30 protein-coding genes and 2 pseudogenes are annotated in these 41,332 nt (G+C 44.1%); 20 read left to right on the top strand and 12 right to left on the bottom strand.

What is annotated here, in order from left to right; translation table 11 throughout:
* The 7 genes from QUB16_RS15495 to QUB16_RS15465 all read left to right on the top strand — a co-directional run.
* On the top strand, positions 1-4,059 hold a 4,059-nt coding region (locus QUB16_RS15495), incomplete at its 5' end, for a M12 family metallo-peptidase (RefSeq protein ID WP_333317346.1).
* Between the two features lie 325 nt (positions 4,060-4,384).
* On the top strand, positions 4,385-5,746 hold the full coding sequence (locus QUB16_RS15490; RefSeq protein ID WP_333317345.1) for a cytochrome 450: 1,362 nt from the start codon (positions 4,385-4,387) through the stop codon (positions 5,744-5,746).
* 269 nt (positions 5,747-6,015) lie between these two features.
* Positions 6,016-6,327, top strand: a complete 312-nt coding sequence (locus QUB16_RS15485; protein ID WP_333317343.1) for a hypothetical protein — start codon at positions 6,016-6,018, stop codon at positions 6,325-6,327.
* 155 nt (positions 6,328-6,482) lie between these two features.
* Positions 6,483-6,698 carry a hypothetical protein gene (locus QUB16_RS15480; RefSeq protein WP_333317341.1) on the top strand — a complete coding sequence of 72 codons (216 nt, stop codon included), beginning with the start codon at positions 6,483-6,485 and terminating at the stop codon, positions 6,696-6,698.
* Positions 6,699-6,814: 116 nt separating this feature from the next.
* Positions 6,815-7,876, top strand: coding sequence for an S-methyl-5-thioribose-1-phosphate isomerase (gene mtnA / locus QUB16_RS15475; protein ID WP_333317339.1), 1,062 nt, complete (start codon positions 6,815-6,817; stop codon positions 7,874-7,876).
* 4 nt (positions 7,877-7,880) lie between these two features.
* Positions 7,881-8,402: a type IV pilin-like G/H family protein gene (locus QUB16_RS15470; RefSeq protein WP_333317337.1), complete on the top strand. Its 522-nt coding sequence runs from the start codon at positions 7,881-7,883 to the stop codon at positions 8,400-8,402.
* A gap of 3 nt (positions 8,403-8,405) precedes the next feature.
* Complete coding sequence (locus QUB16_RS15465) at positions 8,406-9,248, top strand: rhodanese-like domain-containing protein (RefSeq protein WP_333317335.1); 843 nt, start codon at positions 8,406-8,408, stop codon at positions 9,246-9,248.
* Between the two features lie 389 nt (positions 9,249-9,637).
* Here the strand turns inward: QUB16_RS15465 and QUB16_RS15460 are convergent, their stop codons facing one another.
* Entirely contained in the window at positions 9,638-9,985 is a 348-nt protein-coding gene (locus tag QUB16_RS15460) for a hypothetical protein (RefSeq protein ID WP_015174783.1), read from the bottom strand.
* A gap of 241 nt (positions 9,986-10,226) precedes the next feature.
* Between QUB16_RS15460 and QUB16_RS15455 the strand changes: the two genes are divergently transcribed.
* Both QUB16_RS15455 and QUB16_RS15450 read left to right on the top strand, forming a co-directional pair.
* Positions 10,227-11,147: a cation diffusion facilitator family transporter gene (locus QUB16_RS15455; protein ID WP_333317333.1), complete on the top strand. Its 921-nt coding sequence runs from the start codon at positions 10,227-10,229 to the stop codon at positions 11,145-11,147.
* Positions 11,144-11,272 carry a hypothetical protein gene (locus QUB16_RS15450; protein ID WP_333317332.1) on the top strand — a complete coding sequence of 43 codons (129 nt, stop codon included), beginning with the start codon at positions 11,144-11,146 and terminating at the stop codon, positions 11,270-11,272. The genes QUB16_RS15455 and QUB16_RS15450 overlap by 4 nt, the downstream gene beginning before the upstream one ends.
* Before the next feature lie 90 nt (positions 11,273-11,362).
* On the opposite strand, the pseudogene QUB16_RS15445 reads toward QUB16_RS15450, so the two are convergent.
* A pseudogene (locus QUB16_RS15445) lies at positions 11,363-11,662 on the bottom strand (TIGR03985 family CRISPR-associated protein); the annotation flags it as partial.
* A gap of 75 nt (positions 11,663-11,737) precedes the next feature.
* Between QUB16_RS15445 and QUB16_RS15440 the strand changes: the two are divergent.
* From QUB16_RS15440 to QUB16_RS15395, 10 genes and pseudogenes are all read left to right on the top strand, one after another.
* Positions 11,738-13,042, top strand: coding sequence for a DUF1887 domain-containing protein (locus QUB16_RS15440; protein ID WP_333317329.1), 1,305 nt, complete (start codon positions 11,738-11,740; stop codon positions 13,040-13,042).
* The gene (locus tag QUB16_RS15435) at positions 13,039-14,742 is read left to right on the top strand and encodes a Cas10/Cmr2 second palm domain-containing protein (RefSeq protein ID WP_333317327.1); all 1,704 of its coding nucleotides are present in this window, start codon (positions 13,039-13,041) and stop codon (positions 14,740-14,742) included. The genes QUB16_RS15440 and QUB16_RS15435 overlap by 4 nt, the downstream gene beginning before the upstream one ends.
* Positions 14,729-15,436, top strand: coding sequence for an RAMP superfamily CRISPR-associated protein (locus QUB16_RS15430; RefSeq protein ID WP_333317325.1), 708 nt, complete (start codon positions 14,729-14,731; stop codon positions 15,434-15,436). The genes QUB16_RS15435 and QUB16_RS15430 overlap by 14 nt, the downstream gene beginning before the upstream one ends.
* The gene (locus QUB16_RS15425; RefSeq protein ID WP_333317324.1) at positions 15,433-17,064 is read left to right on the top strand and encodes an RAMP superfamily CRISPR-associated protein; all 1,632 of its coding nucleotides are present in this window, start codon (positions 15,433-15,435) and stop codon (positions 17,062-17,064) included. Before QUB16_RS15430 ends, QUB16_RS15425 begins: the two co-directional genes overlap by 4 nt.
* Positions 17,061-18,632 carry an RAMP superfamily CRISPR-associated protein gene (locus QUB16_RS15420; RefSeq protein WP_333317322.1) on the top strand — a complete coding sequence of 524 codons (1,572 nt, stop codon included), beginning with the start codon at positions 17,061-17,063 and terminating at the stop codon, positions 18,630-18,632. Before QUB16_RS15425 ends, QUB16_RS15420 begins: the two co-directional genes overlap by 4 nt.
* Positions 18,625-19,230 (top strand): annotated as a pseudogene (gene csx19, locus QUB16_RS15415) (type III-D CRISPR-associated protein Csx19). The gene QUB16_RS15420 and the pseudogene csx19 overlap by 8 nt, the downstream one beginning before the upstream one ends.
* A 72-nt stretch (positions 19,231-19,302) precedes the next feature.
* On the top strand, positions 19,303-19,890 hold the full coding sequence (locus tag QUB16_RS15410) for a Uma2 family endonuclease (protein WP_333317320.1): 588 nt from the start codon (positions 19,303-19,305) through the stop codon (positions 19,888-19,890).
* Positions 19,891-19,929: 39 nt separating this feature from the next.
* Positions 19,930-22,314, top strand: a complete 2,385-nt coding sequence (locus tag QUB16_RS15405; RefSeq protein ID WP_333317318.1) for a TIGR03986 family type III CRISPR-associated RAMP protein — start codon at positions 19,930-19,932, stop codon at positions 22,312-22,314.
* A gap of 610 nt (positions 22,315-22,924) precedes the next feature.
* Positions 22,925-24,388 carry an ABC transporter substrate-binding protein/permease gene (locus QUB16_RS15400; protein ID WP_333317316.1) on the top strand — a complete coding sequence of 488 codons (1,464 nt, stop codon included), beginning with the start codon at positions 22,925-22,927 and terminating at the stop codon, positions 24,386-24,388.
* The gene (locus tag QUB16_RS15395; RefSeq protein ID WP_333317315.1) at positions 24,354-25,103 is read left to right on the top strand and encodes an amino acid ABC transporter ATP-binding protein; all 750 of its coding nucleotides are present in this window, start codon (positions 24,354-24,356) and stop codon (positions 25,101-25,103) included. Before QUB16_RS15400 ends, QUB16_RS15395 begins: the two co-directional genes overlap by 35 nt.
* Before the next feature lie 160 nt (positions 25,104-25,263).
* Here QUB16_RS15395 and QUB16_RS15390 read toward each other — a convergent pair whose 3' ends face one another.
* The 4 genes from QUB16_RS15390 to QUB16_RS15375 all read right to left on the bottom strand — a co-directional run bounded on the left by QUB16_RS15390 (position 25,264) and on the right by QUB16_RS15375 (position 29,518).
* Entirely contained in the window at positions 25,264-25,989 is a 726-nt protein-coding gene (locus tag QUB16_RS15390; RefSeq protein ID WP_333317313.1) for a hypothetical protein, read from the bottom strand.
* A gap of 18 nt (positions 25,990-26,007) precedes the next feature.
* Positions 26,008-27,315 carry a glutathionylspermidine synthase family protein gene (locus tag QUB16_RS15385; RefSeq protein WP_333317311.1) on the bottom strand — a complete coding sequence of 436 codons (1,308 nt, stop codon included), beginning with the start codon at positions 27,313-27,315 and terminating at the stop codon, positions 26,008-26,010.
* Positions 27,316-27,588: 273 nt separating this feature from the next.
* Positions 27,589-28,242, bottom strand: coding sequence for a DUF1190 domain-containing protein (locus QUB16_RS15380; protein WP_333317309.1), 654 nt, complete (start codon positions 28,240-28,242; stop codon positions 27,589-27,591).
* Between the two features lie 220 nt (positions 28,243-28,462).
* A complete protein-coding gene (locus tag QUB16_RS15375; protein WP_333317307.1) occupies positions 28,463-29,518 on the bottom strand; it encodes a UPF0104 family protein in 1,056 nt (351 codons plus the stop codon).
* 552 nt (positions 29,519-30,070) lie between these two features.
* On the opposite strand from QUB16_RS15375, the gene QUB16_RS15370 reads away from it, so the two are divergent.
* Entirely contained in the window at positions 30,071-32,116 is a 2,046-nt protein-coding gene (locus QUB16_RS15370; RefSeq protein WP_333317305.1) for a S8 family serine peptidase, read from the top strand.
* Between the two features lie 404 nt (positions 32,117-32,520).
* Here the strand turns inward: QUB16_RS15370 and QUB16_RS15365 are convergent, their stop codons facing one another.
* The 6 genes from QUB16_RS15365 to QUB16_RS15340 form a co-directional block, all read right to left on the bottom strand.
* On the bottom strand, positions 32,521-33,000 hold the full coding sequence (locus QUB16_RS15365) for a hypothetical protein (protein WP_333101727.1): 480 nt from the start codon (positions 32,998-33,000) through the stop codon (positions 32,521-32,523).
* Between the two features lie 178 nt (positions 33,001-33,178).
* Positions 33,179-34,849, bottom strand: a complete 1,671-nt coding sequence (locus tag QUB16_RS15360) for a glycosyltransferase family 39 protein (protein ID WP_333317302.1) — start codon at positions 34,847-34,849, stop codon at positions 33,179-33,181.
* Positions 34,850-34,885: 36 nt separating this feature from the next.
* The gene (locus tag QUB16_RS15355; protein WP_333317301.1) at positions 34,886-36,505 is read right to left on the bottom strand and encodes a glycosyltransferase family 39 protein; all 1,620 of its coding nucleotides are present in this window, start codon (positions 36,503-36,505) and stop codon (positions 34,886-34,888) included.
* A 119-nt stretch (positions 36,506-36,624) separates the two neighbouring features.
* On the bottom strand, positions 36,625-39,600 hold the full coding sequence (gene pruA / locus QUB16_RS15350) for an L-glutamate gamma-semialdehyde dehydrogenase (protein WP_333317299.1): 2,976 nt from the start codon (positions 39,598-39,600) through the stop codon (positions 36,625-36,627).
* Between the two features lie 83 nt (positions 39,601-39,683).
* The gene (locus tag QUB16_RS15345) at positions 39,684-40,607 is read right to left on the bottom strand and encodes a hypothetical protein (RefSeq protein ID WP_333317297.1); all 924 of its coding nucleotides are present in this window, start codon (positions 40,605-40,607) and stop codon (positions 39,684-39,686) included.
* Positions 40,608-40,800: 193 nt separating this feature from the next.
* Entirely contained in the window at positions 40,801-41,127 is a 327-nt protein-coding gene (locus QUB16_RS15340) for a DUF433 domain-containing protein (RefSeq protein ID WP_333317295.1), read from the bottom strand.
* Between the last annotated feature and the right edge of the window lie 205 nt (positions 41,128-41,332).

The following is a 41,332-nucleotide window of genomic DNA, read 5'->3' as shown; positions in this document are numbered from 1 at the left end:
CCTCCTACTCCCACACCTCCTACTCCCACACCTCCTACTCCCACACCTCCTACTCCCACACCTCCTACTCCCACACCTCCTACTCCCACACCTCCTACTCCCACACCTCCTACTCCCACACCTCCTACTCCCACACCTCCTACTCCCACACCTCCTACTCCCACACCTCCTACTCCCACACCTCCTACTCCCACACCTCCTACTCCCACACCAACCCCAACACCAACCCCAACACCAACCCCAACACCTCCAATACCAACACCGACACCTGCTGGAATTAGTGTTAATGCTGCAAGTGGATTAACCACGACAGAAGCAGGCCAAACAGCCACATTTAATGTCAAACTCAACAGCCAACCTACTGCTGATGTCAAAATAGATTTAGGAAGTTCAAATACAACAGAAGGAACAGTTTCACCTGTCTCGCTGACTTTCAATTCTGGTAACTGGAATGCAGCGCAAACGGTAACATTAACAGGTGTTGATGATAATGTTGTTGACGGCGAGCAAGCTTACACGATTGTTACTGCCCCTGCTGTTAGTGCGGACAACAATTATAACGGCTTAAATGCAGCCGATGTCGCTGTCACCAATAGCGATAATGATACCCTAGCCAACAAACGCAATTCTTTATTCATTCCCCTGTCACCCGGGCAAGTTGTCGCAGAAGCTGACCTTGACGACCCCACTGTTAAGCGACAGCGCTTATCTAACGTCAAATTTGACTTAATAGACGACCCACAACAGAATTTAGACGCAGGCCCGCTCAACCTTAACTTATTCAACGATACGTCTTTTGACGTAATAATTGACAAAGTACAAACCTCATCTAATGGAGAAAGTTGGGTGCGGATTGGCAGAATTCAAGGTGCTTTAGATGACAGTGAAGTCATCTTGACCAACAGTAAAAAGGATGGCGTTGCGATCGGCAATATCAGGTATAAAGACAAATTTTACCAAATTCGTTATGCCGGTAACGGTCTGCACAGCATTCGAGAAATCGACCAAGCAGCCTTTCCCGATCCTCCCGAATTTAACCAAGAAAGCGATGCAGTTCCCGTCCCCAGCGACAGTTTTGCTGACCTTCCAGACATCAGCGGAGATTTGACTGGCGACGACCCTGCGGTAATAGATGTCATGGTCGTTTATACCGCGTCAGCCAAAGACGCCGAGGGGGGTACTGATGCCATGAATACCTTGATTGACCTGGCCGAATCTGAAACAAATTTAGGTTACGAAAACAGTGGCGTCAACCAGCGGATACGAATAGTACACAGACAGGAAATATCCTACACCGAAAGTGGAGATTCCGGCACAGATTTAAACCGACTCAGCAATCCTTCCGATGGTTTTCTAGATAACGTTCACCAACTGCGGAATACCTATTCGGCTGACATGGTGAGTTTATTTGTTGATAGCTTGGATGCCTGCGGTCGCGGTTACGTAATGACCAGTCCTAGCTATGGATTTGCCAATTCAGGATTTACTGTAGTCAAGAGGAGTTGTGCAGCAGGAAATTACAGCTTTGGCCACGAACTCGGACACAACCTAGGTGCTCAACACAATGCAGAAAGCACTAGCGGTGCTGTTGCTTATCCCTACTCCTACGGCTATCGGGATCAGACTGGCCCAAACACCTTCCGCACCGTAATGTCTTACCCAACCAATCCTCCCACTACGCGGATTAATCGCTGGTCTAATCCCGATCGCACATATCTCGGCGAACCCACAGGAACGAGTTCCACAAATAATGCTCGCACGCTGAACAATACTGCAATTTACGGTGCTAATTGGCGGCACTCAAATGATAATCTTGAGAAGGCAAAAACTGTCAGCGGTAGTTCTTTTTCCACAACTGGCTTAAATGTCAATGGCACTAAACAGACAGGAGAATTAAATCACGCAGGTAACAGCGGTGGTAAATCTATTTGGTGGTCTTGGACAGCGCCAAGTTCTGGCCCGGTAACAGTTTCTACGGCGGGCAGTTCCTTCGATACTTTGCTAGGGGTTTACACTGGCAGTTCTGTGTCTAGTTTGACGACTGTTGCTAGCAATAATAACGACCCTGCTGGAGGTCAAACCAGTCGAGTCAATTTTACTGCTACTGCCGGTACGACTTACAAAATAGCAGTAGATGGCTTCGGCGGATCGTCAGGTTATATTAATCTGAATCTGAGTCCTGGCGTCAATCGTCCGCCAGTCTTGACCATTCCGTTCCGCGAACAAGGTTTGAGGTTACTGGCATCGGGTTTGACTCCTAGCAGATTGCAGTTTACTTTTCAAAACAACACTTTCACTGACCCCGATCCAGGCGATACGCTGACTTACACTGCTGATTGGTATGAAAATGTGAGCAATTTCGAGTGGCGAAATGTCAGCGGGGGGCGATCGCCAATCCCGACAAGTTGGAACCGCATTAGCCCCTTACCAACAGGAATGAGTTTCGACGCCAGCAGCCGCACTTTCAGGGTTGACAATAGCTTGCCGCGCGGTCAAAACTACTGGATTCGGGTAACAGCCAGGGATGCTGCTGGTGCATCGGATATAGCATTTTTCGATGTTTACAATCAAGGTCGGGGTTCTGTAATCGACGGTTACATTGCTGGCGCTACTGTGTTCTTTGATGGTAACAAGAATGGGGTAAAGGATGCGAACGAATCCTCTACAATAACGGGCCCTAAAGGTGAATACGAACTCGATATTCCCTTGGAAACCTTTGACAAAAATCAGAATGGGGAAGTTGATCCAGAGGAAGGCAATATAGTTGCTTTTGGAGGCACTGACACCGCTACTGGTTTGCCACTAGAAACACCCGTCACAGCACCTGCGGATGCTACTGTTGTCACGCTGTTAACGAGTTTGGTAGTGGATTTAATTGATAAGGGAGTTGCACCGGAAACAGCGCAATCTCTTGTCAAATCTTCTCTGGCGATTCCCGCTGATGTTGACATCACCGATTTCGACCCGATCGACGCTACCAACAACAATCAATCGGGCGGAGTCCAAGTCTTATCCGAAATGGTCAAAGTCCAAAACTTCATCACTCAAACCAGCGCTTTGATTGATGGTGCATCCAGTGCAGCTAGTCAGGATATTGTCAAAGCTGTTGTCAGTTCAATTACCGTTCAAATTCAATCCGGTACAGTTTTAAACCTCAGTAATGCAGCAGCCTTGGAACCAATCATTCAGCAAGCAGCAGCTAAAATCCAGCAAATAGACCCCAGTTTCAACAGCCAAACTGTTACCCAAATTACCTCCCAAGCAGCGACAGTAATGGCAACAGCCAATCAGCGCATTGATAGCGCTGTCTCCAACCCAACAGGAACCTCAATTCCTGAATCACTTGCCCGCCTCCAACAAGTAGCTTTAGGCCCAACTACTCAAGACTTCAAAGAAGTTGGTGCGGGAACTAAGACAATTTCCCAGGTAGTTACTGAGAATACTGGTGCTGCTTTAGATAGGAGAATTGAAGCTGTAGTATTGCCGGCTGTGATTGCAACTCCTGTTGTCAGCGGCGATGTAGATTTGGGCAGCAATTCCCCGAATGCAATTCTCGGTACCAATGGCGACGATATCCTGACTGGCGACAGCGCGAATAATGTGTTGATGGGCATGAGGGGCAATGATTCCCTCGACGGAAGTCTGGGGAATGACTCGGTTTTCGGTGGCAAAGGTAGCGATACTTTACTCGGAAGTAGCGGTGATGATACCTTATTTGGCAACCGTGGTGCTGACATTTTGAATGGCGATGATGGTAATGATATGCTTTACGGAGGTAAGGGAGATGATTTACTGACGGGCGGTTTGGGATTTGATACTTTGACGGGAGGCATGGGAGTAGATAAGTTTTTACTCTCTACGAATTCCGGTACTGATACGATTACTGACTTTGAAGTCGGTAAAGATTTGTTAGTATTGGGTAACGGACTGATTTTCTCGCAATTGGCGATTGTCCAAGATAGCGGTTCAACTTTAATCCGGTTGGCTGCAACCGGAGAAATTTTAGCTTCTATTAATGGGGTATCGTCCACTCTAATTAATGTCGCAAATTTCGGCTAACTTTAATAGCAAGTAGTCGCACATAAATCGTATTTATGTGCGGCTCTCAGAGATTGGGGCTAATACTTTAGATACAGAAAGTAGATATACTTACCAGAAATCGTTATAAATTCCACTCAATCTCCGGAAAAAGGCTAGACTTGAGCGCAGACATATTCAGTAAAACTATATCTATATTGCCACTGCGTTTACAAATAAAAATGGCTATAGTTATACTTACTTATTTGGGCAATTAAGTGGGATTCAATACCCGCTCAATTGCCACTCAATACCCTCTTGCTGCTAAATGCAAAGCGGGTTATGGCGAGTGGATCTCGGAGGAATTATGATGAACCTAAATTTAGATACTATTTTCTCATCGCTGATGAACCCGGCCCTGAATGAGTTTCAGGCTTGGGCTTTGCAAAACCCGGAAGAAAGTCTCAGCAAAACGATGCTACCGGTGATCGCCCTGATTGAGGGTTTGATTGCCAACGAACCCACGTATTTGCCAGTAAAACGGCAGGCTTTCGGAGCCAATTTTTGCTGCGCGGGGCAAGTCGTGATGTCCGAGTTTGCAACGCTGGAAAAAGCACTCACATCGCCCCAGGCGCGCGGCTGGCGGCTGGGTACTATTGTACTCGATCCCGATCGCGCGCCCAACCAAGATGTCGGCGGTAGGAACCTTTTCCTGCTGTCTTTGTCCGATCGCGCCACTGATGCTAGCAGCAACCACGCAGCATTCCGAAGCTGTATGCAGAAGTATCTCTTCAACAGTGCCACAACGGATCGCCAGGGAGACGAAATCGCGCGACGGTTGCTCACGACGCTAGCAGCCGATTATACCGAAATGCCACACGGTGCGGGGGGAGCGTTTTTTACCGATGTCAAGCGCGGTTGGAAGAGATTTTTAGTCCGATACCTGCACTACGTCATCTTTGGGCTCAACCCAGACGACGAGGAGTCGATCGAACTCCTCACCGAATTACATTACATCCGCCACAGCCCACTGCACTACTTCGCCGTCATCGGGAACCTGCTGCAAAGCCTGAACCTGTTTGGACACGGGGATTTGTCCACTCTAATCGAGCGTGCAGCGACTATCTATGAAAATTCCCCAGCCTTAGCCGACTTCGAGGAGAGCTCGGAAAACAACGGCATGACTAAGCGGGAATTGGCGAAGCTGATGACATCGATTATGGGTATAGCGGGACTCCAAGGCCCCCTGCAGCTAGGCTACACGGCAATGGGATATCACCCTCTCCCCGCCTATAAAGGACAGCAGACGGCCGAAATTAACCCGACTGATTTTTGGGATCGGCTCGATTTGGACGATCGCCAGTCGATCGAGCTGTTCCTCCTGGAATGCGCGCGCCTCGGGGCCCCCGTCATTGCCACGCACCGAGTCGCGACAGAGCCTTTCACCGCAACGGTAGCGGGCAAAGAGCGCACCTTCCCTGCCGGAACCAAGGTACTGATACCGCTCAGTTTGGGGCTGCTAGACGAGAGTTTCTGGGGCTCTACGGTATACGAATTCAACGCTAAGCGGGAGAATCTGTGCCCTTTTCATATGGGATTTCATTCCGTGGGCGATCGGAGTGCGGGACGGATTTGCCCCGGTAAAGACATCGCACTCAAGATGCTGGTGGATGTTGTGAGTACGGTAGGCAAAGTGCGGCGAGCCTCAGAGCCTAACTTGGGGCGGTAATCAATCCAAAAGCTCGCATCAGACAGCGGTTGAAACTGAGATATTGCACAATTCTCAAGAACAGGCTTTCCGGCCTGTTCCACAAAGAATTAATTGCTTGTGGGGAGTAGGGGTTGGGCATCCTGCCCGCACATAAAAGCCTTATTGAGAATGGTGCAAGATGTGAGTTGAAACCGCACGCCACACAAACTATCGATCGCTCGACTCAGAAATCAAGGGGGGATCTAATAGGAAACCAAAGCACAACTATTTTGACGATAAATAATACCATGTTAATCGAACACAAGCAACTAAAAGACATCGCTAATTGGATGAAAGTAGAACATCCAGAGGAGTTACCTGAAGTCCTGCAAGGTATCTTTTTTATGGACGGGAATGTTTTACCAGACGATTGTCTGACGATGTACAGTTCAGACTGGAATGCTGACCAACTGACGTTATTGCTGCGCGTTTTTGACCAGGAATTTCAAAGGTGGTACCCGCCACGTGATTTATCCGTGGAATCAATCCAAAATCGAAAATCAAAAATCCTCAAGCCCCCGCATTTATCCGTGGGGTCGCCTCTAAAATCTAAAATCTAAAATCTAAAATCGATTGACCCTGTTATCTGGACATTTCATTCATCAATGGCGGGACGGATGTTAATTTATTTAGTCAAATTTTCTCGCTTCAGCTACTTGTTCCGATTCTCGGATGCAACTTTGCAGCACGGGCACATTACGCCGATAGTGTTTGGATGGTGTGTACCGCCGTGGCTGGTAGATTTTTTGCTCGATATCCGAACACTCCGAATGGAGATATCTGGCATCGCACAAACTCGTTTTTCGGCAGACCTGCTGAGAGCGGATATATACTTCGCAGGGTTGTAGACAAAGATGGCAACTACACCTCAGCTTTTCCAGATATGCTGTCTAAAGTGGAGAGTGATTGTTTAATCATTGCCAAAGAGTGAAACTATTTAGGGAAACTACAACACCCGCTTAATTAGGCGGGTTTTGTCGATCGAAGTGGCGGGAATCGTCGCCTTCATGGCATCATAGAAACTTGTCCCTCACATAATTGAAATAGATGACCGCTCAAAACTCCCCCGTTTCGCCCGTCACCTGGATGGAAGACCGAGTTCTGCTAATTGACCAAAACCGACTGCCGAAAGAATACGGTGTAGTCGAAATTAGTCGCTACGAAGATATGGCTGAGGCGATTAAAACTATGATAGTCCGAGGTGCTCCGGCGATCGGGGTAGCAGCAGCCTACGGGATGTATTTGGGGGCGCGAGAAATCGAAACGGGCGATCGTACCGAATTTCTCGCTAAATTAGAACAAGTTGGCGAGTTATTGCGATCGACTCGTCCCACTGCGGTTAATTTGTTTTGGGCAATATCGCGAATGCTCAAAACTGCCGAGAGAACTAGCGGTTCTGTCGAACAAGTGCAAAAAACTTTGTTAGAAATGGCTAAAACCATTCAAGCAGAAGACTTGCAAACTTGTAAAGATATCGGCGACAAAGGTTTAGAAGTTCTGCCCGCTACACCCGAAAAATTGAACTTACTAACTCACTGCAATGCCGGTGCATTAGCAACTGCCGGCTACGGTACTGCTTTAGGTGTATTTCGTTCTGCTTGGCGAGAAGGAAGACTCGGAAGAGTTTTTGCTGATGAAACTCGGCCCCGTCTCCAAGGTGCAAAACTCACCACTTGGGAATGCGTGCAAGAAGGAATTCCTGTCACATTAATAGCAGACAATATGGCCGCTCACTGCATGAAACTCGGCATGATTCACGCAGTAGTTGTCGGTGCAGACAGAATCGCTGCTAACGGCGACGCCGCCAATAAAATTGGCACTTACAGTTTAGCAATTGTTGCCAAAGCTCACAACGTCCCGTTTTTTGTCGCCGCGCCTCTGTCAACAATTGATTTTGAACTTTCCGACGGTAGCAAAATCCCCATTGAAGAACGCGATCCAGTTGAAATGTATCAAGTTGGAACTACGCGAATTTGTCCTGTGGGAGTCGAATTTTACAATCCCGCTTTTGACGTAACTCCGGCGGAATTAATCTCAGGAATTATTACTGAACACGGCACGGTTGCTCCTGGGGCGTTGAAACAGTTTCAGGCAAAACAATTAGTTTAATTGTATGTTGCTCAACCGCTCATTCCACCTGTTATCTGTGAAATTAAGCAGGATTTATAGCAGCCGCAACTGGCAGCTCAAAGTTGCGATCGCAGCTCTAACTCTGCCAGTTGTTTTCAGTCCTGTCTCGGAAGCTCAAGTGTCACAAACGCTTAAAGCTAAGGAATCACAAGCGAAAAATTTTGTGGGTTCGATGAATAAAGCCCAGCAAGTTTACTATGCTGAAAAAGCAGGCTTTACAAGTTCTGTTTCCAATCTATTGGTTTATCTCGGTCTCCAAGTTAAACCTAACTCAGCCAATTACAGCTACTCGATCGGCATGGTGAAAAAAGGTGCTGTATTTAACTACGGAGTATCGAAGCAAGCTAATCTCAAAAGTTTTGTGGGGGGAGTGTTTTTGGTGGCAAACAAGACCCAAACAATCTTGTGTATAAATGCTGCTCCTGGCAAGACTAAACCCGCTAATCCAACTAATACCAAAGGGGTTTTAGCCTGCGGTGCTAATACAGCCAAAGTTACTCAATAAATTATGTCTAATTTACTGGGTAATTTAGCAAATAACTGGATAGTAAATGCAGATTTAGCTAAGGAATTGCTGGAACAAGAAGCTACTTTACTAGATGCTCGCGCACCCATTTTAAAGTGGTTTTGCCGTCTCCCACCAGCTATTCCCGTAACTTGGCAGGAATTTTCGCGATCGGACTTTCCCCACAAGGGAAAAATTATCGAAAACAACACAGTTTTAACTCAAAAACTGCAAGCAATTGGTATTTGTCAAGACAAACCTGTTATAGTCGTTGCCGATTCCGTGAAAGGGTGGGGCGAAGACGGGCGAATTGTTTGGATGTTGCGGACTTTGGGACACGAAAAAGCAGTTTTTGTCGATGGAGGATATGGGGCTTTAATCAAAGCTGGAATTAATCGAGTAAAAGCTGTAAACAATCCACCGCAAACAGGAGATTTTGTAATATCTCGCCGCTCGAATTGGGAAATTCAGCGGGATGAATTGAAAGCTATTTTAGGAGATGAGAATTTAGTCATTATCGACGCCAGAGAGCCGCGAGAATATGCAGGTAAAACGCCTTACGGAGAACAACGGGGCGGCCACATTCCCGGTGCGGTTCACCTCTATTACAAACAGTTAATGGACAAACAGGGAAAACTGCTGGATCGCGGGGAAATTGTCGCTATTTTACAGGAGAAAGGAGTTTGGCAGTCAACTCAAATTGTGAGTTATTGTAGTGGGGGAATTCGCTCTGCATGGTTGACTTGTGTCTTGACAAATGTGGGATTTAATGCTAAGAATTATGCAGGTTCAATGTGGGAATGGTCGGCTTGGCCGGCAGATAGCTATCCCCTGAAAAAAAATTAAAACTAGCAATTAGAAATTAGTCGTAGGGTATGTCAGTCGTAGGGTGCGTCAGAAGAGAGTCTCTCAATTACCGATAAAAGAAACCTAGCTGACGCACCTTACTAAGCCAATTAGGATCGCGAATTAAATAATTTACACAAGTTTGTGGGGAGTAGGGGTTGGGCACTCTTAGCCCGCCCTTTCTGGACGGGCGGGACGCCCATCCCACAAGAACCATCACGCATTGTAAGTTATTTAATTCTCATTCCTTAGTCCTAGGGTGCGTCAGAAGAGAGTCTCTCAATTACCGACCAAAGAACCCTAGCTGACGCACCCTACTGAAGCCAAAACCCCAATGATTCTAATGGGAATTTAACCTTGACAAACGGGCGGGCTTCAGGTTGAGAATCTCAACCTACTTGTTCGATATACTGAGCGAGATCGTCGCGCAGGCGGCTGAGTTCGGCTTCGGTGGTGACGCGCACGCGATCGTCCCGAACCGTAATCAGCACTTTCGCAGCAAAAGGAGTGGGCCAGATATTCGGGTTGCAGAAAACTTCCAAAAATACATCTCCTGCATACCGATATTCCATCGGTTTTTGGGGAGAAGCTTTAGCGCCAGCGGTTTTGGCTGCTACAGCTTTCAAGCTTTCCATCAAAGCTGCAATTTCGCTTTGCAAATCCCGCGCGGCTTGCGGGGAAAAGCTAAAGGAGACAGAACCTTCGACTAAATTCAGTGTCAGCGGAGAAAGAGACATGGGCAATGAAATTTAACATACAATTGTTAATGATAAAATATACAATAACCTAAAAGAAGTACCTGCCAACTAAATTGGGCTGCGAAACTGCTATTAATTAAAATTTGTCTCAAGAAGCTAGGCTAAATTAATGAAGATAAATCTAGTCGCAAGCTAGATTCAGCAATAGTTTTAACCTTTTATGACTTGATAAGCTTTAAACTAGAAGCCAGAAAACTTGACGGCTGATCGAGGAGATTTTATGGTTGCCGATAACCGTTCCGAAGTCCGCAAGGTTTTAATAATTACCTTATTGCTAAATTTGCTGGTGATGGCAATAAAAGCAGCCGTGGGATGGCTGACTGGTTCCCTGAGTTTGCTAGCAGATGCTTTGCACAGCGTCACGGACAGCGCTAATAATATTTTAGGATTGGTAACTAATCATTATGCCAATCCGCAGCCCGATCGCGATCATCCCTACGGACACCAAAAATTTGATGCTCTCGGAGCTCTGGGAATTGCTGCTTTTCTGGGAATTGCCTGTTTTGAAATTCTCAGCGGTGCTGTCGAAAGGCTGATTAACGGGGGTAAAGTTGTCAAAATATCCCCAAATGAACTGTGGATTTTGCTGATTGTACTGGGGATTAATATTTTTGTCACTTTTTACGAGCGCAGAGTTGGCCAACGTCTTGGTAGCGCGATTTTAGTGGCTGACGCTCAGCACACGATGAGTGATGTTTGGGTGACAATTATGGTCATCGGCGGGTTGATTGGTGTTTGGCAAGGGCAGGTTTGGAATATACCTCAACTGCAATCCCTGGATGTGTTTTTGTCTTTTCCTGTGGCTGTTTTGGTATTTAGCAGCGGTTGGAAGGTTTTAAGGGAAAATCTGCCTTGGCTGGTGGATGAAATGGCGATCGCACCGGAAGTTATTCACGCGATCGCGATCGATGTACCGGGGGTTGTCAACTGTCACTCGATCGCCTCCCGTGGTGTGGTAGGGCGTCAAGTATTTATTGAGATGCACATGATTGTGGATGCTGTCGATGTAGAAACTGCTCACCGGATTACAGAAGAAGTAGAAGCCCGTTTGGAAGAACGTTTCAGCCCTGTACGCATCTTAATTCACGTTGAGCCGCCGGCTTACCATTCCGACCAAATTAGCTACGATTCTGAAAAATGAAGGCACAACCAGTGATTTTGAGACGGATACACGGATTAATTGAAGAATCGGGAAAGTATTTTTACTTACGGCAATTCCTCCAATTTTTTAAATCCTATCAATCGGGTGAGAGCGATCGCACTTAATTTAGTAGCAGTTTTCCACAGGAAAAGGGGGGTTTTCCACAGAAAAGGGCAAGTTTTCCACAATGGTTTTGATAATTATCGAGCAAAAGACTATTGGTACAAGTGGCCAGTTTTTTGGATTTCTACGGCCATTTTCTGTCGCAAGTCCCAAGGTAGCAGAATTTCGACTTCTGAACCTAAAGCGCGCAACCACCTCAGCGGGTAGTAGTCTGTCTCTCGGTAAGTGACTTGGTAGTAAGCATCGTCGGTTGGGCGACACTGGAGGATTTGTAATAGTGCCGATCGGTGTTGTGGGTTGGGAGTGTATTGTGTGATTAATGTGGCGGCGCGATCGCGCTCTATGGCGGTAAAAGTATTGTGGATGGTGATTCCTTGCAGGTAGGATTGAGCGAAAGTGCGATGTTGCCTTCATCCTAGCTGTGATTAACAGTATGATATACTCAAATATCTAGGAGGTTAAATTTGATGAGTAGTAACGATACTTTCAAGGACGACAAAGTTAAGCACCTTTTCTTGCTGGTGGGTGAAAACCCACTGCCTAATTATGTAGCTGCCGTGAAGTTACTAGGAAGTGGTGGCACAGTTTATCTTGTTTATACTAATCAAACACTATCGCAAAAAAGCCTGCTGCAAAATGCCTTAAAAGATAAAGGCTTTAGCAGCAAGCCAGTTGCTTTAGACAAGGATAAAAGGGAGAATAATAAATCTAATGCTCATCGAATTTACACAAAAGTTAAAGAAGATGCAGAAAAAATACCGACTAATGAACGTATTGGTCTGCATTACACAGGTGGCACAAACACAATGGCAGTTCACGCCTATCGAGCGATCGCGGATTTACCAAGAAATGATACAGTCTATAGTTATCTAGATGCCAAGACGTTAGAGATATTTATAGATGAGCCCAATTCTGATTCTACTCACAGAGCAGTTCATTTAACAGTGCCTCTAGAAGTCTTATTTAAACTCCACAAGTATGAATGGCACGAAGATAAGAAGCCACTTACCAAACCAATTTTACCAGATGCAGCCACTGAATTTGTCAGACTATATCAAGATGAGGCAATAGCCAAAACCTGGAGAACCTGGGCTAATACTCATCAGTATAAGAACTCTGGAGAGCTTAAGAATGCAAAAAATTCAGAAACTGATCAGTGGAAATCTGAAGATGAGCTTTCTAATTTATCTTTGAGTTTAACAGGCGTACACCCAGAAATTATCGAAGTTCTGCGTCATAATTTAGATGCTTCGCCGAGTCAACTTTCATTGAATGTCACTAAAGCCAAAGGATTTGAGAGTTGTCAACAAGTTTGTGCATGGCTAGGAGGTATTTGGTTAGAACATTATGTGCTTCAGCAAGTTAAGGAACTGACGCAAGAGTTACAGCTTGGTGAAAGCAAAATGTCAATTCATATTCGCAAATATCAAAGTAAAGGAGGAAAATTTGAATTTGATGTTGCTTTCATGCGAAGTTATCAATTATTTGCCATTTCCTGCACAACCAGTGCCGAACACACATTATGTAAGCTCAAACTCTTTGAAGCATACATCAGAGCTAAACAATTAGGTGGTGATGAAGCCAGAGTAGCTTTAGTCTGCTGTTGTGATGGCAACAAGTCTATTAATCAACAAAGTATGTACAGATATCTAAAAAGTCAGTTAGAAGGCGCTATAAGCAATCCTAATGTTGCTGTATTTGTCATACAAGATTTACTAAATTTAAAAGAAAAAATTGCAGATTGGGTTGACCGAACTAAGGGTAAATCATGAGTAAACTAACTCTCACTGTAGTCGATACAACTGGAATTCAGGACTATGTTTTCAGCAGTAACCGTCTGCGCGAAAATATTGGAGCATCTTACTTAGTATCTCAAGCTACTAAAGAATGGGCTGAAAAAGCTTTGCTGGATTTAGCAAAAGAACTTAATCAAAAAGTTCATATTCCTAAACGTAATTCATTACAGGAAATCCATATCGGTAATGAGGATGTAGCGGCTGAGATAGTTTATGCAGGAGGTGGCAATACAGTTTTACTTTTTACGAGTTTTGAATATGCTAAACGCTTCACTCAAATTTTGACCACACGAGTGTTGCAAAATGCACCGGGTTTAAATATTGTCGTTGCTCATGACAAAGAATTTGAATTGGATAAGGGAGGGTTCAAAAAGAAATTAACTCAGCTTTTGGAAAAGGAATTAGCGAAAAAGAAACGTGAGCGAGTTGCTTCTGTACCTTTATTAGGTTTAGGAGTAACAGCAGCTTGTCGTTCGACTCAATTTCCCGCAGTCAATACCAGCGAGAAATATATTGATGCAGATGAGGAGGATATTTATCTAATTTCTAGAGAAAGTGAATCCAAACTCAAAGCAGTTCCTAAAGCAAATCAGAGACTGATAGAAAAATTTGCAGGCACTTTTAATTCAGACCTTTATGATTTTCCCTCTCGCACCGACTATTTAGGTCGTTCTGAAGGTGAATCGAGTTATGTTGCCATTGTTCATGCAGATGGTAATGGGATGGGAAATCGTTTTCAAGAGTGCGGTAAAGGAAAATCAGATCGAGAGGCAATTGTTGAAATGCGTCAACTTTCTCAGAGCGTTGAAGATGCTGGAGTCAACGCTCTGAGAAAAGTGCTAGAGATAGTTCATAACTCAATTGAAAACGGAGAATTAGTAGGCTATTTGGGTCGATTTTCGCTCAAAATAGCCAAGAATGGTAAATACTATTTGCCCTTCCGTCCTTTAGTTTATGGTGGCGATGATGTCATCTTTGTTTGTGAGGGAAGGATAGGACTTGAGTTGGCTGCAATTTATCTGAAGGAATTTGAAAAACAAAAAGATATAGAATATCAACCACTTAACTTGACGGCTCGTGCTGGTATTTGTGTTGTCAAAACTCACTATCCATTTGCTAGAGCTTACCAAATAGTTGAGGACTTATACGGAGCGGCTAAAAAACTGATTTATGAAGAAAGAAAACGATTGTATAAAGATAAGGAATATTATTGTTCGACTCTAGATTGGCATTTTGCTGCGAGCGGTTTAATTGGTAGTATAGGCGAAATTCGGCAGCGGGAATATGAGGTTCCATCAGGAAACATGATGATGCGACCCATACGGCTAAAAGAGCATGACAGCGACGACAACCAATGGCGCACTTGGGCAAATTTTATTAGCGCAGTTCAACATTTTAATGGCTACTTCGATGATGTAGAAGATAATGAAAAATGGAAAGACCGTCGCAATAAAATAATTGCCTTGCGCGAAGTTCTCCGCCAAGGTGCGGACAAAACGAAACAGTTTATGACTACTTACGGTATCAAACAACTGCCACCTTTTCCACAAATTGATAACTTACAGCAGGAAGGTTGGGGCGAACAAAATGAAAAGTATTATTGCGGTTATTTTGATGCGATCGAAGCAATGGATTTTTACATGGGCTTAAAGGGTGACAACAATGAGCAGGTATGAATTGCAAGTACAGATTAAACTTTTGAGCGATACAACCTTTGGTCGAGGTGACGGTGTTGCGGGTTTAGTTGACCAAGAAGTAGAACATGATTCTTTCGGATTTCCTTATCTTCGAGGGCGTACTTTAAAAGGCTTATTGAGTGAGGAGTGCGATAATTTAATTGTCTTGCTCAAAGGCGAGAAATTTCGACATTGGAAAAAGATTAGAAATCAATTATTTGGTGTTTCGGGAAGCACTCTAGAAAAAGCATCAATGATCCGCGTTGGCGATGCTTGTTTGCCACAACAGTTACGGGAAGCCGTGGGAAATCAAATAGAGAAGGAGCGAGAAGAAGATAAACCGCGTTTAACACCAACAGATATATTGCATTCCCTGACAACAATTCGCCGCCAAACCGCCATTAATCCTGATAATGGCACAGCAGATAGGGGTAGCTTGCGCTCTGCTCGTGTCGTGATGCGCGATCGCCCTAAAACCCCATCCCGTTTTACGGCTTTCCTGTTTTTTGATGAAGAACCAACACCAGATATGAAAGCTCTTTTAGCAGTTTGCGTTTTAGCACTTCGGCACGTTGGTAGTGGGCGTAACCGAGGGCGAGGCCACGTCCAATGTAGTTTATGTGATGCCAGTGGTCAAGATATTACTCAAGATTTTATCCATCGCTTTGCAACAATTGAGGAGGTAGATCGATGAAAGCGATTACTTTTATTTTAGAAACGCAGCAGCCAGTTTTAGTCACTTCATTTCAGAAAGATCCGAACAGTCATGTGTCTTATCCTTATATTCCTGGGAGCGCGATCCGAGGTGCTTTGATAGGTCGTTACCTCAAGCATCCCGCAGAATTAGGTGAAGATATTTTATCGGATGCGAATCTCGATAGACAGGTGAAACGTTTATTTTTTGATGGCAATACCCGTTACTTAAACGCTTACCTATTCTGTAAGAGACAACAAAAACGAACTTTACCCATTCCTCTTGCTTGGTATCGAGACAAGGATGAGGAATTGCCTACACCAAAAGAAACAACAAATTTAAATGTTCGGGATTTGAGTCAATATGTACCCGAACAACAGATGTCTCTGAAAAGCTTAAGTGAAAGATTTTGCACTGTTAACGAAAGACAAGTTGTTTTATATAGAGAGAAGCGACGGATTAATATTCACAACTTGCGCGATCGCACTAAAGGACGTTCGTCACCAACAAAACGCGATCCAGTGACAGATCGAGTTATTCAAGAGGGAGAAGGTGCAATTTTCCGTTATGAAGCTTTAGAAGTTAAACAAACTTTTCAAGCCGTTATATTGTGTGAAAATGATGAGGCAAAAACTATTCAGTATCTACTAAAACCAACAGATATATGGTTGGGTGGCTCTCGAAGTGCTGGCTACGGACACGCAAAAATTCATGCAGTTAAGTGTCAAAATATTGAGGATTGGCATGAAGTAGATATTAGCCCCGAACAACGAGTTAATCGTCGAAAACTAAAAATCACCCTTCTTAGCGACACAATTCTCCGCGATGGCTGCGGACAATTCTCAGTCGAGCCCTGTTTGGTCAAGCAAGCGATTGAAGATAAGTTACCAGTGCAGTTACCTGAAGCAACCCATGTCTTTATCAGTAGCACTGTTGTTGGTGGATTTAATCAAAAATGGGGTTTGCCTTTACCTCAAGTACCAGTTTTATCAGCAGGAAGTGTTTTTGTGTTTGATGCACAACTAACCACCGAACAAATTAAGACTTTAGAAACAGAAGGGATTGGCGATCGCTGCATAGACGGTTTTGGTAGAGTTTGTGTTAATTGGTTGGGAGAATATCGAGATTTTTGTGCTAGACCTCCTGAGCCAATTAAAAACAATATTCAATTAGACGAAAAATATCAGGACTTAGCTGGACAAATGGCTGAAAATATTTTACGCCAAAAGCTAGAGCAGTTTCTTGTAGATAAAGTCAGCGATATTAAGATACAAGGCAAAATTACCAACAGCCAACTTTCTCGCCTAGAAATTGTTGCTCGAAAAGGATTGACCAATCCTCCCAGCTTTCTGCCAATTATAGAGTTATTGAGTAGCTTGACTTCAAATGCCAGCGAACAGTATAGAAATACAAAAATTTCTGGCAATAAATCTCTCGAACAGCAGATTAAAGATTGGTTGATAGACCCAATGAAATCCAGCTCATGGCTGAATAATTCCCATGAATTAGAAGTTAATATTGCTGGAGTTACTCGCAAAGTTGAACCTGATTCAGATCTGGTTAAAGAGTATACACTGCGTTTAATTATGGCAGTTGCTAAAAAAGCCAAAAAGGAGAGCGGGCGATGACTGAGGAAAGTTCTTTAAGGGAAAATGAATTGACACGAAAACAGCGTTATATTATTAAACGCATTATTGTACGCGGCACTTTAGCTTTAGATACTCCTACTTGTCTGGGAAGCGGTGATGCTGAAAGTCCAACTGATTTACCATTACTCAGGGATAGTATTAGCGATCGCGCTCTTTTAACAGGTTCCTCAATTGCAGGTGCATTGCGGAACTACTTGCGAGAACGCGAACATGGATACATGGCTAGCGAATACGCTGATGATTTAGCAACCCTCTTATTTGGAGGAATGCGGAGTGATTATGATGGGAATCAAAGTCCTTTAATTGTAGATGATGCTATCAGCAATAAACCAATCAAAACAGAACTTAGAGATGGTGTAAAAATAAATAGTGCTACAGGAACAGCCGCCGACAAAGCTAAGTATGATTTAGAGTTGCTGCAAGCTGAAACAGAATTTGCACTTAGTTTTGAGCTGCTAATAGAAAAAACCGAAGATGAAGCCAGGTTAGTTAAAGCATTAGCGATCGCACTCGCAGGATTAGAACCTAAAAAAGATCCAAGTGTCTCTGAATGTGAAAATGTTTCAAAAAGTGGCGAAATTTGTCTCGGCATGAAAAAGCGGCGCGGTTTTGGTCGCTGTCAAGTCAAAGAATGGCAGGTTTGGAATTTTAATCTGGAAGATGCAGGCGATCGCATGGCCTGGTTAACCCTTGACCATTCTTGGTTAACTGACCCACCCTGTAGTAAACCACCTGCTGTTGATGCTTCAATTGTCGAAGCAATGAAAAAGGCAGGTCTTGGTGTAGCAGAAGATTGGAAAGATAAGCGCGATCGCTTCCTCATCCACGCCACTTTCAAATTAGCTGGTTCTCTGCTCATTCGTTCTGGTCAAGATTCTACTGGACGCGCCCCTGATGTTGTACACTTAAAATCTCATCGACATAACGAAACTAATCCAGTATCAGTATTATCTGGTACGAGTTTAGCAGGAGTATTACGGCATCGTGCTGAGAGGATTATTAATACCCTTGAGAAGCCAACAAGCATCATTGATGAAGTATTTGGCCCTGACTTTAGCAAGGATAAAAGCAAACAGGCAAAAGCAAGCCGTTTAGTTGTCCATGAAAAAGTTATCAAAGATGCAACTGAATTAGTACAAAATCGGATTGCGATCGATCGCTTTACAGGAGGGGCTTATCACGGCGCATTATTTGAGGAACAACCTATCTTTGGTGGTGATGAAACGATTGTCACTATTGAACTAGAGTTACGCAATCCATACAACCATGAAATTGGATTATTGTTACTCTTGCTAAAAGATTTGTGGACAAGTGATTTACCTGTTGGAGGTGAAAGTAGTATCGGGCGGGGAAGGTTACAGGGAAAAAACGCAACCTTGAATTTGTATAAATGGGATAAAGAAAATAATTTACAGCACAAAGAGACATGGGCAATTGCTCAACTAGGTGAAAACCAACCTCTTGAAGTAAGTGACCCTAGCAGATTAGAAAAAATTGTTCAAGAATTAGTAACTTATTCACTTGAAGAGGTCAAAGGCAATGAATAAACCTGATTGTAAACACCTTGAAGATGCTCAATATATTATCGATACATCCTCTTTGTACAATTGGTTACAAACAAAAGCAAAGGAGTATCAATTGCAATACTTAATAGCTCATGCCGAGGATGGGGTAATTTGGGGAAAGTTTGACCAAGAGGGTAATGTAACCACACCCAATCTGCCTAAAATTTTATTTCCCCAAGCGGAAGCGTTATTTCCTAAATGTAAGTTTCCTGTGATGCGATCGCCTACTCTCCAACAATGTCGAATCTTTGGTGAAAATGCTGAAGTTATGCTTTGGAAAGTCGGAAAAAACTGGACAGCACGTCTAGTTCAAGATGACAATAAACCAGAATGTCTACCAGATGAAGATCAAATCCTTTGGGGAACTCAAGTTGAGAAAGAATCAAATGGATTTAGTTGAGTTTCCGATGGTTCTCAAGGATTAAAACACGCTGTACCTTTAACGGGGATTAATTTCAAAGGTAATGATTCTCGCCCCTTACGTTTGAAAGTACGTCATTATATTGATTATGATGAGAGCGGTGTAGCCACAATTTATCTGAGTCGCCTGGTAGATTTATATTCTCATCCAAAAAAGTAGATTTTAGCAACCAGTTATGTAATTTCAAAAACACTTGTTAAAATAGGAATAGATTGCATCAAGGATAAAATTATGATCGCCAATCGTGAAGAATCTCAAAAAATGACGGCGGAAGCATACCTAGAATGGGAAGCAAAGCAAGAATTTCGCCATGAATACATTGACGGAAAAATTATTGCTATGACAGGAGGCTCTCTACCTCATAATGACATTGCTCTTAACTTCTACAGGGCTTTATATCCTCATGTCCGTCAGAGAGGCTGTCGAGTTAATGTGTCAGATGCGAAAGTTCAGGCTCGTAAAAACAGTCGCTATTTCTATCCCGATTTAGTTGTCAGTTGCGATCCTGATGACTTGAAATCACGAGAATTTATTCAAAACCCGAAAGTGATTGTTGAGGTTCTTTCTCCGGGTACAGCCAATTACGATCGCACCAAAAAACTTAAATACTATCGCCAGATTCCGAATTTGCAAGAATATGTCTTAGTTGATTCAGAAGAAATAGTAGTTGAGGTTTATCGTCGAGGAGAAGGTAAAATGTGGCTTTATTATGAGTATGAAGCTGGCGAGGCGATCGCTCTAGAAAGTATTGAGTTTGAATGTGCGATCGAACTTTTGTATGAAGGGGTTAGTTTTGAGCAAGAGTTACAGAATCAATAGAGATTAAGTGAAATTACTGAACTATAAGGAGATTGAATTATGAATCCTAAGCATATTGATGAAGTTCCCGCTCACAGAAGAGCGATCGCACCTTATAACTTTGTCGAACTTCCCGATACAGTTGTCAAAGCTAAACTACCTTTACCAGAGGGCGATCGCTATCATCCAGATTATCACACAGGAAGGATTGAATGCACTTTGACCACTGAATCTCCTTTGTATATTCGCTGTGGAATGACTCCAGCTAATTTTATTAAGTATTCAGAGATCCCAGAAAAATACTTAAAGCCACCAAAAGATGTGAGAGAGAAACAGAAGAAACAGTGGGAAGAGGATAAAAAACAATGGGAATCTGAAAGAAAAACAGTTTTAGCTCCATTTTTTACATACAGAACCGACCTTATTCCTATTGTTCCTGGTAGCAGTTTACGAGGGATGCTACGAACTCTAGTTGAAATTGTGAGTTTTAGTAAACTTGATAGAGTATCAGATGAGCATCGCCTATTTTTTCGTGCAGTAGCGGCAAATAAAACTAAAGAATCTTGGGGTGAAGAATACAATAAGTATGTCGCTCCAGAAAAAATTAAAGCTGGTTATCTTAAAAAAGATAGTGAAGGATGGTATATTCAACCTGCTAAGACTGAACAAGGCGCAACATTTTGTTGGGTTAGAGAAACGTCTCTTAACTTGCCTAAATTTAAAAAATTCAATGATGATAAATATGAGCCTCAGTATGTTTCTGTTAGCTACAGAAGTGTAGCTGTAGATAATACAGATAGAGCTAAACGCTTATTTGCTCATAATGTCGAATTACCTGACACTCACCCAAAAAAAGGTGTACTTGTTACCAGTGGCAACATGAAACAAGGAAATGAACCGTCACCTCGTCGCAATCACTGTGTAGTTTTTGAATGTTTAGTATTTGAAGCAAGTTCAAATTCTCCTAAGTTGAGACTAAATGAGAAAGCAATTGAGCATTATCGTAATGCTTTGACTGATTTTCAGAAAGTATCTCCCTTTGATAAGGATTGGGGAGTATTAAAAGAAAAAGAAAATGCTCCCATCTTCTACTGTCCTCCTGAAAAGGGAAAAAATATAGTATGTTTTTTTGGGCAAAGTCCTAATTTCCGTATTCCGTACTCTCCTGAAGGTAATGGTCATGCAACCACTGTAGTAGATTTTATTCCTAAAGATTTGAGAAAATTAGCTTCAATCGATCTAGCTGAGGCAATATTTGGTTGGGTCAAAAAAGAAACTAAAGATGAAAAACTGCCTAAAGATTTTGATAAACAAAGAGCAGGACGTGTGTTTGTTACTGATGCTTTATATCAAAGCAGTCAAAATAGTATCTGGTATGAAAGCGAACCATTAACTCCACAAATCCTATCTGAACCAAAGCCAAGCTATTTTCCACATTATCTAGTTCAACCCAATGTAGATAAATCACAACTCAAACATTATGCAAGCCAACCTGTTATAGAGACGGTGATTCGCGGTCATAAGCTGTACTGGCATAAAGGAAGCGCTCCAGATTTCAAACTTCCTACCCCGAAAAAAGTTATTGGTTCCCCCAAACAAGTTTCTGATACCCAAACAACTCTGATTAAACCAATTAACAAAGGAGTTAGCTTTAAATTCTACATTCACTTTGAAAATCTGAGCAAAGTTGAACTAGGTGCGCTGCTGTGGGTACTCGATATTGCTCAAAACGATCGCTATCGTCTTAAACTTGGCATGGGCAAGCCTTTGGGATTAGGAGCCGTTAAGATTGAAAATAAGCTGTATGTGAGCGATCACCAAAAACGCTACACCCAGTTATTCAGTGACAACAGCAACGACTGGGAAACCGCAGAAAATTTAAAAAACGATTCAGAGTATAAGCAATGCTTTGAAAACTATATGCTGGAGCAACTTAATTATAGTGGTGACTTTGAAAAGTTATGTAGAATCCAGATGTTGCTGGCTATTTTGAGTTGGCCAGGGCCAGCAAATATTGAAGAAACTACTCGATATATGGAGATTGAACGAGACACCGCCAAACATCACATTGGTAGTCCTGTCAAACGGAACGATAAGACAGTAAATGAATATAAAGAGCGTCTTGTGCTACCAAACCCTTTAGATGTGATGAGAATTAAACTGGATAGCGATCGCCCATCTCCTCCTTCTCCTCAAGATTCAATTAGTCAAGAAACACAACGGTTTTCAGAAGGACAAGAAATTGATGCCAAGGTAGTTGATATTCAAGTACAAAAAGGCAAGAAACTTAAAACAACCATTACCTATGAGATTGAAGGCTCAGATTGTCTGGCAAAAGAGGAGATTTATAAGCGTACTATTTCCCTCGCCATTAATGATATTGTCAAAGTCAGTATTATTAAAACTAGAGGAGTAAGTATTAGAATAGTGAAGTTAATTCAATAAACTTCATTAAATATCCAAACCCTAATGTTGAGCCGATCGCCCTTCGCACTCCCCCATCCCCTCAAGCCCGTGAAGCGTAGCTATCCCGTAGGGAATCGCCCTTTTATCCAAAATCACAATAAGCAGACAGACGAAAAAATCTGTCCGCCTACTTAATGACTAACGACAAATCACTCCCACTCGATCGTTCCCGGCGGCTTAGAAGTAATATCGCATTTTTTGCTCTGATCTACTGAATACTTTGTACCACATATAGATGGAATATGCTGGATGATTACAAATACCGATCGCAACTTGGACAACGGTACAACATGGGTGGGAGTTGTGCGGACAAGCTTTACTTTCTAAAATGTTAAAAAATGTGCATTTCGGACATTTTTTAAATATAAGTTGGTGGCACAATTATCTATCTTTAGCCCTGGGGGCATTAATACCTTTATAACCGGGTTTTTTACCCTTGTTAAAGGCTAATTATGCAGTTTGTTTGTCCATCAAATCCGGTTTCTGGAAACCCGTGCGTCCAGGAGTATATCTTCCTTTACAAAGGTGACTTGATTCCGATCTGTGGTATATTTCCTGGGCGAGGGGATTTTTTAGGACAATGTTCCATATGAAACGTTTAAAATTAAAATCAATGCTGGCGGCGGCGATCGCGATCGCCCTTTGTTTAATTGCGATCGCCAGCTACGCCCAAGCGAACAAGACTTTAACACTGGCGACTTCCCCAGACTACCCGCCCTATGAATTTAAAGATACGGCTGTTAGCGGCAACGAAATCATCGGTTTTGACATCGATATTGCCAAATATATTACTAAAAAATTAGGCTACGAACTGAAAGTAATTGGCATGGATTTTAACGGCTTAATTCCAGCTTTGCAGGCGGAAAGAGCCGATTTTGTGATGGCTGGAATGACTCCCACAGCAGAAAGGAAAAAAAATGTTGATTTTTCTGATCTTTACTACGAAGCTCAAAATACAATTGTCGCCAATAAAGGTAGCAATTTGACCAAAGCTGAAGATTTAGCCGGGAAAAAAGTAGGCGTTCAACTCGGAAGTATTCAGCAGGAAGCTGTGAAAAAAATGGCCGGTGTGCAACTGGCTGCTCTCAATAGGATTCCTGACATCATTCAAGAAATTAAATCGAACCGCATCGCCGCAGGAGTGATCGAGGATACTGTCGCTACGGGTTATGCAGCAGCGAACCCGGACTTGGAATTTAACACAATCCCGAATACTGAAGAAAGCGGTTCGGCGATCGCCTTTCCGAAAGGTTCGAGATTAGTTCCCGAATTCAACCGAGTCCTTCAGCAAATGAAAGCCAGCGGTCAAATTAAGGAACTAGCTACTAAGTGGTTTTCTCGCCCGATTCCGCAAGAACAGGCTCAAGCAAATCAGCCTGCGGTAGCGTCCAAGTTCGGGTTAGATTTTGGCAAAATCTTGCCGAGTTTGCCTTATATTTTGTCCGGGCTTTGGGTAACGCTAACTTTTACCTTGCTGTCGGCATTTCTCGGATTTATCTGGGGAATCGTGCTGTCTCTGTTTAAGATTTCTAGCATTAAACCGCTGTTCTGGTTTGCCACTGCTTACACCTCAATTTTTCGCGGAACGCCGCTAATTTTGCAGTTGACTTTAGTTTATTTTGCAACGCCGCAGCTTACGGGCTATAATATATCGGCGCTGCAAGCTGGCGTGATTACTTTTTTCCTGAATTCTGGGGCTTATATTTCCGAAACAATCCGCGCGGGAATTCAAGCCGTAGATAAAGGTCAAAAAGAAGCCGCAGAATCCCTTGGCGTTCCCTACAAACTGATGATGGGCGATATTATCTTGCCGCAAGCGTTGAAAAATATTTTGCCTTCCTTGGTGAATGAAAGTATTGCTTTGCTGAAGGATTCAGCTTTAGTTTCAGTAATTGGCGTAGAAGACTTGCTGCGCCGCGCTACAATTGTGGGAGCAGAAAAGTATATTTACTTTGAACCTTTGATATTTGTCGGTGCAATTTATTATTTGATGGTGCTTAGTTTAACTTGGGGGGCAAATGTACTCGAACGCAGACTCCAAACTAGCAGTTAAGGTCGATCGCCTGTATAAATCTTTTGGCAATCTGAAGGTTTTGCGCGAGATAACTACTGAGATTCATAAAGGAGAAGTGATTGCCATTATCGGCCCTTCGGGGTGCGGCAAGTCTACTTTTTTGCGGTGTTTGAATTTACTGGAAATTCCGACTTCGGGACACATATACATTGACGGGGTGGATATTACTTTGCCGAAGGCAGATATTCTGAAAATCCGCCAGAAAGTGGGGATGGTGTTTCAGCATTTCCACTTGTTCCCACACATGACTGTGCTGCAAAATGTGATGTATGCGCCTGTAAAGGTGAAGCAGGTGGCTAAGGATGAGGCGCGTCTGAAGGGGTTAGAATTGCTGGAAAAAGTGGGTTTGTCAGATAAGGCAGAGGTTTATCCTTCTAAGCTTTCGGGGGGACAAAAACAGCGGGTGGCGATCGCCCGCTGTTTGGCTATGGAACCGGAAATTTTGTTGATGGACGAACCGACTTCTGCACTCGATCCTGAAATGGTTAAAGAAGTGTTAGATGTGATGAAAGCTTTGACGAAAACGGGAATTACGATGGCGATTGTAACTCACGAAATGGGTTTTGCGCGGGAAGTCGCCCACCGGATTTTGTTTCTCGATGGCGGAAAGGTGGCGGAAGATGTGCCGCCGCAGGAGTTTTTTAGTAACCCGAAGTGCGATCGCGCTAAGCAATTTCTGGAAAAAATGCTTTAATTCATATAAGAATTAGAGTTTTTAACCGCAGAGGACACAGAGGACACAGAGAGAGTTAGAGGAGAAAGAGAAAGTTGCGGTAGGCTGCGTCAGGTTGCAGATGCTCGATCGCCACGGAAAGTATAATAATGTTGATCCGATGATTAACTTGGTAATTCTGTTAGAAAAAGGAGAGAATTCTTTGAATCACCTGGGTATTAAAATCTTTCGGAAAGCGGTCTCTTTCCTGAGCGTGATCTAGAAAGAAAGTCTTGGGATAATAAGCAAGACGGGCTTCCATTTCGCTAATCTTTTCTAATAAGGGTTTGATGCGATCGATTTTGTCGGGATGGCGATGTTGGATGAGAGTCGCAGCATTCCTAAAATGCCGCCCCTCATCCTGCGTCACCAAATGTCCTACGCGAGCAAAGCCGTTCCCATAGTGTTGGTAGAATTCCTTAATATCCCGGTGATAAGACCACACGGAACCCATTTCGTCAAACATTAAACCAACTAGAATGGTGAATTCGTTCTCTATCAGAAACGAGATCGGTTCGAGTTCATGCACCCGACTCTGGTTTTTTTGGTCGATCGCCTCTGGGGACAAACCTGATACCATGTGATAGACCTTACGTAGAGCAACGTAGTGCCGTAATTCGTCTTGCAGCCAAAGTTCGATCGCACTCATGAATTCTAACGAGAACTCCGAACTGCGAGATAGCAGATGCTCGTAGAGTGGCTGACTGTCTCCCTCAGAGAACACATCTCGGCTAAGGAGATCCATAAATCCAGCCTGAATTGTAGGCGCGACTTCGGGAATTTTCAACTCATCGGCAATAAATTCATCTACACTCCACTCACTGCTAAGAATCGGAACTCCTCGGACATCATGAGTTTGTAATTTCATAGTTTTTCTGATTAAAAGTTAAGTATTCACCAGATTATCGCTCACGATATGCGGAACGATTAAGCAATGTCGTCCGGTGATCGGATTGGTATCTCCGCGCAATACGATGCCGGATGGAGTATCGCCAACAACCCAGGAACCTACGACGAAGTGGTAGCCAAAATATTCGGGCAAGGGTTGATAGGACTGAATAATGAATCCTTCGCGATCGTAGCCCATCGCCTCGCGGGCGTGAACGGCTCCGGCAACAAAATCGCCGGTTTCAATAGAAACCCCAACACCTTCTAGACCGACGAGGGGCTTTTTGACGTGCATTTGGGTCAGCAATGCTGTGGATTCGATCGAGATAGTATCTGTGAAGAAAGTCGGTAGCAAGAATTGAGCGTACACTGGGTGGTTGCCAAATAATTCCCACATCCACACCATCGATCCTTTATTGCTTAAAATCTGTTTCCACAGCGGCTCAATGATTTTCACGTCCCCTGCTATCAGGCGCGATGCTAGGGCTTCATCTGCGTTAAAAGATTCGCTTGCGAGTTGCAAATCCAGCCAATCGACGATTTTCCACAGCCGCATGATCCGATTATTGAATTGATCGACAAAAAATCCTTCTTCATCCACGCCTAGATGGTTACGCAATCCTACAAGTTGGGTAAAAAAGCGATCGTTTCCTAATTCTTGATTAATAATTTCGACCAGTTGTCCAGCCATCTCGGTATCTTCTGACAGATGCTCGTCAATTAACAAGCTCAGGCCGAACTGCTTTAAATCATAATGACGACTTAGAGTGCGGAATCGACCCGCAACTTCGTCCCAAAAGTTGTTGAACTGATTGGCATCGTTGGGAAGCGAGCTCAAATCTCGGCTTGGTTTTTTCATGTCATCTAACCACAGCCATTGATAGACTGTTTCTGCACCCAAGAGAGGAGTTTCGCCGTTGATTTCTAGAAGGCTAATTTTTCCATCTTCAGTGACGGCAAGATCGAAACGGGTATAAAGAGACATATCTTCTTCTTCGTAAACCCGATCCCACGAAACCTGAATTGCTTCCCAGAAAGCAGGGGGAATAGCGAGTTTTTCCATCCGATTTTCTAGGCCATCAGCGGTGAAAAACCAGTCCAAAAACTCCCGACACATATCCCAAAGAGCCTCAGTAGCATCCCAGATCCTCGCCTCTTCCTGGCGCGAAAACATCACCCCAAAGGGACGGTGTAAGGCTTCTGCCCAGTAGCGTTGGTTGATGTCTGCAAGAGGCTGACATTGGTAGGCGTTATCTAATACGTGCTGCTGCCAGTTGCGTCGTCGCTGAAACAAAAAGGGATACATGGAGGAAGCGCCTTGCTAGTGGTGTGGAACTCAAGGATCTACAAAAACAGAGAAAAGAACTAGAGAAAAAATAGTTGTGAGATGAATCGCCGCTCAAAAATGCTTGCATCATATCTATTCCGGCTGCGCCGAAATGATATCAAATCCGTGATCCGAAGTCGGGCGTAAAGTCGAATCAAGCTGCCAACAAATAATTCGCGCAATTTTCATTTTTTTTGACTCACAGTCAACAGTCAACAGTCAACAATGATTCCGGTGCAACCGGAATCGATGTCACTTGCCTCCGCTTCCCAAAGGAGCCGTGGAGCGGACAGAAGTACCAAAGCTCCCTCGTCCCTTGATGGTTCCGCGAGCTGCGTGGCCTGGGGGGCGATTTGGGGTGTCGCCACTGGAGGAAAAGTAGGGAGAATCTAGCGGTATGCCCTGTAGGGGACGAGTAATCTGGGTTCTATCTGGAGTTACAATTCCGATGTTGGAGCGGTAAACGGGTTGCACTGGATAAATCCTGTAGGAGCCGCCGTTGACGCCGTTGACCACTGTTGGAGGGGCATCATCATCGACATCATCGGTGAAATAGAAGCCGCCGAACTCTGGTCGCCATCCGGGGGTAGCCACGCTGGAATTCGATACCTGCGAGCAAATGCTTGCTGTGTCTTCTTGGCATTCTGGCTGCGTGCGATACACGGGCGTAATGCGTTCGTATTCCTGCATTGCGTACCGGAACTGGGCCTGACACTGCTCTTTGGTGAACCCGTTGCTTTGGTTCGTCGCATCTACAATACATTGCTGTTCGGATGCGTAGTAGCGTACTTCGTTGGGTTGCCGCAACATGGTATAAGCAAGATAGCCTAATCCACCGATCGCCAGTACACCTGATGTAATTAGAAGGTAACGAATTGTTGTCGTTCGATTGTTGTTATGAGTCATGGCTAACCGGAGGTTAGAGTCATTATTTCAAAGAACCTGGAATGTGATGAATTTGCTGCCAATGAGATGATTGGATTTACACGGTCAGCCAAAGTTCAAGTAATTTACCTAAGTCTGTGAGTTGGCACTCACGACTTTGATTATAGCTTTTACTAGATTGCCCGATTCAGGGATTCCTCGATCGCAGCAAATTATATTCCTCAAATATTTTATTTCAAATTCACCTTTTTTTACTGTGCCGATCGCGCTGGCGATCGAGCTTTGCCAAAGCAGCACCCGAAACATCCGCCAGAATGCTAATTATCCGATACAAAGCCACCGCACTCAGAATTATACCCGTAGAAAAGCGATCGGACAGCAGGGCGATCGCCGTTGCTTCAAATACTCCCATTCCCCCCGGTGCTCCCGGTACGACTAAACCGACAACAAAGGCAAAACAAAAAGCACCGAACAAGTTGGGAATATTGCTAAAGCTCACCGGAGTTAAAGCCATTACCGTTAGCAAAAAACCGCAGCCCCGCAATCCGATAAAACACATTTGTCCGATTAACGGCACTAAAGGATAGCGTTTAATTGGCAAATTAATTTTGCGGCGGGACTTGACATTCGATGTTTTTTTAGCTAGATTGGAGGTAGACTCTGCACGAATATTCAGTTCCTCGCTCGCAGCCTCCCCAGCCTGGGAATTTTCCCCATTGTTCTTGGATAACTTCAACCGCTCTACAAACAGAACGATCGGATTTAAAATTCGGGGATCAATCGCGGTTAAAATAGCAGCACAACCGACAAGCCGCAACCACCAATTGAATTTCTCAAAACAAATCAACCCAATCAAAACGCCCGCAGAAGCCATCAGCAGCGGTTCCAGCAACACGCTAAGAGTAGCAGCTTTCGGGAAAATTCCTGCCTTTTTCGCGTCCAATATTCGACCCCAAAAATGCCAAATATTCCCCGGCAAATACTTGGCAATATTAGTTTTGAGAAAAACTTGAATTGCCCAGGCGGCAGTTACAGGTTGGCGGAATTCCCGCAAAATCAACATCCACACCCAGCCGACGAAAATTAGAGAAAATAAAGTGACGCCAAGGGCGATCGCCAGCAACGGAAAACTTTCCGCTCGAATTTGGATATTCGCGACTTCTCGCCAGTGAGTTAAAAAAGCTTTGGCAATAAATAAAAACGTCCCGCCCAAAATCAAATAGCGCAAATAAGGCTTTAAATGCGATTTTGCGATGTTGAAAAAATTCTGAATTCGATGCAAGTGTTGTTTTCCCATTTTCTGATCCCGATTTTGAATTTGGGATTAAGTTATACTGTTTTAGATTTTATATTTTAGAGGGGCTAAGGCGGAATTGTGGTTAATTTACACGGCATGATATGACGGAATAAATCTGTTTCACCTGAGATGTTGCACCCTTGTCAAGAACGGGCTCTCCGGCCCGTTCCACAATAACTCAACATTTTTGTGGAACAGGCCGAAAAGCCTGTTGGTTCCACAATAACTCAACATTTTTGTGGAACAGGCCGAAAAGCCTGTTGGTTCCACAATAACTCAACATTCTTGTGGAACAGGCCGAAAAGCCTGTTCCTAAACGGGCTCTCCGGCCCGTTCCACAATAACTCAACATTTTTGTGGAACAGGCCGAAAAGCCTGTTCCTAAACAAGTAATTGAGAAGGGTGGAACATCTCAGTTTAACCTAACCTATGCAAGCCTCTACAGACTGTCTGTAATGCGCGCATTACAGACTATTTAGGGCGTTCTTAACCACAAACTTAAATTTAAAATCTAAAATTTAGATCGATATACCTCACTAGGAGTACATTTCTATGCCCGGCCCGAGCCCTGACGGTCTTTCCTATCTTTTAGATGATAGCCCCAACAGTTTCGCCTTGACTCCGGGCTTTTTGACTCCTTATCCTAACGGATTTTTTGCCCTCGGCGGCAACGATTTTATTGTCGGTTCGTCGGATGCCGATCGCATCAGTGGCGATAATGGTAACGATCGCATTCTCGGCGGCAGCAATTCCGATACCCTGTTAGGTGGCGCAGACAACGATGTACTTAACGGTGGTGTCAGCAGCGACTTCCTGTTTGGCGATGCCGACAGCGATACCTTGCAGGGAGGTAAGGGAGATGACGCCCTCAACGGTGACTTTGGCAGCGACGTTTTAGTGGGGGATGGGGGCAAAGATACGCTGACAGGGGGTTTGGGCCCTGATACCTTTGTCCTCCGCAGCAACTCCGCAGTCTCCGATCCGGCTGCGGCAGACGTTATTACTGACTTTAACAGTTTTGTGGATTCGATCGGACTGACTGACAATCTTACCGAAGCTGACTTGATTCTCGAAGAAATATCGATCGCCCCCGGTATTTCCAATACATTAATTAAAATTCGCCAATCCAATGCTATTTTAGGCTTGGTAGCCAACGCATCTCCACAAGACCTCGCCAATACATTCATCTCTGCAACTACCGTATTGGGCAACCAACTGGATCAAGCTCGCGATTTAGGCGTTTTGGGCGGCACTCAAACGATCGCAGACTCGCTTAGCAACGCCCGGCCAGACGGCCTTTACCGCTTTACTTTGCCTGCAACTAGCGACTTTAAATTAACTGTCAGCGGTTTGACGGCAGATGTTGATGTTGCTCTAATTAAAGATATTAACGGCGACAATTCTATTGACTTTACCGATATTATTGCTTCTTCTCAACAACCGAATTTATCGCCGGAAGCGATCGACATCAACGGTTTAGCCGCAGGAACTTACTTTATCCGAGTTTATCAATACCAAGGCAGTACAAATTTCTCCCTCAATCTGTCTGCAACCCCTGGAACTGTTTTTACTAACAATGCGAGCAACTTGCAGGGTTTTGACTCTCGTTTTGGGTTCGGTTTGGTGAATGCAGCGGCGGCAGTTGCTAAAGCTAAAGGTACTGCAACTTTTCCTGATGTTCCCGACTTGGGTGGCGACGAGTGGGGCAGAGATTTAATTAAAGCTCCAGAGGTTTGGGCCCAGGGATTGACTGGAGACGGCATTGTGGTGGCAGTTATCGACAGCGGAGTTGACTACAATCACCCGGATTTGACGGGGAATATTTGGAGCAATGCGGGGGAAACCGGTGTTGATGCGATCGGTCGCAATAAAGCTAGCAACGGGGTTGATGATGATAGCAATGGCTTTGTTGACGATTTCCGAGGATGGGATTTTGTCAACAACGATAATGACCCGAGGGATGATAACAATCACGGCACTCATATATCGGGTTTAGTTGCTGCGAAAAAAGATGGGATAGGGATTACGGGAACAGCTCCGACTGCGAAGATTATGCCTTTGAAAATACTCGATCGGGCAGGGGTAGGTAAAATTCGGGATGAAATTAATGCGATTAATTATGCGGTGGCAAATGGAGCGAAGATAATCAATGTGAGTTTGGGCGGTCAACAGTTGAATGCTCAAGAATTGGATGCTATTCGAGCGGCCGAAGCTCAAGGCGCGATCGTGATTTCGGCGGCGGGAAATGATGCTCGCCCACAAGTAGATTATCCGGCTCGGTTTGCCAATGAGGTAGGAATTGCTGTCGGTGGTGTTACCAGAAATGGCTTGTTTGGGGAGTATTCTAACCGGGCGGGTACGGAGACTATTAATTATTTTGTTGCTCCGGGTGGCGACGGTGGTAGGGCGGATTCTAGTGATGTTTATTCAACTGTGCCGCTTTCTCAACCGGGGATTCCCTATCGATATTTTGCCGGTACTTCAATGGGAGTGCCACAAGTATCCGGCGTGATAGCTTTGATGTTGCAAGCTAATCCGAGTCTGAGTCCTGCTGATATTAAGAGGATTCTTGCGGAAACTGCGAATCGAGCGGTTTGAATTCATTGATAATTGGTAATTGGTAATTGGGAATTGGTAATGGGCTTGACATACTGTTACCAGATTTCGTAGGGGCGGGTTGGGAGCATCTCAGTTTTGTAAAAAGAATTTTTTTTATTGTAGTGCGAGCGTCCCCGCTCGCGTATTGTACAATACGCGAGCGGGGACGCTCGCACTGTCAATGCAAAACTGAGATGCTCCCGGCGGGTTTCACCAACAATATCGATTTTCTACTAACAATATACATAAACCCGCCCCCACACAACTAACAATCTACATCAACATTGATTTGTATTGAATGCGAAAAATGTACAAGGGGTTTACCGTGGGATAGGGGCGGGTTTTATAGATTGTTAATTAACCTAAATATTGTTGGTGAAACCCGCCCCTCCCTACAAGCACAATTAAAAATTGGCGGCGTAAGTTAAGTCAAATTGGCGGCACAGGGTGATGCAGCAGTAGGTTGGTCGATCGAATACTAACTCGTAATTCATCTGGCCGTCTATTTTGGTGATCGGCTGCTTTAAGGGGATGCCCTGAATGTCGTATTGGCGGCGTTCTAAGGCACTCCAGTCGATAATTTTAACGTCGATTTGGTTCTGCAACTCAGTTGCGATCAGATATAGGTGCATCTTGTCTTGAACTTTCCCAGTCAGGGGAACTTTTATTAACACTGACTGGGTGACGAGAGGTTTTTGGTCGTTGGGATGCTTCTGGGTGTGGCAGCTTTTGAGTTCTATATCGTAAGGTTCTACCTTGAATTTCTCTCCACTGGCGATCGCAGATGAGTGCAAATCTTTCAGGCACTTTTCTAGGTGAGGAATCAGCCCTAAGTCTGGATCGCACAGCAGTTTACGAATGTTGGAGGTTTCAGTGACTGTCATTTGAGATTTTTGATGTTATTTTTTGATTCTTAATTTCTAGCTTACCACGAAAACAAAACCTATCGAACTCTACTTGCGACATACTTCCAAAAATGCCGTTTATGGCCAGTATGTCGCAGTGAATAAGACCTTTATTTTTTTTGCAACAAACCCTTGTTTTTGGCCTTAATGTTTGAGATTATTTCTTGGTAATTTTCCACAGATTAAGATCGACATTAGTGTCAGCCGGCTCTATTTGATAGTTTTGTTGCTGAATTGCCGATCGCAAAGTAGAGGAGGGTCTGTATAAAAACAACTCATTGAAACCGCCGGGAATTTGCGGGGGTTGGGGTTTTTTCTTTGCCAATTCTCGATTTTTGTAGCAAGAAGTGTAACAGCGGGGTTCTATTAGCAGTTTGACTTTTGGTTCTAGGTAATAACTTAAAGGCATGATATGTGCGATATTGGCATCGCTGATAATTAGGGGATTGCTGGCTTGATTGACAGTCGCAGCTACTTCCACGGCGCGCAACCAACCGCTACCTTTATTCCACCAAATATCTGCTTGAGAACTAACTCCACCGGATATAATACCTGCGGAAAAAACGGCAACTATAACTATTTTCCACAGTTTTTGCTGTTTAAACTTTTCCAAATTGTTACTAATTTTCGCAGACAGCAGGTAAGCCACTGCTATCTGAATTCCCACATAACAAGGAACTAAATATCGCGGATTTGCCGATCGCCTTCCACCCTTGATTATATCAGGCACTGCCAAAAATAAAGCAGTTGTTGCAATTAATAACAATACAATCAACCACACTCGCTTTGGTGTTTGTCGGCATAGATAATAAAGGGCATAGCCGACTAAAGCTAGAATCATGATACCAACTGGAATTACCAAGGCTAGTTGTGTGGCGTTGGCAGTTCCATCGATGCCAATATCAAAAAATGCTATGGTGACGGAACCAACCCACCTGCTGACTAATCTTAAGAAATTTGTTTGTTCTGCCCATACTGTTGTGCTTCTAATTTGATTGAAGTTTTCTAAAGAATTTATCAGGGGAGGGATGGAGGCAATTAATGCTACTACAACTGCTACATAATAGGCAATAAATGTTTTAATATCCCGCCAGTTGGCAAGGATTGCGATGTAGATTGCGTGGGCGGCGGCGACGCAGACAAATAACAAGTGGGTGTAAAATCCCATTGCTGCTGTGACTGCGTACAGTGCCCAGTGAGACACAAGGGCGAGAGCATTTTGATTTTTGTCAGGGCGCGTGGCTCGCAGTAGGGCTGCACTGGATAAAATAGTAGTTAATGTCCACAAACTGTACTGTCTCGCTTCTTGGGCAAACAAGATGTGGTAGGGAGAAATTGCGAACAGTGCGATCGCCATCCACGCTACTGCAGAAGATTCAAATAACTCCCAAGCCAGCCAATAAATTGCGGGAAATACTAGCAGGCTAATCACGGCGGCCAAACTTCTCATTACGGCAACGGAACTGCCGAACCATTGCGCCCAATATCGCGCTAGTATGTAATACAGCGGCGGGTGTTGGGGGTCTTCTGTTGCTAAAGAATGTAGCGTGTCAGTTAAATTGTGTTCTGAATTTATCTGCTGATATTTTTGTAAATCCGAGGGCGAGGTTATTTTCTGGTACGAAATTTCTGTGATTATTTCGGCTTCGGTGTAGCCAGAAACTCTCAAAGAAGTATATGTTTCGTCGAGCCAGTAAAATTTGCGATCGAGATTGGCGAACCGAAATAAAATACCGATGACTAATACAGCGATAATTAAAAATCGCAGCCACTTGTCAAGTGAAGGCTTGTGAGAATTTAGTCGCTCGCGATCTTTCGTAGATTCCATTTTAAACAAACTCAAGTGCGGTTGCTATATAAAACATCATTTATTGACTATTTTGCCTAGGATCATTGCGTCATTTTCTTCATAGATTGTTTGTATTTTATATTGATTACTTTTGTTGGCAATTTTTGTCTTTAATTGTGGAGTAATACTGTACAAAAATATTTCGTTAAAATTTTCTGGAATTTCAACATTATTTTTAGGTGACATTAGTAATAATTTAGCTCTGGGATCGATTTGGTGACTCATACCGAGTAAATTTCCGATCGTATCTACACTATACTCGGGAAACTCTGTTATGATTAATGGCTTAGAAGCTGAGTTGACTGTACGGGCGATCCGGATGTTAATATAAGAGCGGTCTTTATTCCACCAATTATCTGCTGACACATAGAGGCAGCAAGACGCAATTCCAATTGAGAGCAGAACAACTAGAGCTACTCTCCACAGCTTTTGTAATTGGGTTGTAACTTGAACTTGAGTAAAAAGATAAGCAAGAGATATCTGGATTCCTAAATAACAGGGGATCATGTAACGAGTGTTGATAGATCGAATCCCTCCCCTAATTAAGTCCGCGGGGCATAAAATTCCTACTATCACGAACGTTAAGGTCACAACAAACAACCAAACTCGCATTTCGGTTTTACTGACAAGTAAATAAAAAGAATACCCGACCATTATTAAAATCATTAAACTAACTGGCAGAGTAGATATCAAATAGGGTCGTAGCAAATCCCAGTAAATTCCCACATCAAAAAATTGCTTGCTAATGTTCCATACCCAATTTTTCATCAATTCTGAAACAGGTATTCTCAGAGACAGCCAGGAGGTTTTATCAGCGGCACTGCCCGAATTTTTTATAAAAGCTATAATCCAAGGAGACAGAGCAATCAATCCTGCTATGGATGCTAGCAAATAGCCAATTACCGTCTTATTAAACCGGAATTTTTCGATAATTAATACATAGACTCCATGTCCTATTGCAACTATTCCAAATAATAGGTGAGAATAAAATCCAACTACTAATGTTACAGCATAAATTGCCCAACTACTATTAGTTTTTCGACGCATTCCTCGTAGCAAGACCGCGCTTGAGAGTAAAATTAACATGACAAACAAACTGTAAGGTCGAGCTTCCTGAGCATAAACTACCTGAAAAGGCGATACAGCTATTATGGCAACTGCTAACCAAGCTGTCACCGATGACTCAAATAATTCTAAGCATAGCCAATACATACAAGGCAATGCCAGCACGCTAAAAACCGCCGACAAGCTTCTAGTTACTGCGATGGAATCTCCAAACAGTTGCACCCAAAATCTCACTGCTACAAAGTACAGGGGAGTAAGTTGAGCTTCTTCTATTGCCAATCCTTTTACGGTGTCAAAAACGCTTTTATCTGCATTTATCCGCTGATACTTTTGTAGACTTTTTATTTCCTTGATTTGACCGTCACCAAACTCTTGAATAAATTCAGCTTCTGTATAACCGGAAATCCGCAGAGATGTGTAACCTTCGTCTATCCAGTAAACTTTTTTGTCGAGATTGGCGAAACGAAAAAATATACCCATGACTAATATAACTATCATTAAAACTCTCACCCACTTGTCAAGTGAAGGATTGTGAGAATTTAGACGAGTACCATTTTTTCTATATTCCATTTTAAGTAAATTCAATTAGAACAACAGAATAGGTGCACCCGACTTTTTTGAACAATGATAGCATATACCCGACTTCTTTAAGAAGTCGGGTATCAAATCTTAATCAAACGAATTTGAGATTAATCATCCACTCCTTCAATCGGCGCAAAACCCTGCCGCTGAATATTTTCGGTTATTGTGCGGGGTTCGAGGAATTGCAGCAAATAATCCGGGCCGCCAGCTTTAGAACCAACTCCCGAAAGTTTGAAGCCTCCGAAGGGTTGCCGCGATACCACAGCGCCGGTAATTCCGCGATTGATGTACAGGTTTCCGACTTCAAAATCGGATGCGGCTCGATCGATATGCGAAGGCGTGCGAGAATACAATCCGCCAGTTAAAGCAAAATTCGTGCCGTTAGCAATCGCAATCGCTTCGCTGAAATTATGAGCCCGCATCACGGACAAAACCGGGCCGAAAATTTCTTCTTGGGCGATAGTTGCTGTCGGCGATACTTCGGTAACAATGACTGGGCCGACAAAATAACCGGTTTCTGGTGCCGGCATTTCTAAAGCTATTTTAGCTTCGGCGCGACCTTTTTCGATGTATTCGCGGATGCGCGAATGGGCATTTGCATCGATCACAGGGCCAACTTGAGTGCCGGGATTTTCTGCTGGGCCGACATTGAGCGATCGCGTCGCTTCTACCAATCTTGCCACAAAATTATCGTACACCGATTCGACCACAATTACTCGCGAACAAGCGGAACATTTTTGGCCGCTGTATCCAAATGCCGAATAAACTACGCCTGCAACTGCTTGGTCTAAATCCGCACTTTCATCGACAATAATTGCATTCTTGCCGCCCATTTCCGCAATTACTCGTTTCAGGTGTTTTTGTCCAGGCTGCAAAATCGCAGCATCGGCATAAATCTGACAGCCAACTTCCTGAGAACCAGTGAAAGTAATCATGTGAACGTCAGGATGTTTCACCATGTAAGCACCGACGGTTGAACCTTTGCAAGGCACGTATTGAAATACGCCTTTGGGGATTCCGGCTTCTAGCAATATTTCTGCTATTTTTGCTGCAATTACTGAGGAAACTTCCGCAGGTTTGAGTAAAGTACAATTTCCAGCAACTAGGGATGCAACTGTCATGCCGACGGGAATTGCGAGGGGGAAATTCCAAGGCGAAATGATTAAAGAAATGCCGCGCGGCTGATAGGTGTAGCGGTTAGTTTCTCCGGGGATGTCGTAATTTTTCCCTTGTTCTAACCGTTCCATTTCGTCGGCGTAGTAGCGGCAAAAATCAATAGCTTCGGAGACTTCGGCATCGCATTCTCTGACGGGTTTGCCGACTTCAAACACCATCCAAGCTGATAGTTCGTGCCGCCGCTGTTCCATCAATTCTGCGGCTTTGCGGAGGACGCCGGCGCGCTGTCGGACGGGGGTTTTTCGCCAACCTGTGAAGGCTGCTTTTGCTGCTTCAAGGGCTTGTTTGGCCTGTTCTTCGGAAATCAATCCGATTGTGCCAACTACTTCTGTGGGATTGGAAGGGTTGAGTGAGTTAACTGTTGCTTCAGTATTTTGGTACTCGCCATTGATTAGCGGTAAATAGGTTTTACCTAAGTTGGCGCGCACTGATTTGATGGCTGTTTCTGCTTGTTGCCGCAATTTGGTATTGGCGTAGTCGGTATCGGCAACGTTGGGAAATACTTTGCTGTAAACTAGCTGGTCATTTCCGTTAGCAACTGGGGCGGCTAACAATTGTTCGATCGGCATTTCTTCGGAACTTTGCCGGATGAAAGAACTGTTGGCGGTATTTTCCAGCAAACGGCGGATCAAATAAGCCATTCCCGGCAGCAAATCGCCGTAGGGGCAGTAGACTCGGACGCGATAACCCCGATCGACCAAAAGCTTAGCCAATTTGTCGCCCATGCCGTACAGCACTTGCATTTCAAAGCGGCGGCGCGGTATATTGAGAGTTTCGGCAATGGCGATCGCCCTCGCTTGCGATCGTACATTATGACTGCCAATAGCTGCATACAAATATTCGTGATTTTCTAACAGCAACTGCGTCATCTGCTCGAAATTGGCATCGGTAGCAACTTTGTCATTGTAGACCGGCTGCGGCCAATCTTTCTGCATCGCTTTGATAGTTTCCTGATCCCAGTAAGCGCCTTTTACCAGACGTACTGTTACCGGATTACCGCGTTTTTTTGCCCAGGAAATCAGGTTTCGCAAATCTTGGGCACTGTCGCGCAAATATGCTTGCAATGTAATTCCAATATCCGTGCGACTGCGAAACTCTTCCTCTAACAATAAGTCTTTGAGAATTGTCAGAGTTAAACTTTTGTAAGCATACTGTTCCATGTCAAAATGAACAGCAGCGCCCAATTCCTTCGCGCGGCGCAGTAACAGGCGAATTCTCTCGCTTACTTTCTCCTCGCTACCTTTAGCATCCAAAGGGTCAAACTGAGAATAAAAAGCCGTTAACTTTACGGATACTTGCACTCGCGGCAGAGTTTCGCCGTCAGCTTTGTCAATTGCATCTACCTGCGGCCAATTCTTCGCTGCCTTCGCCAGTTCCTCCATCAATTCCAAATAGCGGTTAAGATAAATTTCCGCCTCAGTTTCAGTGATGACAGCTTCCCCCAAAAGGTCAACTGTAAAACCCATTTTATCTTTGCGAAGTCGCTCTAAAGTTTTAACTACCTGCTTGATATTTTCCCCAGAAATATACTTGTGCGCCAAAGTTTCCACCGCAGGCGCAACCGTCGTCGCGGCCAATTGTCCAGGAATCGACTCAGCGTTAGTAAAATTGAGCAATTTTTTCAAAGCTTCGGGCAATTCTACCTCTTGGGCCGTCAGGTATTCTTGCAAGTGGCGGGCAATTTCCGGCTTGCTGCGGAGTGCCGGCAAACAGTCGATGAATCGAAACAATTGCACCCGCAGTCCGGGGCTAGCCATCGCCCAATCCATTAGTTTGTCGTCCCAGCGCATTTGGTCTTGCAGTTGACCGAAAAAAGAGCGCTTTTTGTCTTGAGTTGCCTTCAGGATTTCTTTGGCAATTTCCTGGGTTTTTGCTTCGTAGATGTTTTCAGATACTTGTGCGATCATTGGTAATAAGTAATTGGTAATTTGTAATTAGCAACAGGGGGGGTTAGGTATTTTGTAACTACCCCCTGATACAATTATACTTGCTATTTGACTTCAATTTTAACTTGGTAGTTGGCTTGGCGATCGCCTGAAATTTCAATAGTATAATCGCCGCTACTGGCTAGTTGACCTTGCCACTGACCTGTGCTATCAGTAGTACCTAAATTTTCACCGTTAGGAGCAATAATTGCGGCGCTAACTTGACCTTCTTGAACATTTATTGTCATGCTTTGGCCGCTATTGCACTCCAGTAAGTAGCGCCTGGATATGTTGGCTCGCAAACTATTGCTCAGAGTAGTTCCCGTAGCACCGGCTTGAAAGTAAACTCGCTCGGTTACAGGGGTTTCAACCGCAGCGGGAGTTGGAGTTGGAGAAGGCAACGGCAAAGGAGAAGGCAACGGCGAAGCAAGTTGCGGAAGGCCAGACAGAGAGGGGATTTGAGTGGGACGGGGCGACGGAGGGAATGTGGGGGGCCGTCCATTTCCAGGGGCTGGGGGAAGTCCGGGCCGACGGTTGACTGGTGCTGTTGCGACGGTTGGAGGGCTTTCGGGGAGGGGTACGTCAGCGGGTAGTTTGATTTGAAGGTTCGCTCTTTCCTGATACATTCTCCACGCTAGCAAACTGCCGAGACTAAGGACGGAACCGACTAAGATTCCGCTGAGAAAAACTGCTAAGATTTGCCACGAGCGAGCTGGTTTTGGTTCGGGGTGGGCAGTTGGAATTGTTGGAGGCGGATAACTTGCAAGTTGAGTTGTTTCCGGCGCGATATCGGCTGCCACTGGAATTGTTTCGGCTTGGTCGATTGGCGCTGAAATATCTTCGGGGGCGGCAATTTCTGCGGGAGTTTCTGCTGATGCGGAAGTTGAATCAGCCCTGGCAATTTCACTGCGATCGAACTCATCGCTGGCAGGGGAAATTATTTCCGGTTGCTGAGTCAAAATTTGTTTTTTTTCCTGTTCGTCGCTCATGGGGCTAAATTTATTTTACAAATACCGCTTTTAGACATTTTACGTTACTGGTGCGATCGCCTGCACTGAAATTATCTAGCAGAAGGAAGAAGGCACTCTAAGAGAGTTTGACACGGATACACGGATTAATTATCGAGGGTTAGGCAAAAGTTAGAAGGAAGATTGTTCATCTGCATACAAACCTGCCATGATATTAGTCTATATTGTTTAACTTAATTACTGATTCAATCTCGTCAGGAAATGCTTCAGCATAAGCCCAGGCATTTTTCAAGTCGCTAGCACTAAGATGCGGATAATCTTCTAAAAGTTGAGCATCAGTTGCACCTAATCGACGAGACTCTACCAATCCCCAAACAGAAATTCTAGTCCCTGCAATCCTGGCATTACCGCCGACTACACCGGGAGTTTTTTCAATTCCCTGCCAGGTGTTGGCTAAACTTTGAGCTAATATCTGTATTGCTTGAGCTTTCTCGGGCGGACTCAGGGAAAGCAGTTGCGGTTCTAATTCTTTTAGTGTCATAGTTAATCAGGAGTTTGGCTGCTGGGAAGGTCGTATCTCTATTATAGCGATGGAGCTTTTTACTGGTAAAAATAAACCACCCGACAAAAAAATGGTACTTGTGTGGAACAGGCATCTTGCCTGTTCATAAAAATGGTACTTGTGTGGAACAGGCATCTTGCCTGTTCATAAAAATGGTACTTGTGTGGAACAGGCATCTTGCCTG

This window comes from Microcoleus sp. D3_18a_C4, assembly GCF_036702415.1.
Taxonomy (GTDB): domain Bacteria; phylum Cyanobacteriota; class Cyanobacteriia; order Cyanobacteriales; family Microcoleaceae; genus Microcoleus.
Note: the sequence above shows the minus strand (reverse complement) of the source record. Positions and strands in the feature narration are given on the sequence as shown.

What these genes read in the sequence shown, in the direction of transcription:
- QUB16_RS15360 (WP_333317302.1), bottom strand. Translation starts at nt 34,849, where the DNA reads ATGGAATCTACGAAAGATCGCGAGCGACTAAATTCTCACAAGCCTTCA.
- QUB16_RS15385 (WP_333317311.1), bottom strand. Translation starts at nt 27,315, where the DNA reads ATGTATCCCTTTTTGTTTCAGCGACGACGCAACTGGCAGCAGCACGTA.
- QUB16_RS15425 (WP_333317324.1), top strand. Translation starts at nt 15,433, where the DNA reads ATGAAAGCGATTACTTTTATTTTAGAAACGCAGCAGCCAGTTTTAGTC.
- QUB16_RS15460 (WP_015174783.1), bottom strand. Translation starts at nt 9,985, where the DNA reads ATGTCTCTTTCTCCGCTGACACTGAATTTAGTCGAAGGTTCTGTCTCC.
- QUB16_RS15345 (WP_333317297.1), bottom strand. Translation starts at nt 40,607, where the DNA reads ATGAGCGACGAACAGGAAAAAAAACAAATTTTGACTCAGCAACCGGAA.
- QUB16_RS15440 (WP_333317329.1), top strand. Translation starts at nt 11,738, where the DNA reads ATGAGTAGTAACGATACTTTCAAGGACGACAAAGTTAAGCACCTTTTC.
- QUB16_RS15470 (WP_333317337.1), top strand. Translation starts at nt 7,881, where the DNA reads ATGTTGCTCAACCGCTCATTCCACCTGTTATCTGTGAAATTAAGCAGG.
- QUB16_RS15370 (WP_333317305.1), top strand. Translation starts at nt 30,071, where the DNA reads ATGCCCGGCCCGAGCCCTGACGGTCTTTCCTATCTTTTAGATGATAGC.
- QUB16_RS15355 (WP_333317301.1), bottom strand. Translation starts at nt 36,505, where the DNA reads ATGGAATATAGAAAAAATGGTACTCGTCTAAATTCTCACAATCCTTCA.
- QUB16_RS15340 (WP_333317295.1), bottom strand. Translation starts at nt 41,127, where the DNA reads ATGACACTAAAAGAATTAGAACCGCAACTGCTTTCCCTGAGTCCGCCC.
- QUB16_RS15365 (WP_333101727.1), bottom strand. Translation starts at nt 33,000, where the DNA reads ATGACAGTCACTGAAACCTCCAACATTCGTAAACTGCTGTGCGATCCA.
- QUB16_RS15430 (WP_333317325.1), top strand. Translation starts at nt 14,729, where the DNA reads ATGAGCAGGTATGAATTGCAAGTACAGATTAAACTTTTGAGCGATACA.
- QUB16_RS15480 (WP_333317341.1), top strand. Translation starts at nt 6,483, where the DNA reads ATGGTGTGTACCGCCGTGGCTGGTAGATTTTTTGCTCGATATCCGAAC.
- QUB16_RS15455 (WP_333317333.1), top strand. Translation starts at nt 10,227, where the DNA reads ATGGTTGCCGATAACCGTTCCGAAGTCCGCAAGGTTTTAATAATTACC.
- QUB16_RS15410 (WP_333317320.1), top strand. Translation starts at nt 19,303, where the DNA reads ATGATCGCCAATCGTGAAGAATCTCAAAAAATGACGGCGGAAGCATAC.
- QUB16_RS15395 (WP_333317315.1), top strand. Translation starts at nt 24,354, where the DNA reads ATGTACTCGAACGCAGACTCCAAACTAGCAGTTAAGGTCGATCGCCTG.
- QUB16_RS15450 (WP_333317332.1), top strand. Translation starts at nt 11,144, where the DNA reads ATGAAGGCACAACCAGTGATTTTGAGACGGATACACGGATTAATTGAA.
- QUB16_RS15465 (WP_333317335.1), top strand. Translation starts at nt 8,406, where the DNA reads ATGTCTAATTTACTGGGTAATTTAGCAAATAACTGGATAGTAAATGCA.
- mtnA (WP_333317339.1), top strand. Translation starts at nt 6,815, where the DNA reads ATGACCGCTCAAAACTCCCCCGTTTCGCCCGTCACCTGGATGGAAGAC.
- QUB16_RS15405 (WP_333317318.1), top strand. Translation starts at nt 19,930, where the DNA reads ATGAATCCTAAGCATATTGATGAAGTTCCCGCTCACAGAAGAGCGATC.
- QUB16_RS15375 (WP_333317307.1), bottom strand. Translation starts at nt 29,518, where the DNA reads ATGGGAAAACAACACTTGCATCGAATTCAGAATTTTTTCAACATCGCA.
- QUB16_RS15400 (WP_333317316.1), top strand. Translation starts at nt 22,925, where the DNA reads ATGAAACGTTTAAAATTAAAATCAATGCTGGCGGCGGCGATCGCGATC.
- QUB16_RS15435 (WP_333317327.1), top strand. Translation starts at nt 13,039, where the DNA reads ATGAGTAAACTAACTCTCACTGTAGTCGATACAACTGGAATTCAGGAC.
- QUB16_RS15380 (WP_333317309.1), bottom strand. Translation starts at nt 28,242, where the DNA reads ATGACTCATAACAACAATCGAACGACAACAATTCGTTACCTTCTAATT.
- QUB16_RS15420 (WP_333317322.1), top strand. Translation starts at nt 17,061, where the DNA reads ATGACTGAGGAAAGTTCTTTAAGGGAAAATGAATTGACACGAAAACAG.
- QUB16_RS15390 (WP_333317313.1), bottom strand. Translation starts at nt 25,989, where the DNA reads ATGAAATTACAAACTCATGATGTCCGAGGAGTTCCGATTCTTAGCAGT.
- QUB16_RS15485 (WP_333317343.1), top strand. Translation starts at nt 6,016, where the DNA reads ATGTTAATCGAACACAAGCAACTAAAAGACATCGCTAATTGGATGAAA.
- pruA (WP_333317299.1), bottom strand. Translation starts at nt 39,600, where the DNA reads ATGATCGCACAAGTATCTGAAAACATCTACGAAGCAAAAACCCAGGAA.
- QUB16_RS15490 (WP_333317345.1), top strand. Translation starts at nt 4,385, where the DNA reads ATGATGAACCTAAATTTAGATACTATTTTCTCATCGCTGATGAACCCG.